General features: G+C 37.4%; 58 protein-coding genes and 2 tRNA genes (1 of these 60 running past the window's edge). 36 read left to right on the top strand and 24 right to left on the bottom strand.

Annotation, left to right across the window (positions count from 1 at the left end):
* Positions 1-620, top strand: the 3' portion of a protein-coding gene (acsC, locus tag HY987_RS03955) for an acetyl-CoA decarbonylase/synthase complex subunit gamma (RefSeq protein ID WP_292755922.1). The gene continues 772 nt to the left of window position 1, outside the view; 620 of the gene's 1,392 nt are visible here — the last part of the coding sequence; its start codon lies beyond the left edge, outside the window; its stop codon occupies positions 618-620.
* Positions 621-715: 95 nt separating this feature from the next.
* Positions 716-1,186, top strand: a complete 471-nt coding sequence (locus HY987_RS03950) for a 4Fe-4S dicluster domain-containing protein (RefSeq protein ID WP_292755921.1) — start codon at positions 716-718, stop codon at positions 1,184-1,186.
* Positions 1,187-1,361: 175 nt separating this feature from the next.
* Here the strand turns inward: HY987_RS03950 and HY987_RS03945 are convergent, their stop codons facing one another.
* From HY987_RS03945 to HY987_RS03930, 4 genes are all read right to left on the bottom strand, one after another.
* Positions 1,362-1,961: an MGMT family protein gene (locus HY987_RS03945; protein WP_292755920.1), complete on the bottom strand. Its 600-nt coding sequence runs from the start codon at positions 1,959-1,961 to the stop codon at positions 1,362-1,364.
* 221 nt (positions 1,962-2,182) lie between these two features.
* Positions 2,183-3,532, bottom strand: a complete 1,350-nt coding sequence (locus tag HY987_RS03940; protein ID WP_292755919.1) for a HEAT repeat domain-containing protein — start codon at positions 3,530-3,532, stop codon at positions 2,183-2,185.
* Positions 3,533-3,609: 77 nt separating this feature from the next.
* Positions 3,610-4,767 carry an NAD(P)/FAD-dependent oxidoreductase gene (locus HY987_RS03935; RefSeq protein ID WP_292755918.1) on the bottom strand — a complete coding sequence of 386 codons (1,158 nt, stop codon included), beginning with the start codon at positions 4,765-4,767 and terminating at the stop codon, positions 3,610-3,612.
* The gene (locus HY987_RS03930; RefSeq protein WP_292755917.1) at positions 4,748-4,924 is read right to left on the bottom strand and encodes a 4Fe-4S binding protein; all 177 of its coding nucleotides are present in this window, start codon (positions 4,922-4,924) and stop codon (positions 4,748-4,750) included. The genes HY987_RS03935 and HY987_RS03930 overlap by 20 nt, the downstream gene beginning before the upstream one ends.
* 302 nt (positions 4,925-5,226) lie before the next feature.
* Between HY987_RS03930 and HY987_RS03925 the strand changes: the two genes are divergently transcribed.
* From HY987_RS03925 to HY987_RS03900, 6 genes are all read left to right on the top strand, one after another.
* Positions 5,227-5,309: transfer RNA gene (locus HY987_RS03925), tRNA-Leu, on the top strand.
* Between the two features lie 99 nt (positions 5,310-5,408).
* Positions 5,409-5,481: transfer RNA gene (locus HY987_RS03920), tRNA-Thr, on the top strand.
* Between the two features lie 199 nt (positions 5,482-5,680).
* Positions 5,681-6,487 carry a metallophosphoesterase gene (locus tag HY987_RS03915; protein ID WP_008512429.1) on the top strand — a complete coding sequence of 269 codons (807 nt, stop codon included), beginning with the start codon at positions 5,681-5,683 and terminating at the stop codon, positions 6,485-6,487.
* Between the two features lie 140 nt (positions 6,488-6,627).
* Positions 6,628-7,434 (top strand): metallophosphoesterase, encoded by an 807-nt coding sequence (locus HY987_RS03910; RefSeq protein WP_292755916.1) that lies wholly within the window; start codon positions 6,628-6,630, stop codon positions 7,432-7,434.
* Between the two features lie 176 nt (positions 7,435-7,610).
* On the top strand, positions 7,611-8,240 hold the full coding sequence (locus tag HY987_RS03905) for a hypothetical protein (protein WP_292755915.1): 630 nt from the start codon (positions 7,611-7,613) through the stop codon (positions 8,238-8,240).
* 42 nt (positions 8,241-8,282) lie between these two features.
* Positions 8,283-9,179, top strand: coding sequence for a PhoU domain-containing protein (locus HY987_RS03900; RefSeq protein ID WP_292755914.1), 897 nt, complete (start codon positions 8,283-8,285; stop codon positions 9,177-9,179).
* A 451-nt stretch (positions 9,180-9,630) separates the two neighbouring features.
* Here the strand turns inward: HY987_RS03900 and HY987_RS03895 are convergent, their stop codons facing one another.
* Positions 9,631-10,440: a citryl-CoA lyase gene (locus HY987_RS03895; protein WP_292755913.1), complete on the bottom strand. Its 810-nt coding sequence runs from the start codon at positions 10,438-10,440 to the stop codon at positions 9,631-9,633.
* A 195-nt stretch (positions 10,441-10,635) separates the two neighbouring features.
* Between HY987_RS03895 and HY987_RS03890 the strand changes: the two genes are divergently transcribed.
* From HY987_RS03890 to HY987_RS03850, 9 genes are all read left to right on the top strand, one after another.
* Positions 10,636-11,481: a phosphate ABC transporter substrate-binding protein gene (locus tag HY987_RS03890; protein WP_292755912.1), complete on the top strand. Its 846-nt coding sequence runs from the start codon at positions 10,636-10,638 to the stop codon at positions 11,479-11,481.
* 190 nt (positions 11,482-11,671) lie between these two features.
* Positions 11,672-12,478, top strand: coding sequence for a phosphate ABC transporter substrate-binding protein (locus HY987_RS03885; RefSeq protein WP_292755911.1), 807 nt, complete (start codon positions 11,672-11,674; stop codon positions 12,476-12,478).
* Between the two features lie 225 nt (positions 12,479-12,703).
* Entirely contained in the window at positions 12,704-13,579 is an 876-nt protein-coding gene (gene pstC, locus HY987_RS03880) for a phosphate ABC transporter permease subunit PstC (protein WP_292755910.1), read from the top strand.
* Between the two features lie 84 nt (positions 13,580-13,663).
* Positions 13,664-14,473 (top strand): phosphate ABC transporter permease PstA, encoded by an 810-nt coding sequence (pstA, locus tag HY987_RS03875; protein ID WP_292755973.1) that lies wholly within the window; start codon positions 13,664-13,666, stop codon positions 14,471-14,473.
* Between the two features lie 3 nt (positions 14,474-14,476).
* Positions 14,477-15,232 (top strand): phosphate ABC transporter ATP-binding protein PstB, encoded by a 756-nt coding sequence (gene pstB, locus HY987_RS03870; RefSeq protein ID WP_292755909.1) that lies wholly within the window; start codon positions 14,477-14,479, stop codon positions 15,230-15,232.
* Between the two features lie 146 nt (positions 15,233-15,378).
* Entirely contained in the window at positions 15,379-16,047 is a 669-nt protein-coding gene (locus HY987_RS03865; RefSeq protein WP_292755908.1) for a phosphate uptake regulator PhoU, read from the top strand.
* A gap of 12 nt (positions 16,048-16,059) precedes the next feature.
* Positions 16,060-16,506 carry a DUF2226 domain-containing protein gene (locus HY987_RS03860; protein ID WP_292755907.1) on the top strand — a complete coding sequence of 149 codons (447 nt, stop codon included), beginning with the start codon at positions 16,060-16,062 and terminating at the stop codon, positions 16,504-16,506.
* Position 16,507: 1 nt separating this feature from the next.
* Complete coding sequence (gene phoU, locus HY987_RS03855; protein ID WP_292755906.1) at positions 16,508-17,197, top strand: phosphate signaling complex protein PhoU; 690 nt, start codon at positions 16,508-16,510, stop codon at positions 17,195-17,197.
* 699 nt (positions 17,198-17,896) lie between these two features.
* On the top strand, positions 17,897-18,043 hold the full coding sequence (locus tag HY987_RS03850; RefSeq protein WP_292755903.1) for a hypothetical protein: 147 nt from the start codon (positions 17,897-17,899) through the stop codon (positions 18,041-18,043).
* A 256-nt stretch (positions 18,044-18,299) separates the two neighbouring features.
* Here HY987_RS03850 and HY987_RS03845 read toward each other — a convergent pair whose 3' ends face one another.
* The 8 genes from HY987_RS03845 to porC all read right to left on the bottom strand — a co-directional run bounded on the left by HY987_RS03845 (position 18,300) and on the right by porC (position 24,283).
* Complete coding sequence (locus HY987_RS03845) at positions 18,300-19,145, bottom strand: fumarate hydratase (RefSeq protein WP_292755972.1); 846 nt, start codon at positions 19,143-19,145, stop codon at positions 18,300-18,302.
* Between the two features lie 222 nt (positions 19,146-19,367).
* Entirely contained in the window at positions 19,368-19,958 is a 591-nt protein-coding gene (locus HY987_RS03840) for a hypothetical protein (RefSeq protein WP_292755901.1), read from the bottom strand.
* A gap of 585 nt (positions 19,959-20,543) precedes the next feature.
* Positions 20,544-20,975, bottom strand: coding sequence for a 4Fe-4S dicluster domain-containing protein (locus tag HY987_RS03835; RefSeq protein ID WP_292755899.1), 432 nt, complete (start codon positions 20,973-20,975; stop codon positions 20,544-20,546).
* A gap of 1 nt (position 20,976) precedes the next feature.
* Positions 20,977-21,480, bottom strand: coding sequence for a 4Fe-4S dicluster domain-containing protein (locus tag HY987_RS03830; RefSeq protein WP_292755897.1), 504 nt, complete (start codon positions 21,478-21,480; stop codon positions 20,977-20,979).
* A gap of 11 nt (positions 21,481-21,491) precedes the next feature.
* Entirely contained in the window at positions 21,492-22,355 is an 864-nt protein-coding gene (porB, locus tag HY987_RS03825) for a pyruvate synthase subunit PorB (RefSeq protein WP_292755895.1), read from the bottom strand.
* Entirely contained in the window at positions 22,356-23,504 is a 1,149-nt protein-coding gene (porA, locus tag HY987_RS03820) for a pyruvate synthase subunit PorA (RefSeq protein WP_292755893.1), read from the bottom strand. It abuts the gene before it with no gap.
* Position 23,505: 1 nt separating this feature from the next.
* Complete coding sequence (porD, locus tag HY987_RS03815) at positions 23,506-23,748, bottom strand: pyruvate synthase subunit PorD (protein ID WP_292755891.1); 243 nt, start codon at positions 23,746-23,748, stop codon at positions 23,506-23,508.
* A gap of 10 nt (positions 23,749-23,758) precedes the next feature.
* Positions 23,759-24,283 carry a pyruvate synthase subunit PorC gene (gene porC, locus HY987_RS03810; protein WP_292755889.1) on the bottom strand — a complete coding sequence of 175 codons (525 nt, stop codon included), beginning with the start codon at positions 24,281-24,283 and terminating at the stop codon, positions 23,759-23,761.
* A 445-nt stretch (positions 24,284-24,728) separates the two neighbouring features.
* Between porC and HY987_RS03805 the strand changes: the two genes are divergently transcribed.
* From HY987_RS03805 to HY987_RS03745, 13 genes are all read left to right on the top strand, one after another.
* Entirely contained in the window at positions 24,729-26,303 is a 1,575-nt protein-coding gene (locus HY987_RS03805; protein WP_292755887.1) for a dihydropteroate synthase-like protein, read from the top strand.
* A gap of 213 nt (positions 26,304-26,516) precedes the next feature.
* Positions 26,517-27,434, top strand: a complete 918-nt coding sequence (locus HY987_RS03800; protein WP_292755885.1) for a TIGR00269 family protein — start codon at positions 26,517-26,519, stop codon at positions 27,432-27,434.
* Positions 27,435-27,692: 258 nt separating this feature from the next.
* On the top strand, positions 27,693-27,893 hold the full coding sequence (locus HY987_RS03795; protein ID WP_292755971.1) for a MoaD/ThiS family protein: 201 nt from the start codon (positions 27,693-27,695) through the stop codon (positions 27,891-27,893).
* Positions 27,894-27,914: 21 nt separating this feature from the next.
* Entirely contained in the window at positions 27,915-28,940 is a 1,026-nt protein-coding gene (locus tag HY987_RS03790) for a site-2 protease family protein (RefSeq protein ID WP_292755883.1), read from the top strand.
* A 130-nt stretch (positions 28,941-29,070) separates the two neighbouring features.
* On the top strand, positions 29,071-29,934 hold the full coding sequence (locus HY987_RS03785) for a DUF89 domain-containing protein (protein WP_292755881.1): 864 nt from the start codon (positions 29,071-29,073) through the stop codon (positions 29,932-29,934).
* Between the two features lie 43 nt (positions 29,935-29,977).
* Entirely contained in the window at positions 29,978-30,403 is a 426-nt protein-coding gene (locus HY987_RS03780) for a thioredoxin family protein (protein WP_292755878.1), read from the top strand.
* A 74-nt stretch (positions 30,404-30,477) separates the two neighbouring features.
* Entirely contained in the window at positions 30,478-31,101 is a 624-nt protein-coding gene (locus tag HY987_RS03775) for a cytochrome c biogenesis CcdA family protein (RefSeq protein ID WP_292755876.1), read from the top strand.
* A gap of 180 nt (positions 31,102-31,281) precedes the next feature.
* Positions 31,282-33,201, top strand: a complete 1,920-nt coding sequence (locus HY987_RS03770) for a VRR-NUC domain-containing protein (protein WP_292755874.1) — start codon at positions 31,282-31,284, stop codon at positions 33,199-33,201.
* 433 nt (positions 33,202-33,634) lie between these two features.
* Entirely contained in the window at positions 33,635-35,737 is a 2,103-nt protein-coding gene (locus HY987_RS03765) for an AAA family ATPase (protein ID WP_292755872.1), read from the top strand.
* A 66-nt stretch (positions 35,738-35,803) separates the two neighbouring features.
* Positions 35,804-37,306, top strand: a complete 1,503-nt coding sequence (locus tag HY987_RS03760; RefSeq protein ID WP_292755870.1) for an LA2681 family HEPN domain-containing protein — start codon at positions 35,804-35,806, stop codon at positions 37,304-37,306.
* Between the two features lie 227 nt (positions 37,307-37,533).
* On the top strand, positions 37,534-38,469 hold the full coding sequence (locus HY987_RS03755) for a hypothetical protein (RefSeq protein WP_292755868.1): 936 nt from the start codon (positions 37,534-37,536) through the stop codon (positions 38,467-38,469).
* Positions 38,470-38,573: 104 nt separating this feature from the next.
* Positions 38,574-39,422, top strand: coding sequence for an NAD(P)-dependent oxidoreductase (locus HY987_RS03750; RefSeq protein WP_292755866.1), 849 nt, complete (start codon positions 38,574-38,576; stop codon positions 39,420-39,422).
* A 167-nt stretch (positions 39,423-39,589) separates the two neighbouring features.
* Entirely contained in the window at positions 39,590-39,808 is a 219-nt protein-coding gene (locus HY987_RS03745; RefSeq protein WP_292755864.1) for a hypothetical protein, read from the top strand.
* 124 nt (positions 39,809-39,932) lie between these two features.
* Here HY987_RS03745 and HY987_RS03740 read toward each other — a convergent pair whose 3' ends face one another.
* The 4 genes from HY987_RS03740 to HY987_RS03725 all read right to left on the bottom strand — a co-directional run bounded on the left by HY987_RS03740 (position 39,933) and on the right by HY987_RS03725 (position 42,624).
* Positions 39,933-41,222, bottom strand: a complete 1,290-nt coding sequence (locus tag HY987_RS03740; protein WP_292755862.1) for a cytidyltransferase — start codon at positions 41,220-41,222, stop codon at positions 39,933-39,935.
* Between the two features lie 163 nt (positions 41,223-41,385).
* The gene (locus tag HY987_RS03735; RefSeq protein WP_292755860.1) at positions 41,386-41,928 is read right to left on the bottom strand and encodes a zinc-ribbon domain-containing protein; all 543 of its coding nucleotides are present in this window, start codon (positions 41,926-41,928) and stop codon (positions 41,386-41,388) included.
* Positions 41,929-42,010: 82 nt separating this feature from the next.
* Entirely contained in the window at positions 42,011-42,214 is a 204-nt protein-coding gene (locus HY987_RS03730) for a hypothetical protein (RefSeq protein ID WP_292755858.1), read from the bottom strand.
* Between the two features lie 23 nt (positions 42,215-42,237).
* A complete protein-coding gene (locus HY987_RS03725; protein ID WP_292755856.1) occupies positions 42,238-42,624 on the bottom strand; it encodes a zinc-ribbon domain-containing protein in 387 nt (128 codons plus the stop codon).
* Between the two features lie 230 nt (positions 42,625-42,854).
* On the opposite strand from HY987_RS03725, the gene HY987_RS03720 reads away from it, so the two are divergent.
* On the top strand, positions 42,855-43,208 hold the full coding sequence (locus tag HY987_RS03720) for a hypothetical protein (RefSeq protein ID WP_292755853.1): 354 nt from the start codon (positions 42,855-42,857) through the stop codon (positions 43,206-43,208).
* 385 nt (positions 43,209-43,593) lie between these two features.
* Here HY987_RS03720 and HY987_RS03715 read toward each other — a convergent pair whose 3' ends face one another.
* A complete protein-coding gene (locus HY987_RS03715) occupies positions 43,594-43,986 on the bottom strand; it encodes a helix-turn-helix domain-containing protein (RefSeq protein ID WP_292755851.1) in 393 nt (130 codons plus the stop codon).
* A 190-nt stretch (positions 43,987-44,176) separates the two neighbouring features.
* On the opposite strand from HY987_RS03715, the gene HY987_RS03710 reads away from it, so the two are divergent.
* Both HY987_RS03710 and HY987_RS03705 read left to right on the top strand, forming a co-directional pair.
* A complete protein-coding gene (locus HY987_RS03710; RefSeq protein WP_292755849.1) occupies positions 44,177-44,401 on the top strand; it encodes a tautomerase family protein in 225 nt (74 codons plus the stop codon).
* A gap of 206 nt (positions 44,402-44,607) precedes the next feature.
* Entirely contained in the window at positions 44,608-45,768 is a 1,161-nt protein-coding gene (locus HY987_RS03705) for an aldo/keto reductase (protein ID WP_292755848.1), read from the top strand.
* A 55-nt stretch (positions 45,769-45,823) separates the two neighbouring features.
* Here HY987_RS03705 and HY987_RS03700 read toward each other — a convergent pair whose 3' ends face one another.
* On the bottom strand, positions 45,824-45,964 hold the full coding sequence (locus tag HY987_RS03700; protein WP_292755847.1) for a hypothetical protein: 141 nt from the start codon (positions 45,962-45,964) through the stop codon (positions 45,824-45,826).
* 99 nt (positions 45,965-46,063) lie between these two features.
* On the opposite strand from HY987_RS03700, the gene HY987_RS03695 reads away from it, so the two are divergent.
* A complete protein-coding gene (locus HY987_RS03695) occupies positions 46,064-46,732 on the top strand; it encodes a class I SAM-dependent methyltransferase (RefSeq protein WP_292755845.1) in 669 nt (222 codons plus the stop codon).
* A 116-nt stretch (positions 46,733-46,848) separates the two neighbouring features.
* Here the strand turns inward: HY987_RS03695 and HY987_RS03690 are convergent, their stop codons facing one another.
* Together HY987_RS03690 and cfbA are read right to left on the bottom strand one after the other, a co-directional pair.
* On the bottom strand, positions 46,849-48,534 hold the full coding sequence (locus HY987_RS03690; RefSeq protein WP_292755843.1) for a serine hydrolase: 1,686 nt from the start codon (positions 48,532-48,534) through the stop codon (positions 46,849-46,851).
* A gap of 253 nt (positions 48,535-48,787) precedes the next feature.
* Positions 48,788-49,222: a sirohydrochlorin nickelochelatase gene (gene cfbA / locus HY987_RS03685; RefSeq protein WP_292755841.1), complete on the bottom strand. Its 435-nt coding sequence runs from the start codon at positions 49,220-49,222 to the stop codon at positions 48,788-48,790.
* 530 nt (positions 49,223-49,752) lie between these two features.
* Here cfbA and HY987_RS03680 point away from each other — a divergent pair.
* On the top strand, positions 49,753-51,144 hold the full coding sequence (locus tag HY987_RS03680) for a glutamate decarboxylase (RefSeq protein ID WP_292755839.1): 1,392 nt from the start codon (positions 49,753-49,755) through the stop codon (positions 51,142-51,144).
* Between the two features lie 159 nt (positions 51,145-51,303).
* Here the strand turns inward: HY987_RS03680 and HY987_RS03675 are convergent, their stop codons facing one another.
* On the bottom strand, positions 51,304-54,387 hold the full coding sequence (locus HY987_RS03675; RefSeq protein WP_292755837.1) for a PocR ligand-binding domain-containing protein: 3,084 nt from the start codon (positions 54,385-54,387) through the stop codon (positions 51,304-51,306).
* 233 nt (positions 54,388-54,620) lie between these two features.
* Positions 54,621-55,712: an archaeosine biosynthesis radical SAM protein RaSEA gene (locus HY987_RS03670; protein ID WP_292755835.1), complete on the bottom strand. Its 1,092-nt coding sequence runs from the start codon at positions 55,710-55,712 to the stop codon at positions 54,621-54,623.
* A gap of 140 nt (positions 55,713-55,852) precedes the next feature.
* Between HY987_RS03670 and HY987_RS03665 the strand changes: the two genes are divergently transcribed.
* Positions 55,853-56,785: a radical SAM protein gene (locus HY987_RS03665; RefSeq protein WP_292755833.1), complete on the top strand. Its 933-nt coding sequence runs from the start codon at positions 55,853-55,855 to the stop codon at positions 56,783-56,785.
* Positions 56,786-56,914: 129 nt separating this feature from the next.
* Here the strand turns inward: HY987_RS03665 and mer are convergent.
* A partial coding sequence (gene mer / locus HY987_RS03660) for a 5,10-methylenetetrahydromethanopterin reductase (RefSeq protein WP_292755831.1) occupies positions 56,915-57,671 on the bottom strand: 757 nt, incomplete at its 5' end.

The following is a 57,671-nucleotide window of genomic DNA, read 5'->3' as shown; positions in this document are numbered from 1 at the left end:
GACTGGCAGTGGAAGAACGAGATGAAGACTTCCGCTTCCCAATACTTGGAATACCTGCCCTCACATGGTTATATGAGAAGGATGAAATACAGGGGGGTATTCGTGAGGCAACCATCGCCGCCACTCTCATGAATAAATATGCAGACATGCTTATATTCCACGGAACCAACATATGGGAATTAATACCAGTCCTCACCCTGAGACAGGGTATATACACAGACCCAAGGAAACCTCAGGCTGTGGATGCTGGGCTTTACGAATTTGGTGATCTGGACAAAGACTCACCAGTGCTCATGACCACCAATTTTGCCCTCACCTTCTACACAGTTGAAGGAGATATTAAAGGCAAAACCAACGCTTACCTCCTGGTACTGGATACTGAGGGCCGTGCTGTGGACGTTTCCCTGGCAGGTGGTCAGCTTAACGCAGAAGCCGTAGCTGATCTTATAAAGGAAACAGGGATTGAAGATAAAGTTGACACACGCACACTCATTATACCAGGGTTATCAGCCCCGGTGAGTGGGGAAATTGAGGATGAAAGTGGATGGGAAGTATTGGTTGGTCCACGAGACTCATCAGGCGTACCAGATTTCTTGGATAAACTTAAAGAGAAAGCCTAGGTGTAAGTAATAATGAATCTTAAGATATAACATATTTTATCTTAAGATTTCTACTTCAATCCTAAAATTTGAGTGAAATAGGAAGAGATGATAACATGAAGACCCTGATGGTAATCGATCCTCGACGCTGCAGTGAATGCCAGGACTGCATCAATGCATGTAAGAAAACTCATGGCGTGGCCAGAACCAAAAAAACCAGTACCGTACCAGTATTCTGTCTGCAATGTCACCCTGATAAAGCTCCATGTGCCAGAATATGTCCCACCGGTGCCATCCGGGAAGAGGATGGAACTTTAATGGTGGACGAGGAATCCTGTATCATGTGCCGTTTGTGCATGATAGCCTGTCCAGTAGGTATGCTGGTTATAGATGATGAGAAAAAGACAGTGCAGAAGTGTACTCTTTGTCTGGATGCAGAAGATCAGATATTACCTGCCTGTGTAGAGGCTTGTAAAGATAACGTTCTGAAGATATTCTCGGTGGAAGATCTGGAAGAACTCAAAAAAGACCTTTCATACACAGAAGTGCTTAACGAAGCCATGAAAGCCTACCAGGATAAACTTTAGGGTGGATGAGTTTAAGTCAGATGACTTGAGCTTCCACTTTTATATTTTCTAGCATCAACTTTTATTTTCAAAACTTCCACTTTATTTTCAAGTTTTTCCTTTTATTTTCAAGCCTTCTATGTCTATTTTCATATAAAAATAGTATAAAAATATCTGTTCTGGAGATTGGTAAATTTTAGGAAGATGAGGATCTTTTCACACGAAGACCTTCTATCTTTACCCCTTCTTTTTCTAACAATTCTCTTTTCATTTCCACGCCCCCACCATAGTTACCTAGATTCAGATCAGATCTAACCACTCTGTGGCAGGGTATAACCAGTGGAAACGGATTTTTAGCCATTGCACTTCCCACAGCCCTCCATGCCCGACTTTCCATGGACTCTGCAACTTCTTTATATGTTTTAACTTCTCCCCGGGGAATTTTAAAAACCAACTTCAGCGTGTTAAGATAAAAGTTGTTGGGAACTGGCCCCCAATTGTCATTTGATTTTTTAGTTGATAAATCCAGCATATCCAATTCAAATTCGATTTTCTGGCCTTTATAAATTTTGATTATCTTTTTTACCAGTGGTTGATATTTTTCTGTTAATTCAAAGTGCGTAAATTCATTGGAAATCTGTTCATAAAGTTTTTCCTTACTGGGGAGTGGTAAAAAGATTCTTACAATCTTTCCAGTTTTGGGAGAAACTCCCACTGCAAAAAATAGATCATCTGCAGGATAAATTGACACCAGAATCTTTTCCGGGTTAGAATTAGTTAGATCTTCATTTTTCATAGATATCCAATGGCAATGATTTTGAGTTATGTTTATTTTCTTTGTATTCGTTAATAATCTATTTTCTTCATAAGTTTCTATTTTCTTTGATAAAACCTGTAAAAGTAATTACTACAATTAGTCCTTACAATTAATATAATTCTAAAAAAAAGTAATTCTAAAAAAGTCCCGAAATATTTCTTTAAAAAATCTTTTTTTAAATGTATTTTCTTTATTATGGTTTATCCGTAAATATAGAAACTATCCACCATAATTTCTATGTCGGTACTGGCTTCCTGGAAAGCAACTGGATCTCCCACAAACCATAAATAGTACAGTAAATTATTCTTTTTAAAAGATACAATTAGGATGCTAGTGGGTGTCACATCATGGTTTTCCCCATAAATCTCGTAGACTTCCATCCCATACTTTTCAAAATCCCTTTCATCTACTACTTCACTACCCTGAATCCGGAACACATCTTTAAGCATTTCTGCAAACTCCTGTGATGATATTTCAGCTACATCGGTGTTCCGGTTAAGGGATAAAGTTATGGAGTTATTGGCATACAAACCCCTGAGCACCTTCTTTGCATCAGAGGTGCTGACCATCTCCCAATGTTCAGAATAATCTAAAGACACCTCTCCATTATCATAATTCAAAATACGAACTTCTTTATGTGGTTTGAGGATTTTTTGGATGGATATGTCTGCTTTGTCTCTCACGTATTTATATTCATCTTTTTGAACGCTTTTTAGGGCTTCAAGTCCCTGTTCATCTCCAATTCTACCCAGGGCTTCGGCAGTTTTACCCCTAACATGGCGGTTTTTATCCCGGGTTCTACCTAAAAGAAGATTAATCAGTGCATGAAGGGCATCTTCACCACCTATTTTACCCAAAACTTCGGCTGATTTGGCTCTCATTCTCCAGTTTTTGTCTTTAAGAGTTTTTATCAGGGGAGGCACTGCACTTTCACCAAGTTTTCCCAGTGCCAGCATGGCCTTCCACCGCACATCTGCATCCTCATCATCCATTGCTTCCAGGAGAACGGGAATGGCCTTTTTATCCCTCATTTTTCCTAAAGACACTGCTGCATATTTACGCACATGCCAGTCCTTATCTTCCAGGGTTTTGATAAGATAAGGCACAGCACGATGATCACCAATCATTCCCAGGGCATTGGCAGCGGTTCTTCGCACACTCCAATTATTATCTTCCAGGGCAGCGATTAATGCATCCACCGCTTCTTCATCACCCATCTCTCCCAGAGCCCATGCTGCTTTTAACCTAACCTCCTCATCAGGATCATCTTCCATAGAATGAATCAAGGCTGGAATAGCCTTAGTGTCCCCTATTTTTCCCAGGGCTTCAGCTGAATTCTCTCTAACCGCACTTAGGATAATATACTCAGAATGCCAGCTTTTGTAACGCAATGCTTCAATAAGGGCGTCCACTGCCCTTTCATCCCCCACTCTTTTCAAAGCACGGGCTGCTTCTTTCCGGGTGAGATAGTTCTGATCTTTAAGGGCTATTATCAAACCATCCACATTTCTTTCTTCTTCTAGATGGTCAACATTTACATCAGAATCCATAATAATCTCCTGGAACTGGGAATGATATCATCATAATTCTATTGGCTGTGGTGGAAGTTATAATTATGCTAAGTTACCTATAGTATCTCCTTTAAAAGTTTTAAAAATTGGGGGTAGTCACGCACAAAACCCAGCACGGACATTTTAGAGATTGATTCCAGGTCCTGTTCTTTAAGGAATTTAGCCAGGATATTCATCTCTTCATCACTCAACCGATCCATTATTTTACGATACTTAAGAGATTGTTTCAGATCTTGACCAACTTCTTTTTTCCAGAGTTTTTCGTATTTTTTCAAAAAATTTCCAGAAGTGTTTCCCTTTTCAATGGCCTCTGCTGCCACTTCACCTGCAATACGGGCGCAGTGTGCAGTAACATGGATCCCGCCGCCGGTGAATGGTTCCACCTGTCCAGCAGCATCACCCACCACCATCAAACCATCAGCATAGGTTTTGTCCACAGGTCCGTAAACTGGAACTCCACCCATGTTAAGTTCAACTGGTGTTGCATTCAGGTTAGCTGTGAATTTTTTAAGGAAACTGTAGGCAGTTCCAGTATCACTCCTTACCCCCACACCCACATTGGCGATGTTATCCCCCTTGGGGAAGATCCACACGTATCCACCAGGAGCTATCTTCTCGCCGAAGTAAAATTGAAGATAATTGGGATCACATTCCACACCCACCATCTCGTACTGTGCACAAGAACAAAGACTCTTGGGGGTCTGATGGGTATTAAGTCCAGCCATCTTGGCTACCTGAGATTCTATTCCATCGGCAGCAATAACCAGTTCTGCTTCAATTTCAATGGCATGGCCCATATGCTCTGCAACCACTCCGTAAATCTTCCCATTTTTGTGTATGAGATTTTTTACCGTGGTTTTTACCATAATATCAGTCCCTGCTTTGGCTGATTCTATGGCAAGCTGTTTATCAAATACTTTTCTCTCTAAAATAAACCCTTCTGCATATCCTCCTTCCAGGTGTCCATGGTTACCGTCGGGGGAGTATACATCGGCTCCTTTAATTTCCGTACAGACGTACTTGGGGGATGGTTTCATTTCCAAGGTTTTGAAGGTGCTGGAGCTGGTGGCCTCGGCACACTGCACTGGAGTCCCTATTTCCTGATTTTTTTCAACCATTAACACATCTAAACCATTTTTAGATGCAAATAACGAGGCAGTAGATCCTCCAACACGCCCCCCTACTACAACCACATCATACCTCATTTTTTCCATTGTTAATGGCCCCCACTGGACAAACCACCCTACATAACATGCAATTTTCACACCCAGAATGGGTGATGATCTTCATCCCCGATAGTTCCAGAACATTCTGGGGACAAACTGCTATGCATGCTCCGCAATATCCACATTGTTCCTCTGAAATTTTCATTTAAATCCTCGTTAAGCACGTGATGAAACGTTCTTTCATTATTTAATAGTATAATGAGGGTTATATTTATAAAATTTACCTTTTATCATTAAGATTCTTTAAGTATGAACACACTAAAAGTGTGCCAGTATTAGATTCGTAAGATTAATAGTTTTCCTGATCTGTTGGGGTTTATCTTTATCGGGGCCTTTCATTGTTCACCTATTTTGTGATTAATTTTGTGATTATTTTTCTTACAAATGCTTGATTAGATGGTCCCGGACCGTTAACTTAATATATGAAGTTCGCCCACTTGGAGTTATGCAGGGGTGCCCGAGCGGCCAAAGGGGGAGGACTTAAGATCCTCTGGTGTAGGCCTTCGAGGGTTCGAATCCCTTCCCCTGCACTTTTAATCACAATTTCTATCATTAATGGTTCAAATTTAAACAAAGTTTAAATAACAAAAAAGAGTTTAAATACTAAAACAGTATAACTATAAATATCTGCCTTAGTGGCTCAGCCGGTAGAGCGATACCTTGGTAAGGTATAGGCCGGGGGTTCGAATCCCCCCTAAGGCTTTTACAATTTTATTTTTAAATTATTTTAATTCTCTAAATAGGGAGCAACGTTTCTAACAATGTTTATTGGTAATATTATCAGTGGAATATTCAGTAAACTATATATTCAGTGCAATGAAACCAAATTTATTGAAATTAATGTTGATAATATATTGCTCCATGATATGTAACTCATTTGAAGTGTATATTTGGTGATTAGATGCGAGAAAGAATAATTCAAATTTCAGATGTTCACTTTGGAGAGAAGAACTTCTCCCATGAACTTAAAAATAACCTTCTAGGGCAGCTTGTGAATGAAAATCCAGATCTGGTAATTGTTTCTGGTGATCTTACCACCAATGGATATCCGCATGAGTATGAGGAAGCTGCGGCTTTTATTGATGAGCTCCGATCCATAACCAAAACCTACGTTATTCCAGGTAATCATGATGCCCGTAACGTGGGCCTCCTCCACTATGAGAGCATGATCGGAAACCGGAAGTTCGTGCACATTGACAAAGACGGTGAATACGCTGTGATTGGCTTGGATTCATCTGAACCAGATATCAACGATGGTCAGATAGGAATTGACCAGATGGAATGGTTGAAAACCCAGCTGGAAAAAATCCCGGAACATATGGGAAAAATAGTCACTTTCCACCATCATCTGATGCCTATACCTCAGACTGGGAGGGAAAGGAATATATTACTTGACTCCGGTGATTTAATGAGGTTATTAACTGATAATGGTGTTGATCTAGTTTTAAATGGCCATAAACATGTTCCAAATGTTTGGATGGTTGAAAAGATGGTTACACTCAACTCCGGGACTGTCACCACCCGTAAACTGAGGGGACAAACCAGGCCCTGCTACAATCAACTCTCCTTTGAAGATGAGGATTTTTACGTAAACCTGGTGGACACTGAAACCGGTAAGAAGAAACAACTGGCCTACTACTCAGTCAAAGTTGAAAATGAAGAATACGTGGTCTGTTCCACCCGCCACAACTCCATGGGAACATTTTAAACATTTCTAGACGTGAATGAATTAAAAAAATTTAACTCAAGGTTTAAATTTAACTGCAAGATTAAATTTAAGTATGAAAGGTCCGGTTGTGTTAAATTTTTATTTAAAATATTCAATTTTAAATATCCATGGTGTTCTTAATGGGGAAAAAAGTAATTCAAATATCGGATGTGCATTTTGGTGACAGTACATTCTCTGATGGACTTAAATCCAACCTCCTGGCTCAGTTGGAGGATGGCAATCCAGATCTTTTAATATTTGCAGGGGATCTCACTGCCAGTGGTTATGCTCATGAATATGAACAGGCCCTGGAATTCGTTGATGAATTAAAATCCATTACCAAAACCCACATAATTCCTGGAAACCATGATGCCCGTAATGTGGGACTGGTTCATTTTGAAAACATGATCAGCGAACGAAAATTTGTCCATACAGATAAAAGCTCCAATTTCACCATCATTGGACTTGATTCCTCTGAAGCTGATGTTAGCCACGGTCAGATTGGACATGATCAGTTGGACTGGTTAAAATCTGAACTGGCCAAAATACCCGAGGACCGGGCTAAAGTTATCACTTTCCACCACCACATCATACCCATACCTCAAACTGGGAGAGAAAGAAACATATTACTCGACTCCGGCGATTTAATGCACGTTTTAACGGAGAACGGTGTTGATTTTGTGTTAAATGGTCATAAGCACGTCCCCAATGTGTGGATGCTTAATAATATGGTGGTGTTAAACTCTGGGACTCCTACCACCAAACGGTTGCGTGGAAACATATGTTCCAGCTATAATGAACTGCAAATTAATGATGGTGAAGTGTTTGTTAATTTGGTGAAGACTGAAACTGGAAGTAAAAGACAGATAGCCCATTATTCGGTGGAGGTGAGGGATGAATCCTTTGTGATTCATTCTTATACTCATAACTCCATACATAAAGTGTGATATAAAAAAAATTGATTCGGCTAATTTGTGATGTAGGATATTAAGAGAATATTGAATTTTACTGAAATTTGATAAATTATTAATACAAATTATTTTTAGAGTAAAACGAGATATTATTGAATAGATTATAGTTTAGATGAAATGTATTGTTTAGATGAAATTAAGTTTGGGATAGAATGTCAAAAACTTTAGATATACTGATGGCTGGAGTTATCTCCGGGATTGTGGCTTACACCACATCTCAACTGGGAGTAACTGGAACAATAATTGGTGCGGTAATGGGATCAATGCTCTATCAATTGATAACCCACTTTTTCCATGAGCCCATAAAAAATGCAAATACTTTGAATACTCAAAGGGTGGAACGTAGCATTGTTTATGTATTTCCATTAATCATTATCCTGGCTATAGAAATAATATACCTACTATCTTCATTTTACCTTGGTCCTCGTGAGATATTCCAATCCATTCAAACAGCCACTGACTGGAACCTTTTCAGAACTATTGGTGTTGGTCTAATAATTATGGGGATTTATCCACTCCTTGAACCAGACCGTATACCTCCAATTTACGGTTTAGCAGTACTGGGTGTGGGAGTGGTGAAACTGATGGCTGGATTTGTGGATTATAACTCGCCAATTGTTGCCTTGTATTCACCCATATTCCATCAATTCAGTGAACTGATTTCCATAGTACTTGTCGCCGTGCTTTTATATGTGATAGTATCCATAATCCAGGATTCAGTGACAATTATACGTAAAGAAGATCAAAGTAAAAATGAGGAAAATGAACCGAATAAGGAATGATAACCTATCTTTATACAATCGGCGATATCAGGCAATGATAAAATGACTAACAGAGCAAAAAACAGCACTCTTAAGGCAGTTTTGGAAGTTATCCTATATGATAACCCTGCTACTCAGGATGAAATAGCAGATAAGCTGGGATTAACCAGAAGATACGTAACTAAACTACTACAACCTCTTATCAAGGAAGGGGTGGTTCGAAGGGCGTACATTCTTGATCTTAAGAAGTTCGATGAATTTTCAGAAATGTTTGATGAGGAAAAAACTTCCCGGGAGCACGCCGGAACTTTCCTGATAAAGGACATGCTCCGGGACATGGCCAAACATATCTGCCGTCAGTTCGACATGTCATTCGAAGCTTTGTCCCAGTATGATGCTGTAATGGCTGATGAAGCCCTGAAACTGGATTATATCTCCAACAACATGCATGAAAAAATACGTTCATCTGTGGAAACTGTTATATCCATTAATCCCTACTCAGAGTTCAGCAAAACCATGGTTCTGGGAGAAGTTGGATATGACTTGGAGCGTATTGCTGACCATACCTGTCATATTGCTAACTTTGCCCTGCAAGAGTCAGACCCTATTGATGAAGAGATGATGGAAACCTTAAAATCCATGTATAACACTGCACGGAAAATGGTGAACCAGTCCATGGAGGCCTTTTTAGATGAACGTCTGGAGCTTAAGGATAAGGTTATGGATTATGAGGAAAGGATCCATGAACTGCAGAAGAAAGCCTTAAACAACATTGCCACCCAGATGGCAGAAGATGATGTTATGGACAAAGACCGATCCAACTATTACCTCGCACTATCCCGGGTTGTTAAAGCCTTTGAACGTATTGGGGATATATCCATTGAGATAATCGACACTGCTGGTGAATTCTACCGGAACATACCCCGAACTACCACTCCGGAACGTTTCCGTAGAAGGTAACTAAACTTTTTTTAAGAGAGAATGATTTTTTTAAAATCACATGTTTTTTATTCAATCTAACTTTTTTTATTCAATCTAACTTATTTTTTTTATTTCAACTCTAACTTATTTTTAATTCAAAGTTTAACTTATCATAAACCGATCTAACTTATCATACGGCTTTTTTTATTGAAATTGGGGTATCTTCTGCGGTCATGGAATTTGAACGTAGATCATTTCTCAAAATGTGAATATACCTGAACTAAATGGGCCAGTTTAAATGGTTGTTATCTATTAAAAGGAAGGATAATATGAAAAGGAAGAATAAAATCTGTCTATTTAAGAAACCTATGACTCTCCTTAAGGTGGAATTATTGTATAATTTCCTACCACCATTCCGGGGGCCTAACACCGTTCAGGGGCTACCACCATTCAGGGGTGATTTGAAAAATATCCCTTAATGAAATGTCTTTTAAAAAGAATTTAACATATCATTTCCTGGATTAGCTTTGTCCACATCCAGAATTTTCCTGAAAGGTTGTTCCTGTGATTTTTCCTCTTGTATATGTGCCAAAAGCCCGGGCACTCTACCAACAATGAATAAACCACACCCCACTCTCCAGTTAAAACCCATATCTGAGAGTAATGCTGCATTGGCACCATCGATATTCATCTTTATCCCCTTTTTACCATGTAATAATTCCTGTATTTCCATAGCAAGTTCCGCATGTTCTCCAAAACAATTGTATTCTTTGGAAAGTTCGATTAATCGCGGTGCACGAGGATCTTCATTGTGGTATCTATGTCCAAATCCGGGTATTTTCCTGCGGTTATTTGTGAAGTAGTTGAACAATTCCTGTGCAGTTTCCTCAAAAGATAATCCATTGCTTTTGGATAAGATGATACCTTTCTGCAACATCTGCATGGCAACTTCAATAGCTCCAGCATGATTTTCTCCAAATGCCAGTATTCCTCCGGCTAAACATGCGTTTACAGGGGATCCTGCAGAAGCCATTAATCTTGCTGACTGGGTGCTGGGAGGTGTCACCCCATGGTCACAGAATGAAACCAGTATTGCTTGCAACATTTGTTCCTGGTTTTTGGTGGGGAGTACTCCTTTAATTAGTAGATGTATCATTTCTGGAAAGGAAATATTACCAATGAGCTCTTCCTGAGGATAACCTTGGGTAATAAGTCTATTTGGTTCCACTTTAGTAATGGATGTTTTCCAGGGTGTGGTTCGGGGTTGGAACATTCCCTTAAGTACTTCCTCACTGATCATGTAAGACCCTAACTACGCTAAGATATAAATATTTATCGCTTTAGGTACAATGTAGTTCATAAAATGTGTTTTTAAGAGTGTTTTAATAAAATTTTGCGTGTTAGTAACTTAAATTAGTTCTCATTACGTGTATTTTAATGCACAAATAGTAAGCTTTATATAGTTCGGGAAGTTAGTAGCAAGTGAGGTGATATTATGGACATGAAGTACATAATAGGAATAATAGTAGCTATAATCGTAATAGCCGGTGCATATTTTGTCCTTGCCGGAAGTGGTGGGCAGGAAAAAATAACCATTGTCGGTTCTACTTCTGTACAGCCTGTTGCTGAAAAATTAGCCACGGAATACATGAAGAAGAATAGTAGTGTGAAGATAACTGTTCAAGGTGGCGGTTCAAGCGTAGGTATTAAGAGTGTTCAGGATGGAACTGCAAATATTGGAACCAGCTCTAAATCACTGAAAGCTAATGAATCCACCGGATTAACGCAGTATGAAATCGGTAAAGATGGAATTGCCATCATTGTCAATACGAACAATTCCATAACTGGATTAACCACGGACCAGGTTAAAGGAATTTTATCTGGAAACATCACCAACTGGAAGGAAGTTGGAGGTGCAGATGCTAAGATAAATGTAATTGTTCGTGAAGAAGGTTCCGGTACTCGTGACGCAGTTCAGGAGATAGTACTTGGTAAATTAGCCAACGGTACCAAGGTAGATTTCGTAAAATCAGCCATTGTGCAGAGTTCCACTGAAGCTGTGCAGCAAGCTGTGGTTCAGGATCCCAACGCTGTTGGTTTCATATCATTCGCATCAGTTAAAGATGCCAAAGCTCTGCAGATAAACAATGTTGCACCTACCGAAGCAACCATACTTGATGGTACATACAAGATCCAGAGACCATTCATCTTCCTGGTTAAAGGAGATCCTACCGGGGCAGTCAAAGCATTCATTGACTGGGTAAATGGACCAGAAGGTCAGGCTATAATAAAGTCTGATAAAGTAGTACCAACTGGTAAACAGGTCAACAGCACATCTTAAAAAAAAGAATTATGGTGGGTTTAAAACCACCATTTTCCCATTTTTTTAACAAAAACAGGTTTCTAAACATACCAGACTAGTATAATTCTCATCAATTAGCTTTAATCAAGTAAACCCCTGTTCACTATATAATTATAAATACTGTTAGTTAGAATTATTCTTCTAATGGTAACGATTATAGGGTGATTTAATGGACCTGAAATATGGTATAGGTTTACTGGTTATACTAATAATTATCATCGCCGTTTTAACATTCGGCACTGGAAGTAATTATGAGAGGATAGAGATTGCGGGTTCAACATCGGTGCAACCGGTGGCTGAAAAACTTGCAGAGAAATACATGGAAGAACATCCCAATGTACGAGTTGATGTAATGGGCGGAGGATCTGGCCTGGGAATAAGAAGTGTTTCTCAGGATATAATTGCCATTGGAACCAGTTCAAAGAACCTGAAAACAACTGAAAAACAGGGTTTAAATGAATATCCAATAGGTAAAGAAGGTATAGTGGTGGCAGTTAATCTTGAAAACCCAGTGGGTAACCTGACCAAAAGCCAGCTTAAGGATATCTTTTCAGGCAACATCACCAACTGGAAGGAAGTTGGAGGACCTGATGCTAAAATTAACCTGGTGGTCCGAGAAGAAGGTTCCGGTACCAGGAGTGCCTTTGAAGATCTGGTTATGAATAAAACCAAAGTAAAATCAGATGCAATTGTCCAGACTTCCACAGAATCCATAAAGGTTGCTGTGAAACAGGATCCCTATGCCATTGGATACATATCCCTGGCACACATGACTCCGGATGTTAAAGCAGTTACAATTGAGGGGGTAGCCCCGTCGGTTGAAACTGTAAAAGATGGTTCTTATAATTTACAAAGACCATTCCTTTTCCTTACAAATGGGGAACCTGAAGGGCAACTGAAAGAATTCATTGACTGGTGTTTAGGTCCTGAAGGACAGGAAATTGTAAAAGATGAAAAAATTGTTCCTGTAACTTAATAGGCCTCTGTAACTTAGGCCTCTGTAACTTAGGCCTCTGTAACTTAATAGGCCTCCTGTAACCTAATAGGCCTAATTAATGTATCTAAATAATATGTAACTAGAATACACTTAATTAAAATTGTCAGATTTATCAAAGGATCATTTAAAAAAAAGGATCATTTAAAAGATCATTTAAAAAAATCATCCAATCATTCTATGGATTTGAAAGAAGGAGAAAAACCTATGTCTAAGTGGAATGAAGAGTTTTTCATAGAAAAAGGGCTTTTATTAACGGCCATATCATCCGTTATTATTATTGCCCTCATAATCGTATTCATATTCAGGGAGGGACTCCCTGCATTACAGAGTGTGGGATTTTTCAGCTTCATATTTGGAATGGATTGGGCACCTTCAAATGGTCAATATGGTATATTTCCCATGATCATAGGTTCCCTTGGAATAACCGCTCTTTCCCTCCTGATGGCAGTGCCATTGGGAGTATTCTGTGCTATATTTTTAGCAGAAATAGCACCAAATGCTATGCGTAAAATACTCAACCCAACTATCCAGACCCTGGCCGGTATACCATCGGTGGTTTACGGATTTTTTGGACTGGTGTTACTGGTGCCCTTCATGAGAGTGCACTTCGGAGGAACTGGTTTTAGCATGTTCACAGCATCGGTGATTCTCACGGTAATGATTTTACCCATAATTGTTAGTGTGTCTGAAGATGCCCTCAGATCAATTCCTCTGGAATACAAGGAGGCGTCCCTGGCACTGGGAGCCACCCACTGGCAGACCATAAAAAACGTCATCTTCCCGGCAGCCATTCCAGGTATCATTACCTCCGTAATTCTGGGAATGGGCCGAGCTGTTGGAGAAACCCTGGCCATAATCATGGTAGCTGGTAACGTGGTACAGATACCCGGCTCAATAATGGATCCAGTGCGCGCATTAACCTCTAACATAGCCATTGAAATGGGTTACGCAACTGGAGTTCACTACAACGCCTTATTTGCAACTGGAATCGTGCTGGTATTCATGATCATCATTCTCCTGGTAATAGCCAACTACTTCCATTACAAGAAAAAAGTCACCATCGGGGGCGGTTACCTATGATGTTCATATTCACGGAATTCAATGTAAAAGAAGGAGGAATCAGCTTTGCATAGATTCATACCTCCCAAAATCGCCCAGAAAATAATGACCGGAGTATTTTGGGCTTCCGGAATTCTCACCATAGTCATTTTACTGGTGATCATAGGATATGTGCTTTTAAAGGGTTTACCTGTAGTAAACTTTGAATTCATATTTGCTGATCCAGTTAACTCCGGTAGATCTGGAGGTATATTCCCCTTCATCATGTCCAGTATCTATGTAACATTAATTGCGGTACTGGTTGCCACTCCCCTGGGAGTGGGAGCTGCAGTTTACCTTTCAGAATATGCTGGAGAAAACCGCTTCGTGAAACTCATCCGTTTCGGAGCAGAGACCTTGTCTTCAATCCCCTCCATTGTATTCGGATTATTTGGACTGGCATTCTTCGTGATTTACCTGGGACTGGGATGGAGCGTACTATCCGGGGGTTTAACCCTGGCTTTAATGGCGTTACCAACCATATTGGCTGCTTCAGAAGTCTCCATAGAATCCATTAATAAATCATATGCTGAAGGAAGCCTGGCTCTGGGAGCTACAAAATGGCAAACAATTTATAAAGTTGTTATACCAGCCGCACTCCCTGGAATAACCACAGGAGTAATTTTAGGGATGGGAAGAGCTATTGCAGAGGCAGCAGCAGTATTATACACTGTAGGGGCTGCATTAATGATACCAACATCAATTATGGATGCAGCAAGGCCTTTACCTCTCCACCTTTACATTTTAGCCACTGAAGGTTTATCAATGGATAATGCCTGGGGAACTGCAGCAGTTCTGGTTCTCATGATTCTAGTAATTACCGTGGTTACCAACACCCTGGTTGATCGTTATCGCAAAAAAATGATGGGGCGATAAAAAATGGAATACAGAATAGAAGTAGAAAATTTAAACGTTTACTTTGACGAATTACACATCCTGAAAGACGTAAGTCTAAAGATTCCCAAAAACGCAGTAACTTCACTCATAGGACCATCTGGTTGTGGTAAATCAACGTTCATCCGTACTTTAAATCGGATGAACGACATGATAAGCACCTTCAAGATGGATGGAACAGTCTTGCTTGATGGGAAGGATATCTACGACCCCAAGATAGACGTGGTGGAACTGCGGAAAAAAGTGGGTATGGTGTTTCAAAAGCCCAACCCTTTCCCTAAATCCATATTTGACAACGTGGCATATGGGCTGAGGGTCCACGGAATAAATGATAAGGATATTCTGGCCCAGAAGGTTGAAGAAAGCCTTAGATCCGCAGCACTATGGGATGAGGTGAAAAATATACTGGATAAATCTGCAATGGGACTTTCCGGTGGTCAACAGCAGCGTCTTTGCATTGCCCGTACCATGGCAGTGGAACCTGAGGTTATACTGATGGATGAGCCCTGTTCAGCCCTGGACCCCATATCCACCACCAAGATCGAGGACCTGATACACAAGCTCAAGAATGACTTCACCATTATCATCGTAACTCACAACATGCAACAGGCTACCCGTGTGTCCAAACACACTGCCTTCTTCCTACATGGGGAGATAGTGGAAAGCGGACTCACTGAGAAGATCTTCATTGAACCCGAAGATAAACGGACTGAAGATTACATCACTGGCCGGTTTGGATAAATTGGATTATGAGTTTTAGATTTGCCAGAGCAGGGATTAAGTGTTAAGATATTATCAGAGCAGGAATTATGATAAGATATTGCCAGAGCAGGGATTATGAGTTAAGATTTGCCTGGGCATAGGTGAAGTGAAATGGGTGGTTTAAAATGCTTACAGTGGTCTTGGAAAAACGTTTGAAGTCCCTGGAGGATGATGTCCTTGGATTCAGTTGGGAGACCATAGGGAGGGTGGATAAGTCAGTCAGGAGTTTCCTGGAGGAAGACACTTATCTTGCCAGAGAAATCATTGAAAAAACCGATGAAATCAATAAAGAAAGCTATAAAATTGAACATGGATGTCTTAAGGTTCTGGGATTACACCAGCCACTGGCCAAGGATTTACGTTTAGGTGCAGCACTTCTGCGAACCTCCATAGAACTGGAACGTATAAACAACCTTTCAGCATATATAGCCCGTTACGCCATAGATGCTGCCGAGAGCGATCGTAGCTGTTATAAACCCCCACACATTGATTTCATGTCCCAAACTGTCCAGGACATGTTGAAAGATGCTGTTGGGGCGCTCTTAAACGAGGATATACAATTACTGAAACGTTCCACCAGGAGTTACGTGAACCTGCAAGATTTTTACAACCAGATGTTTTCAGAATACGAGGAAATCACACACGGAGGTTCCCAGACATCGCTGATCCTGGTTGGGAGGAACTTACTGAGCATGGGACATCATATCATGGGCATGGCAGATCGTGTTGCCTACTCCATAGTGGGTAAGCAGGTTGTGCACCACAAACTGTTCCATAACATGCTGATGAGGTAAATGGGGTAAAAAATGTGGCTTCCTTCAGAAGATCCGGAGCTCACAGTCCGGGGCAATTTGAAAAGGTCTCATATACCTGAACTGGGTTATGTAAAGATTTTAGAAGGTGGCAATGAATCATTACTCCTGGTAAAAGATGAAAAAATAATAGCAGCCTGGAATTTAAATGCAGAATCCTTAGAAGAAACCCATGAAAATAAAGCAATGAACATGATAAATATAAGTCCAGAATCCAGGATAGAAGTATATCAACTTGATGATAACATGTTCTCAACCATTATAGATTTGAATGAGGAATGTAAATTACCATTACCTGTAGAAATAGAATTTTTACTTGAAAATAATGCTAAAGAAGTAAATCGGACTGATGTTTTGTCAAAATACCGGATAAGAGATCCGTCTGAAGATGATATTGATAATTTGTTAAATGATTATAAATCCAAAATAGGTGGAAGATAATATGGAGAGACGATATCCCAGGATACGGTTCCAGAAAAAACTGGATGAGTTAAAGGAAGAAGTGGATAAAATGGGCCAAGCCACTTTAAAGGCTTACAGGGAATCTTTTAGTACATTTATTGAGTATGATGCAGAACTGGTAAACAGTGTAATGGAAACTAACAGAAAGGTCCATGAAATGGGTTATCAAATAGAACACGATGCTATGAGTATCATCGCCGCTGAACAACCTGTTGCTGGAGACTTAAGATTCATTGAAACCAGTATTAAGGTTTCAAGTCACCTAAAACGGATTGCAGGTTTGGCTTCCAACATTGCAGATATCGCCCGCCATATAAAGGATGAGGAGATCCCTGAAAAACCCATGTTTGACCTGCAGCGCATGGCAGACATTGTAGATGGAATGGTCAGCAAAGGTCTGGCTGCATTTTTAGCTAAAAACATGAATGTTGCCAGGGAGCTTCACCGGGACGATGATAAGGTGGATGATCTTTTCGACCATACACTTAAAGACATTACCAAGAGCATGTTCCATGATAAAGAATCAATCTCGTATCTAATTTATTTATTGTTCCTGGCCCGTTTCCTGGAAAGAATTGCAGATCGTGCTGAAAACATTGGAGACAGAACCATCTTTATGATCACCTGTGAAAAGCAGCAATTCACCCTTGAAAAGAAACCGGAAGAATAATGCCAGCAATTCACCCTTGAAAAGAAACCGGAAGAATAATGCCAGCAATTCACATTGAAAAGAAACCAGAAGAATAATAAGTAGAGGTATACCTTACAAGGTAAATCATTTATATGATCATTTTGCAAAAAAATGATCCTTTTTTTATTTTTTAGTAGCTATTGGGATATTTTTGCTCTTTTATGGATTCGGTTTAAGTTTTATATAATTAGTTATCATGCTATTTATTCTTTATCTGCTTATTCTGAGTATGTATCAGGTGTTTAGTTTTATTTAAGTGCTCCTGACTCCATTATTTTCCATTAGTTAACAGTGGGGGGTGTTGATTTATTTCCAAATATTTAAATATAAGATTGATTATAACATCAGACAGACATACACTTCAAGTGTAATACATATCACATTTTGTGATAAAGGGTGTGGGGCTGATAAGTTGAATGAGAACTGCACCCTGCACAAAAATTGCATACACTCGATTACAAATGATCTTATAACTATTCCAGGAATTCTATGCCTGGTGGGGCATTTTAGAAAAGGTTTAAAAAAAATAACGAGTCATCCAGAATTATCATTATTAAAAAAAAAACATTTACCAGGGAGGGTTTCTCATCCCCTCCCCTCTTCATCAATAATCAATACGTGAGGACTGATAAATTGAAAATTAAGTGGAGAAACGAAAATTTAAGAATTGAGTTAAAGATGAACATCTTAGATTATGTTAATAACAATAAACACATTTCCATAACTAATTTAGCAGATTATACTAATCAGGAATACATATTGGTGGCTGTAGTGGTTGATGAATTGATCGATGAAGGTTTAATCCCATCTAAACGGTTTTTTTAGAAATAAAATTCATGGAAAAATAAAATAAAATATGGTAAAAAATCATTATAAAAAATATAGATTAACTGGTGAGGGGAACATACATGCACCCGTTTAAATAAATCCCCTCTTTATTTACCATGCACCTTTCATTAGATCCTAATAAAGTAAATCTTTTCTTTTAATCTTTTCTTTAAAATCTTTCTTTTAATAATTGAACTCCATTGCCCCCAGTTTTAAGGGTAATGAGCTTGTTGTTGTTAAATTATGGGAGTTGTTAAATATTGGCTTTCAAAATCCCAGTGGCCCTCCGAGCAGCCCAGCACTGTATACAAACACCAATGGGGAGGCCTGCTGTGTGGGTGTCCGCATATTCTATTTTAACATCCAGCGCCGTGGTTTTACCACCTAAACCCATGGGACCAATGCCAGTTGCATTAACCATCTCCAGCATTTCACTTTCCAGATTGGCCATTCTTTCCTCAGGATGGTGTTCTCCAATCTTTCGGAGAAGAGCTTTTTTAGCCAGTTTCAGAGCCATATCTGATGATCCACCAATTCCCACTCCAACCACAATTGGGGGACAGGGTTTACCACCAGCTGAGAGCACTGTTTCCAGGACGAACTGTTTTATTCCTTCTTCACCTTCACCAGGAAGGGCCATTTTAAGGGCGTTGTTGTTTTCAGAACCAAAACCCTTGGGGAAAATAGTAATCTCCAGTTGGTCAGTGTCAACCAGTTCTATGTCAATCTGTGGAATGAAACGACCAATATTATTCCCGCTGTTCTTTCGGGTAAGGGGATCTACCACATTAGGACGAAGTGGAACATGATCAGTGGCTTTCTTCACACCATTAATGATTCCACCTTTTAAGTTTTCCACCTCTACTTTTCCCATTTTCACAAAGATAATGGGAAGACCAGTGTCCTGACAGAGGGGTAGATTTTTTTCTTCGGCGATCTTTATGTTTTCCAGTATGGCTTCCAGGTTTAAAATAGCAGTTTCATCTTCTTCACGATCGTAAGCGTTTTCAATGGCTTTTTTAACATCTGGTGGAAGTTCAATGGCTGCTTTTTTATACAAATGGCATATAAGTTCTTCAACCTGGGATTGATAAATCATTGGCATTGCTAAATATTTGTAATATGATCTAATAAACAGTTTCTAAAGTTTTTAGATTTTATAAGTTATAAAATTGATTTTATAAAGTATAAAAAATTAATTTCTATAAAAAAAATGCTCGAATGAAAAACAGTAGTTGACTTTTAACAGGGAATAATGAAAAATGGTTTAATACCCCAAATTTAAGGGGTTAATACATATTTCCTGGTTTAATCCTCTATTTTAGGGTGAAATTATTTTTTTATCATTTTTCAGCCTGTAATCCTTGTTTGGTTTTTTGTTTTCACTGGAATTTTTAAGGGGAATGTACGATTGAGGTATACGTTCTTTGATGTAAGTCAATGGGTGGCGGTTTTTGATGGCGTAAACATTTTGCAGTATCTGTTTTGCTTCTTCCAGTTTATTTTTAAGCTGTTCATCCAGGTTGAAGTTTCTGGTCATTAACTCATCATATTTCCCATTCAAACTATCGTATAATCCATACATTTCCTCTAATCTTCCATGAGTATCTGTTAATTCATTCATGAATCTGGAACATTCATTGTTCAACTCAGTTATGATCTCCTTTTGATGGCCAATTGTGACCTTCTCGTCATTTTTCATCTCTTCAAGCATGACTTCAAAGCTGGATATCATTTTACGTTGATGTTCCATCATTTTTTGCATTTGGCCGAAGTCCTTCTCAGCCATGATAATAACAGTTTCATCCTCTCCAAAATCATGCTCCCCCTCCAACGTCAACAGTTTACTATTTTTAACAGGGTTTTCCTGGACAGTTGCAGTGTAAATCCTTTTTTGCATGTTTTTATTCATTATTATCACCTCTAAGCTTTATTTAATTTAATGAGATATTTAGATTATTTTTCAAGGAATGGGAATTCTTTAATATGTAGTTATTAATATTTCAATGTTCGGTCTGATTTGCAGATAATTCTATTTATTTTAAGAAAAAATCATTCAATTTTTTTAAGAATAGATATTTTTTAATATTTTTGTTGGCCTGTCTTTTGGTGATTAGTGCTAATTGTTTAGTGTTAATTGCAGTGTTTCTTCTAAATCAGTTTTTCAAACCACTAAAAATAAATCGGATACCCAGGGGTATGAAACTAATAGATGCCCAATTAAATAGATGCCCAATTAAATAGATGCCCAATTAAATAGATGCCCTGGTAACTCACTGGAAGCGAAAATAGAATTCAAATAACAGCCCCTGGGTATGTTTTTAAATTTTTAATTTAAGAGATTATTATTCTAATGAATTTAATTAAATAATAAACAGAAAATCTGCTGATAATAACAAATTAAGATTGATACAACAAATTAAGATGTCTGTTTTAGAATTTAGAACACATTAAAAAAGAAGAGTAAAAAAGAAAGATTGGAAAAGGAATATTTTAATCAATATTTCATGATCATCTTAACTCTTTCCAACTCTTTGGCAATACGGTCCCGTTTATCAGTCAGCATATCTTCAGAACTCATTTTAAGAGCTTCTTTAGGACACACAGAAACGCAGAGTGGTTCATCCCTTTCAATGCACAAGTTGCACTTGGTGGCTATTCCGTATTCATCCAGATTAATGGCTCCCACTGGACAGGCATCTCTGCACAGTCCACAGCCAATACAATCTTCTTCATGAATGATCACCGCACCATCGATTTTTTCAATGGCATCTTCCGGGCACACAGTCATGCAAGGGGCCCGGTCTTCGGCACAGTGCAAGCAGAAAACTGGCACTCCACTGATAATTCGGATGGCGTTTTTAGGGCATATGCGTTCACATTTCCCGCACTCATCACAGAGTTCCGGCCTTGAAACAAGTTCTTTCATTTTAGGCCTCCTTGTCCAGTGCTTTCCTGGCCCGGGTGTTGGCGGTCATTATGTTAATGAGATCTGAACTTTTACGATTCTTTTTACCAAGACCTGTGATTTTTTCGATGTGCTTGCGTTGCTTTTCTGCTTGCAGTTTAACTGTGTCCACTTTGGCTATGGCTCGTTTAGAACAGGCTTTTATACATGCAGGTGTTTCTAAATCAGGGCATTGGTTACATTTATGAGCTTTTCGTTCGTGTACTTCCACTGCACCAAAGGGACAAACCATCATGCACAAACCGCAGCCAATACATTTTGCTTCTTCAATTCCATCTTTGGTCATGGCTTCAGTAGGGCAGATCAACTGGCAGGGTGCATCTTCGCACTGCTGGCAGATGATGGGGTAAAATGATCCCTCCACTTCCCTTACCAGAATCCCTGAAGCCCCGTGAAGACGTGCACATGCCTCCTGGCAGTCCAGGCATCCATCACAGAGATCCGGCTGGATAATTATCTTTTCCAAGGCTATGCCTCCTATATTTTGAGTTCAGTGCAGATGGCATCCACGTTTTTCTGGATACGTTCTCTTTCCACTTCAGTAAGATGTTTGAAACGTTTTTGAGCCACTAGATATTCATCTACCATCTTACGTTGTAGGGGACGGTAGGTGACATGGAATTCTCCATCTTCGATTTCATAAAGTATCCATGAACCGGTTTCAACAGCTAGACGTCCAAGTTCAATGGTTTTGGATGGGTTAAAACCCCAGCCAGTGGTACATGGTTGGTGCAAGTGAATGTAAGCGGGTCCCTCAATTTCTCTGGCCTTCTGGACCTTCTTAATAAAGTCCTCAGGGTAGGAGATGCTGGCAGTGGCCACGTAGGGCACACCATGGGCAGCCATGATCATGGGTATGTTCTTTTTAGGTTTATCTTCACCAAAACTTTCTTTACCATGGGGGCTGGTGGTGGTGGATGCACCGTAGGGTGTGGCTCCACTTCTTTGCACACCAGTGTTCATGTATGCTTCGTTATCGTAACAGATGTAAATTAGGTTGTGACCTCGTTCCATGGCTCCAGACAGGGCTTGCAGACCAATGTCTGCGGTTCCACCATCTCCAGCAAATACAACTACCTGGGTATCTTTTCCCTGGGATTTCAGTGCTCTTTCAACTCCGGATGCCACTGCAGCCGCGTTTTCAAAGGCCACATGTATCCAGGGGATCTCCCATGAAGTTTCAGGGTAGGGTGTGGTGATAACCTCCAGACAACCGGTGGCGGAAACAGCTACCGTGTTTTCGCCAAGTGCTTTCAGGGCTAGTCTAACCCCCACTGTGGCTCCACAACCTGCACATCCTCGATGTCCAGGGGCCAGGAATTCTTTTTCACTGATTTCCATTTAGAGTTCCTCCTTTTTGAGTCCGATCCACTCCACCTCACCGGTGGGGTTTTTAGTTTTATCAATAATTTCTTTGATGTAATCGGGGGTTATATCTCGTCCACCCAGTCCTGCTATAAATCCATAGGCATTAGCATCGGTTGTGGCTCTAATATTGTTGTAAAGCACTCCTCCCATTCCAAATGAGATGTTCTTATCTATTACAGCAACTTTAGATGCTTTTTCCAGGATTTCTTTAAGCTCATCTTTGGGGAATGGACGGAAAACCCTGATTTTTAAGAGACCTACTTTTTCTCCTTCTGATCTGAGGGTGTCTATAACATCTTTTATAGTACCACAAACAGAGCCCATGGCTACTATTATGATCTCCGCATCATCACACCGGTATGTTTCAACCAGATCATATTCCCTACCGAATATTTCTGCAAATTCCTGGTTGGCCTTGGCTATGACTTTTTTAGATTGTTCCATGGCTGCCTCTATGGCATAACGGGCTTCCATGTAGTATTCCGGGTCGGTGAAAGTACCAATGGACATTGGGTTTTCTGGGTCCAGGAATGCGTATGGTTTATATGAGGGTAAGAACTGGTCCACTTCTTCTTGGCTGGGCACATCCAGTGGTTCCACAGTGTGAGTTAGGAAGTATCCATCAATGCATACCATACAGGGCAGCAACACTTCGGGGTCTTCAGCAACTCTGTAAGCTATTAAAACAGCGTCCAGAGCTTCTTGAGCGTCTTCTGCATATATTTGGAGCCATCCAGAGTCACGTTCGGATATGGAATCCTGCTGATCATTCCATATGCTCAGTGGTGCGGATAAGGCTCGGTTTGCGTCAACTAAGACTATTGGGCTCCGCATACCTGCCGCGGCAAACAGTATTTCGTGCATCAGGGCCAGGCCCTGGGAGGAGGTGGCAGTGAAAACTCGAACACCTGCTCCTGAAGCACCTAACGCAGCGCTGATTGCACTGTGTTCTGATTCCACTCGGATATATTCTGCTTTTAATTCCCCATCTGCCACAAACTGGGCCAGATATTCTGAAATGGTTGTTTGGGGTGTTATGGGATAAACAGGAACTACTGCTGGTTTGGCCATCTTAACCGCTTCTGCAACGGCTCGGTTGGATGTAAAAACTTTTTGAACCATTTTATCCTCTCTCCATTTTTATTGCTTCAACTGGGCATTCTTCTGCGCAAATGCCACAGCCTTTACAGTAATCGTAATCTATATCATAATCCTGGTTTATGCATCCTTCCGGACAGAAAAGAACACAGTTGCCGCAGTCAATACATTTTTCCTTATCTAGAATGGGCTTGAAGGTTCTCCAGCTTCCGGTTTTGTTTTTACGGGTGCTTCCAGGGTCTTTGACACATGCTCCAATAGATACCATTAGATCACCTTTATTTTGCCTGTTCAAAGGCAATTTTCGCTGCTTCAGCGTTTTTCTCCCCTATTTTACCAGGGAATGTTTCTTTGGTTATTTTGATAATTGAATCCAGTGATACTTCGCCAATTACTTTGGCAAATGCTCCCAGCATCACCGTGTTCACTATGGGTACACCCAGGGTGTCCAGGGCAATTCCAGTAGCATCGATGGTGTGCACATCAGCATCACCTAATTTTAAATCTTCTTTAGTATTTATAATCACTTTACCTCCACTTTTGAGGCCGGATAATACATCTACAGCCTCTAGGAGGGTTTCGTCTAATACTAGTACATGATCTGGATTATAAACTTGATATCTTCTTCTGATTGGCTTGTCATTTATTCTTGAAAAAGCCATGACTGGTGCGCCTTTTCGCTCAGCACCGAAAAATGGGAATGCTTGACAGTATTTTCCGTCTTCAAATGCTGCTTTTGCCAGTATCTCTGCGGCAGTAACTGCTCCTTGACCACCGCGTCCGTGAAAGCGAATTTCGATCATCTATTTACCTCCATTCCTCATAGTTAATCATTATAAATTACAATATATATACGTGTTGGCTGCATATATTAGCGAAAGTTACAGGGGGATATAATCAGGTTTAATAAAATTATAAATTAAATTTACAGGGTTTTTACTGATCATATCCAAAAATCTCTCTCTATTTTATAAATACAATCCACAAAGAACTTTAATTAGTAGAGTTTCACCATGAATTTTTGGTGAAAATCTAAATTAAATTAACTTTTTATCTTTATATATTTTTAAGTCCTATGACACTATAGAAATTAAATTACTGTCAAACTAATTCCTAATAATTTACTGTCAAAATTAAATTCCAAATAATAACTGTCAAAATAAATTCCTAAATATATTACTGTCAAACTAGATTCCTAAAATTTTATTTCAGACTACTTAATCTAAAAAAATGGTGGGGTAACATTCAATGAACATACTGATAATCACCGGTGAACTTGCCAGCAGCCTGGTAAAAGATGCATCTTTAAAATCAGATCATAATGTTAAGGTTCATGTTGTTAAAACACCCATAGCTGCCTTTTTAACCCCTAAAAAAATCATAGCTGAGCTGCGAACTTTACCAGTCAAGGAATTAAAATCACAGGATATGATCCTTACCCCGGGACTTATCCGTAAGGATGTAAGCCCAATCACTGAAAAAATAGGGATACCAACCTATAAAGGATCAACTGATGCTGCAGACCTGGATATTGTTCTGGAAATGGTGGATAAACTGGATCTATCCACTAAAAAATCTGCAGACAAGCTCATTGAAGAAGAACAAAGAAAAAGGGCCCTGAAATATATTGCTGATTTTGAAAATGACCAGGAAAACATTGAAAAACTCCTCAAAAAACCCGAAAATATTCTGGTAGGAGATCTCCCTGTGGGTGAAGACTTCCCCATGAGGGTTCTGGCTGAAATTGCCAATGCACCCACTTTAAGCCCAGAAGAACTCTTAAAACGTGCCGAGTATTTCGTTAAATCCGGGGCAAACATGGTGGATATAGGAATGATCGCCGGGGAGAACATGGCATCTAAGATACCGGCCATGGTCAACCTCTTAAAGGAAAACCTGGAGGTACCGGTGAGCATAGACACCCTGCAGACTGAAGAACTTCTGGTTGCAGTGGATTCAGGGGTGGACATGGTTTTAAGCCTGGATCACGGGAATTACTCTGAAGTTTTACCTGAATTGAAGAAGAAAAAAATACCAGCAGTTATTTTACCCACAGATTATAAGAGGGGATGGGTCCCGGAAACCACCCTGGAACGGGTAAATTCCTTGATGGATTTAAAAGAAAAATGCAAGGGAATAGATGTTATTGCGGACCCCATACTGGATCCACTTAACAGTAAAAGTATGGTTGATTCGGTTATTGCCTGCCGTAAGTTCAGGGATGATGTTGATGAGAAATGTCCAATTTTCTTTGGTGTGGGGAATGTCACCGAACTACTGGATGTTGATTCAGTTGGTGTTAATGCCCTTCTTGCCGGGATATCCATGGAACTGGGAGCCTGTATTCTTTTCACACCGGAAGAAAGTGGGAAAACCAGGGGAAGCGTGAAAGAACTGGCTGTTTCATCAAAAATGATGTTCCTGTCTAAGATGAGGGGTTCCATACCCAAGGATCTGGGGATAAATCTATTGGTGTTTAAGGATAAACGCCAGGGAGAATCAATCCAGGAACTGGTTGATGTGCCTGAAATAGAAGCAGGTTCTGAATACAAGTTCAAGCAGGATCCTTTGGGTAGTTTTAAAATTAGTGTAGAGGAAGGGCGGATAAGGGTGGTTCATTACCAGAAAATGCAAGCCACAGTTGCCATATATGGGCAGACTGCCTGGGAACTTTATCATGAAATTATAAACCGGAAACTGGTTTCAAGGATTGAACACGCAGCCTATCTTGGTCAGGAACTTCAAAAAGCAGAAGATGCCCTTAAACTTGGGAAAAACTACATGCAGGACTTTCCATTGTTCGGGAAGTTTATGGAGTATTAATGTGCGGATACCTGGAGGTATGAGTACTGACAATATTTTTAATTATCCAAATAAACAATATTTTTAGTTATCCGCCATAAAATAAGGTTTTCAATATAAATTATCAATGAAAATTAATCTGAATGAATTATATTCAAATAAAAATAACTTCCATAAAATTAAAGGAATGATTAAGTAAATTTCAAGTTTCACATGTTAAAGGAGCAAATATCAATGGACGTATGTCATAAATGTGGCAACCCCCAGATCATCATAAAGAGAAAGCAATCGGGGCAGATGCTTTGTCAAGAATGTTTCATTAAATCCATCCAGGAAAAAGTCTTAAAAGATATTCGCAAACAAAACCTGGTTTCTAAAGGAGACAAAGTATTAGTTGCATTATCCGGTGGTAAGGACAGTGTAATGCTTTTAGACATACTCAACAATCTCCGAAAAAGAAGAATCATCGATCTGGTGGCAGTAACCATTGATGAAGGTATCTGCGGCTACCGCGAAGATGGAGTAAATATTGCAGCTCAAAATACGGAATTATTAGGTGTAAAACACAGAATAGTCTCCTTTAAAGACTACGTTGATCACACCCTTGATGAAATAATGGCAGATACTGGGGATAGGAATGCCTGTACTTACTGTGGTGTGTTCCGGCGATGGATCCTAAACCAGGTAGCCAAAGAGGAGGGAGCCTCCAGGATAGCCACTGGACACAACTTGGATGATGAAGCACAGTCCATACTAATGAACTACCTGGAAGGAAACATTCAGAACCTAACCCGTATTGGTGTCAGGTCAGAATCCAGTTATGAAGGTTTCACTGTTAAAATCAAACCCCTCCGGGAGATACCTGAAAAGGAAACTGCCCTGTATGTTGTGGCCCGTGATTTACCAGTACATCTGGCAGGATGTCCCTATGCTGGGGATTCCTTCCGGGCGAAGGTGAGAGATTTCCTTAAAGAGATCAGTCTGGATCACCCCACCATCATGTACTCCACACTCAGGGGTTTTGATAAGATTAAACCAGTACTCAAAAGAGAGTTCTCTAAAAAAAGTCCCATGGGAATTTGTGAGGATTGCGGAGAACCATCTGCCTCTAAAATCTGTAAGGCCTGCAGTTTTCGCAGGTCGTGGGATTAGATACTGATTATGGGGTTGGGAGATAAATGAGTTAAGGTTGGGGATAAACTAAGGTACCTTGTATTAAAGATAATGATAAACTAAGATACCTAACTAAACTAACCTAACTAAAGGTGCCTTGATTAATGAATTACATTTTAAACGATGTTTAAAATATTATATAGATGCCCTATTACATTTAAACGGTTTAAAATATTTCTATAAAATAATGCCTAGATTTATAGAGGATTCACCTAAAAGGATAAGGATTTGAAAAATATGGAAGTAACAGTTATTATCGGGGAAGATGAAAAAAAATTAGATGTTGATGAAGGGAAAACTATCAAAAATCTACTTCAGATGATGGAAATACCTGTAGAGACTGTGGTGGTTAAGAAAAATCAGGCAATCATCATTGAGGAAGAGCCTGTTGAAGATGGAGATATTATTGAAGTAATAAAGGTAATTTACGGTGGATAAATTAATCCGGGATGTGTATCTGTGGATGATTTCACTCTAATTGAACAATCAATTTCCCATCACTTTCCCCTAATCGGATACTTCAATGATGATGGTGGTAAAGAATCGTATTTCACAGTGGGATCTTACAACTCTGACAGTTTCCAGGCCTTGGTACGTGAATTGGATGAATATGGGTTTATCCCTTTCATAAATCCTGATGGTAATTATTATAAAATAAACATAGCTAAAAAACCGGAAAAAGGCAAATCCAGGATACATATTAATGTGATCCTTCTCCTGGCTACAATAGGCTCCACCCTGTTTGCAGGATATTTTTTTTTAGGAGAAGGAGATATTTGGAAAGCTATTGCCTTTGCAATTGCATTACTAGGGATAATCGGCACCCATGAAACAGCTCACTTTTTCGCAGCCCGTAAACATGGTGTGGATGCCACCTTACCCTACTTCATACCAGCACCAACCATGATCGGTACTTTCGGAGCTCTTATCAACGTCAAATCACCAATACCCACTCGTAAAGCATTATTTGACCTGGGATACAGTGGGCCACTGGCTGGGTTTATAGTAGCCATCCCGGTCCTTTTAATTGGCCTGAAATTTTCTACAGTAGCCGCTAATACAGATGCAGCCCTGGTTTTCATCCCACCACTTATCATGCAGTTTTTCACTTACCTGGTGGCTCCCGCTGCCACATCCGAACAGATGATCCTGCTTCACCCGGTGGCATTTGCAGGTTGGGTGGGAATTATTATCACCATGCTAAATTTGATGCCAGTGGCATTCCTGGATGGTGGACATATTTCCAGGTCTCTTTTCGGTCAAAAGATTCATAAATTTGTGTCAATCCTGGGAATAATGGTCACCATAGTTTTAGGATGGTATTTAATGGCAGCCCTTATGGTGGTCATTTTCTTTATGGGTAAAGGCCATTCTGGTGCTCTGGATAACGTTGTCCCTATTGACCGGAACCGAAAGATAATAGCAGTGGTTATTTTAATCATATTCATACTTTGTCTTTCCCCATTTCCATTTACCCAAATCTAAATTGGTGGGGAGAATAAGGAGAAACCATAAAACCCACAAGATAAAAAAATTCTACAGAAGAAACCACTAGTGTTAATTCTGAATGATAAAAAGCTTACATTACTATTAAAAGATTAATACGGATGATATAATGAAAGTACACTATGAATGCGCGTCATGTTTCCTCCGTCAGTCCAGGGAAGCCCTGGATCTGGCCACAGATGATGAAGATCTGAAGATGCAGGTCACAGAAAAGATAAACAAAATATTATGTCAGGAATTCCGGAAGGGAGCAGTTTCTAACCAGATCGGAACCAAAATACACCGCACCATCAAAGAAGAAACTGGAAATCCAGATCCCTACCATGATCTCCGGGAAAAATCAGATGAAATTGCAATGCAATTCCTACCCCAAGTGGAAAAGATCTTAAATAATGATAAATCACTCAAAAATTATCTTAAAGCAGCTATAGCCGGAAACGTCCTGGATTTCGGGGCACTGGGGCTTGAATCAGACATTGAGGGCCTGGTAATGTCTACAGTAGAAAAAGATCTCTCCATTGACCACTCCGAAGAACTGGAAATGGAACTAAAAAAAGCCAAAAATGTACTTTATCTAGCCGATAATGTTGGAGAAATAGTATTTGACAAATTATTGATAAAAAAACTCCATGAATATGACGTGGAAGTCACAGTAGCCCTGAAAAAAGACCCAATCCTCAACGATGCCTGCATGAAGGAAGCACTGGATGTGGGATTGGATGAGGTGGCCAGATTAACCACCACTGGAACAGACTCCATAGGGATAATTTATGGGGATATCTCAGATGATTTCAAACAGGAATTTGAAGACGCTGATCTGATTATAGCCAAGGGCCTGGGGAACTATGAAGGCTTAACCTCGATGGAACTAAATGATAAACCCATATTCTGCCTTCTAAATGCTAAATGCCGACCAATAGCCCTGGATATTGGTGTTGAAGTTGGGGATAATGTGGTTTTAAAAATAAATTAAATTATTAAATAAAATATTTAATGATGAAAACTAAGGGTAAAGCATGCGTGGATACTTCATAGGGATTGTGGTAATTATAATTTCATTGCTGGTGTTAGTGCTGTCTATTCACACTTTAACCAGTAAGGAAACCCAAACAAACACCAGTTCTATCCAGTGGGGTAATGACATAAACCAGGCCATGGAAGAAGCTAAAAAATCCAATAAAACCATATTCATAGATTTTTATGCAGACTGGTGTTCCTACTGTGGTGAGATGGATGAAGAAACCTACACTGATCCACAGGTTAAGGAAAAATTAACCCAGAATTACGTGTTACTGAAGGTTGATGTGGATGAAAACCCTGATTTAAGCTCAAAATACACAGCTTACAGTCTTCCCACTATTGTAATCGTGGATTCATCTGGTAATGAGATAAAGAGGATCATTGGGTATCAAACCCCTGAACAGCTTTTAAGTCAGATTTAAAAGGAATAGTTTACACAATAATAATTTCATTAAGCTTCTTATTTCAGGAACAGGAATATTTTCATGGGGATAAAATGGAAACCAGTTTTCTACTATCTTTTTTAGCAGGAATGGCATCAATTATATCGCCCTGCGTGTTACCACTCATACCAATCGTGGTGGGCTTTTCCCTACTTAAACGGAAGAATACAGAAATAGTTGCATTTGGTCTGGGATTCTTCCTCCTTTTTGCCATAATAACCATACTAACCGCCATCTTCACAGCTGCCATAAATTATTATCTTTTGTATTTCAGAATAGCCGCTGCATTAATCCTGGTTATAGTTGGGGCCCTGTTTATTGTCAATAAAAGGCTGTTTAATATTTCAACACCCTCTATTTCGAGTACACCTGATTCTCAAAAGGGAATCGTTGGATCTTTTCTAATGGGATTTTTAACCTGCCTGGCATGGTCACCCTGTTTCGGTCCTTACGTGGTTGCAGTAGCAACCTACAGTGCATCAACCGGAAACATAGGTTACAGTATAATAAACATGGCCATTTTCGCAGGAGGATTTTCATTAACCATACTGTTAATGGCATTTTTAATGTCAAAAATAGATTTCAAAGCTATATTAAAATATTCAGATTGGATAAGGGTTATTTCTGGGGTTATAATTGCTCTTGCGGGTTTGTATATTTTGATAGGTTTTTTATAGGTTTCAATTAGCCTTCATGAGATACAGATTTTAGAAAATACAGATCTTAAAGAAATTGTCTTAGATGTAAGTATTTTCAGAAATATATTAATCTTGATGCTACAAATAATCAGATAAATAGGAAATTTACTAATAATATTTTCATATTAATCACTTTTGTTGCTATAGGGGGGAGTTTAATTGGTAATTGTAAGGTGTGTTGAATGTGGGAAAGAATATGAATTAAAAGAGGATGAAAACCCTGAAAACTTTCAATGTGAATGTGGTGGGAATTTAATTTATTCAAATAGTCTTGAAGTGATTGATGAAAGCATTATTAAGCAAGAAAATATAATTTATTGCTCCAGTTGTGGAACTGAAAATCCAAATTTTGCTAATTTTTGTCAAGAGTGTGGAGAAAAGATTTCTGATATATTCGAAGAATATCAACACAATAAAACCAAAATCATTGATACTCAAATTGAAAATTTTGAGGATATTGGATTTGGTTATGTTATTTTTTTAAGCAAGGTTGATGGCCATACAGTAGGTTCTGAGTTTCCAAAATATTTTAAATATAGATATGACGTAAATACAGATGAATTATTAGTAGATGCCATAAATACTAATCATTTAACCAGATCTACGCCTTATTATAATGTAGAAAAAGCCAAAGTGAATGATATTAAAAAAATATTAAAAAAATATGGTCAACCGGTTTCGGGCAGGAAAAAAGAATTAATAGGGCGTATAACTGATAATTTAACTGAAAACGAAATTATATCTGAATTTCCGGGATCATATTATGTTTTAACTGATAAAGGGAAAGATATTGTCAAAGAAAATGATCACGTAACTTATTATCATTACAATTCAACAAATTTCATTGGTTTATTTTCATTAGAAGAATATCATGATTTATTAAAAAACAATGCTGATGCTAATTTGAAATATAACGTAGCATTGGATTTACTTGGAAAATATGGATCAACGGAGAGAGAGAAAGGGAATTGGGGCTTGTACAGAAATTCATTTTTGTCAAAAGCCAAAGTAAATAAAGATAAAGGTGAATATGGGGCAGCATTAGACTGTTATTTTAAAGTTTGTATCATAGATTCAAGTGGTCTATCAAATAATAACAGTTATTCTAGAGAATTCATTGATTTAGCGCCAGGAGTCACAAATATTATCCCATATATAATTAAAAAGACTAATTCTCAATTAGAATCAGACCTCAACACATTAAAAAATAGATATTACAAATGTAATGATGACTTAAATTTACCTAAGTCCATATTATCAAAAGAGCAGTCTTTTAATCGTTTAATTAAAGAAATTGGTATTGATGTTGATTTAACTTCTAATGAAAAAAAGCCATCAAAACTTAAAGAGATTAAGAATGATCAAATAAATTTCGTAACTTTTGATGTGGAAAAAATAGATAGTGGGGGTAGAGGGAAAGCAAAATATTTATTTGAAGGTTCAGATCTTTTTGTTGAAGAAGTAGCCATTAAATTCTATGAAAACCTCGGATATAACGCTTTATGGTCTGAAGATTATTATTGGGGATTTTTAATGGCTTTGTTGTTTTGGGATGTGATTTTTGCCAGATTAAATGGAGTTTTTAATGAAGGTTTCCCATTAGCTTCTCGTTTTAATGACATGCCTCACGATTTTTTCAAACCAGAATTTTATCTAAAGAGGAAAAATTTGATCAATAATAGATTAAATCAACTCAATAATGGCAATTTAGAACAAGAAATTTCAAAATCTTACAAAAGAAACTATGGAAAATCTTGCCGCCCCATTGAAAAGTGGGATCGTTTTACTCTCGAGGAATTAATGATTCCCACAAAAAGAATGGAAAAAACAATTTTTTTAGGTATTTTAGAGAGGTTAATCTCAAATTTTGCTGAAAATAGGAGTGGTTTACCAGATTTAATTGTTTACAATGATAATGAATTATTTTTTTCAGAAGTTAAAAGTGAGAGGGATCGGGTTTCTGATAAACAAAGGTTATGGCATTTATTTTTAGCTGAAGAAATGCAAATAAAGGTGGATCTTTTCCTTGTGAACCATGGTGAAAGAAAAATCAAAAATCTTAAAAATAGCTATTCTTAATTTAATAAACTTCTACTCCAAAGTTTTTCCTTAAGTATTTGGGATGGTTTATATTTCAAATGAAAATATCATAGGGAATTAGCTGGAAAGAGTTACAACTCTATGAGTTATCATTAAGCCAAGTCATAGTAGGTATTTTCAGAAAATTGTGAGTTTATAGCAATATTTAAAAGGAAATACACTTAAAGCATCGATTTGATAATCATATCCTTTTTTAAATCACTTAAAAATTAGATAAACATTGCCCAAGTTAATTAATGATTTCCGTTCATCTGGGTTATTCCCTAATGTCTGTGAAATAGATAAATTTTCTTTATAAAACTGTTATATGATGAAATATGCCCATACAAGACAACAATATTATTACATAACAATTTTATAAAATGAGAAATTAATGTAGATATGTATTAAGTATGGGGTGGGGGAGTTATTTATGTATTTAAGTTCTTTAAAAATTCAGAATTATAGAAGCCTTAGGGATGTCAAAATTCCATTATCTCCTTTTGTTTGCATAATTGGAGAAAATAATTGTGGTAAATCATCTACTTTATTGGGTTTGAGTCTTTTTATTAATGGAACAAACATTTCTAAGAAAGAGTTTCACAACTCTTCACTCCAAATACGAATTGAAGTTGATTTAAACGGTATTACTGAATCAGATTTAGAAAGAATATCCGAAGAACATCGCAAAAGAATTATTAACATTATGGATGATGATAAGTTAACACTTATTAGGATATATGATCCAAGTGGTACAACCAATGTATATTACAAAGGTGTTGGTCCAAAAAATGAAAAACTTATTTTTGATATACTTAAAAAATCTAAGAAGTTAAAAGGTAAAAAAGGAAAAGAACTTCAAGAATTCATGAAAAATTATTTAGAAGACTATAAAGATAATTTTAATGAAGTTAAAACACATAAAGATGTTGAAAATGTACTTGAAGAGATAATTAATGGTCTTAGTTCTAAAGAATTAGAAGAAAAAGATTTCTTATTACCTACCGGAATATGGAATAGTCTAAAACCATTGCTACCGGACACGCTATTGATTCCCGCAGTAAAAAATATTTCAGATGATTTAAAAACAAGAGAATCTGCTACTTTTGGTAAATTACTTGGAGCTTTGCTTAGCTTAATTGAAGATACAGATGTCATTAAAGACATTTCTGAATCTTTTGATAAATTAACTGGTCTTTTAAACAAAATAAAAACAAATGAGGGTGTTGTAGATAGGAGAATTGATGAAGTTAAATATATTGAAAATGTTTTTGAGAAATATATTCAGGAAAATTTCCCAAGTGTTACTTTAGAACTAATGATTCCACCACCTACGCTCAAAAATATATTTTCTGGAGCAGAGGTCGAAGTAAACGATGGAGTTTCGGGACCATTTGATTTAAAAGGAGATGGATTGAAAAGGGCTATTACTTTTGCTTTATTGAGAACATATGTGGAAGTCAGTAAAACTGATACAATAAGTGAAAAAAAAGAAATTACTCCATATTTATTTTTATTTGAAGAACCTGAATTATATCTTCATCCTAAAGCCCAAAAAATATTATTTGATGCGTTGAATCAGATTTCTGAACAACATCAAGTAATTGTTACTACACATTCGCCTATATTTTTCTCACCTGAATATGGTGGAACTTTTATTAAAATGAAAAAAAATGATAATCATAGTGTTCCATGTTCTGAATCATGTGGGATCCATATAAATGATGATTGGGACGAACTTGAACTTTTTAGATTAATTTGTTTTGAGAATAACAATGCTGCTTTTTTTTCTGATAAAATACTATTAGTTGAAGGGGATTCTGATTTAATATTTTTTCGCCATGTTTCCAAAATATTAAGGGAAAATTGGGATTTTGATTTGAAAAATATTCCAATTATTAAAATGGCTGGAAAGGGTAATGTAAAGAGATATCGGGACTTTTTTGAGATATTTGGCATAGATGTGCATTCTATTTTAGATTTAGATGTTATAGTACAAGGTTTTAATAAATTAGGGGCAAGTGAAGTTGCTGTAGGTTTACAAAACGAATTAATGCGAGTGATTGATGGAATAGCCGAACAACAAAATATTTCGGGTTCTCCCACAAAAGAACAAGTTAAAGAAATGACCCGTAGTTATAGTTGGGTAGAAAGATATAAAAGGTTAAAAGAATTGGCTGAGGTTATGGTGAATGGATACTTCTTAAAAGAAGATGAAAAACTTGAAATTGAATATTTGTTCTCTAAAGAAACAGCAAATATCCGAAAACAAATTTTAAAGGGATATGATGGGGAGTTAAAAACAAATCTTTTGAATACTTTAAGAGATGAACAGATTTATGTTCTAAATAATGGTTCGGTAGAATCTTATTATCCTGAAGGAGTAAGTGGGAAAAATAAACTTATTAAGGCATTCAATGCCTGTGAATTATTGACAGAACTAGAACAAATAAATCAATTATGTCCACAGTATGAAATTGAAGATTCGATATTATCCGAGTTTGAAATAATTTTTAGTAATATATTTGATAAATAAACGAGTTATTTCGTATAGTTTAAATTATATAAAATTTCATCGTTTGTTTTAGGATTGGGAAGTAATATGGGAAAAAAGCTCACTAAAAATGATTTTCAAAAGTTAAATCATAAAGCTATGCATAAATTTGATTCAGGGGATTTAGATGGTGCATTGGAAATCGTTAATGAATTGAAACGTTATTCTCCTAATGCTAATGCGGTTTTTCTTTGTAGTGGTTCTCTCATTGATATTGGTAGTTCAACGAGAAACATTGAACTAATAAATGAAGGAATTGGTCTTTTAAAGCAAATAAGTTATAAAGGTCTTAAATCGGAAAGATATTATTATCTCGGAAATGCTTATTATACCTTGTTCAGTTTTAATTGTGTCAAAAATCCTTATTATCATTATTTTAATGATAAAAGTGAGCTACTTTTAGCTAAAAAATACTTTTTTAAAGCCTTAAAATATGTTGAAGGTGACCTTAAATTTTTTGAAAAAAAAGTTTTAAAATCTAAAATATTGGTTAATATCGGGAACATGTTTGATGAATTAGGAAGGAATATGGATGCACTAGAATATTACGAGAAATCTTTTCAGTACAACCCTAAAAATGCCTTAGCTTGGGGTAACAAAGGAATTGCTTTGGAAAGATATGCTAACTTAATGGGACATCATAAAACTACAATTTATTGGGATGCATATGAAGCACTACAAAAATCTTTATCGTTGCACCCTTATCCAAAAGCTAAGCAGTCTTTTGAAACTAAATTGAAAAAAATCAATGAAATACTTAAACCAAAAAAGCCAGTTAATAGGTCAAAATTGTTAATTCAAGGAAAAAATGAATTAGATTTGCATAATAAGACCTTTTGTTATAATCACAGGCTATATCTTAATCTGTGTAATTACTGCCAAAGGTGCAAACACTCTTTGGAAGATGCTGTTTTGCCAAATATTAAAAAAGATGAAAGTTTTAATCTTTTGGGAACATATTTTAACCAGATTAAGCTAGATTACATCACTGCAAGATCTTTCCTTGTTTTATCTGATTATAATAAACTGGACTTAAGTGTTCTTTATGACAATTTAGAATTATTCATTTTGGAAGATGAGGGAATCGATGATGTTGATATCCAACTCTTAAAATTATCTTTTAAAAGTTTCGCGGATATTCTTGATAAAATTGGTCATTTTTTAAACGAATATTTAGGTTTAGAAATCAAAGGGAAAGAGGTAAGTTTTTTAAAGGTGCTTTATGAGATACAAATATCTGATAATTCCGTTATCAATAATAAAAAGAAGAATCCTGGCTTGAATGCACTTTTCAGCGTATATTTGGATCTGAAAGAAGGTCAATATAATGAATTAATGGAATTAAGGAATAAAATCACACATCGATTTATTATCATTAAAAATGATGTATCAAAAGAAGATTCAAATGTTATGGAAAAAAATACGCTACAAAACAAAAATATTGCGCTTGCAAATGTTGTTAGAAATTCAATAATGTATTTATTTTACTTTGTAAATCTAGAAGAAAACAATCAGCTAGCAATTCAAGCATCAAATAAGAATGATAATTAATATAGGGGTCTAATGGTACGAAATGATAATCTGAAACCATTAAAGAATGAGTTCAGTACTAATCTGTTTGGAAAGTGTAATGAATAAGTTGAGAATGTACGAAAAGATAAAATCAAAGTATATTCCATTGACAGATGAAATAAGTATCAAATTCCTAAAAATCTCGCGATGTAAATTTCATTTAGTGGGATGAATAAATATCTAAATTAAAGAAAGAAGATGTTAAAATGGCTAAAACAGGATGGAACTTATTTGTAAATGATCCAGATAGGTTGGAAAAAGATTTTTATGAAAAATATGACCCTGATTATTGGCTTTATAAAATCCACTTACTTAAAAATTCTCATGATGATTATGATAAAATAAAAGAAATTTTAACTGTTGATTTAGTTGATGTAAGTCATGAAGATTACAAACGTATGATTAGGACTGAATTACATTTTCTTTATTTTCAAATGATAGAAACATTGTTTGAATTAATATTTGCATTATCTAAATTCACTCGGCAAGAAATTTGGTTAGCCCTTACTTTTTCGAATAAACGAAATTCTCCATATTACTATGACTGTTATGGTAATATTAGAGATTTATCAAATGACAAATTAAAAGATCCTGACTTATGGGCTCCGGTAAATATTGGAGGGGCTAGAGGAAATATTGAAATTCCATTATTAAGATGGATTTTTTATGATACTTTTAACATTCCTGAAATGTCTAAAGAAGACTGGAAAATTAATCTGGATAATATTTATTATTTTTTGAGGAAATTCGCAAAAGATTTTTCGGATAGAGATGAATATAATGCTTATAAACATTCATTAAGATTTTTTAATACGCAATATGCTTTCGGGGTTGCGCTACAAGGTTCATCTAATTTTGTTGGACGACGAACCGATAATTCAATAGTTTATCTTGAAGCTGAAAAAATTAGTAATGATTCTTATTCCCTCAAAGAATGTTCTAAGGCATTTGATTTTGAAACAGATTATAATCGTTGCATTTTAATTTATGATTTAATTTCCAATATAATTATCACCAGAAAAGCAATGATTTGTAAACCTCCTTTATCTAGTGCTGTACTAACGCAATCTGCAATGTTTCACAAGCATAAAAAAGAAGATTTTGAATATAAATCATTCTTTAAAACTAGTTTTCCACGGTAGTCAAAGAATGGAAAAATAGTACGAAATGATAACATGTGAGGTAAATTAGTTCACGAATCAATCTGTACTAAATTGATTGTAAAATGTAAGGATAAGTTGGGAAAATGGTACGAAAAAAACAAATCAAGGTAGGTTTCTTGGGATTTGGAGAAGTTGCATCAACCTTATCTAAAGGACTGCTGGCCCATGGAGTGGAGGTTTCAACCTGTCTTGAGGGAAGAAGCCAGAGATCCGTGGAACTTGCAAAATCAACTGGTGTTGGCCTATTTGACAGTTTAACCGAGCTTGTCGAGTCGTCTGACATTTTACTATCTGTTGTGATTCCTTCCGAAGCTGTCAGTGTGGCAGAAAAGGTATGTGGGGGTTTTGAAGGAGTATACGTGGATTTGAATAACGTCTCTCCAGGTACAGTTAAAGAAGCTTTCACCCATATTCCTAATGGTAAAACCGTTGATGGGGCTATAATGGGTGGTATAAAAAATGGTTTAGGGACTCCGATCATTGCCTCTGGTGAGTTTGCTGAAAACTTTGCTGAGATGAACCAGTACGGTATGAATATTGAAGTAATTGGTCCTGAGCCTGGTCAGGCATCGGGGTTGAAGATGTTGCGCAGTGCCTACACCAAGGGTGTTTCCGCACTTCTTTTTGAGGCATTTTATGCTGCGTACCAGATGGGAGTTGATGAAACCCTATCACGCTATTTAACACTGAGTGAAGGATCACATTTTCCTGCATCTGCAAACTCACGACTCACCAGCAGTGCCTATCACTCCCAAAGACGTGCCCAGGAAATGGATGAAGTGGTGAAATTCCTAAGCGAATACGAGGATCCACTGATTACCCGTGCAACTTGTGAGTTTTTCCACTCGCTTTCTGATAAAACTGGGACAATATCAAAAAAACCTGCTGATTACCGGGATGTGTTCCGGAAAGTTGATAAAAAAAGGGTTTAAGGGGAGAAAATCCTTAGTAGTTCACAGTAATCTCCTATTCACAGTAATAAATAAATAGGATTTTGAGTATAATATTATACACACAAAAAAGCATGGATCTTAGTGAAATTTTACAGACACCATCATTGATAGCTTCTTAAAATCTTTAAAAAATGGATTTGATGCTCATGACTAATGAAGAACATGCTAAAGAATGCCAGGAACAGTTGAAAAAGCTTACTGGAAAAAATGTAGTGGATTGTTCTTTCCGCGCCTATGATAACAACTGCTGGAGACTTTACATAGTCACAGACACCGGTAAAATGGTGATGACCTTCTGTCCAGACTGGTCCTGTCCAGTGGTAGAGCACCACCAGGCCCACCATGAAGAGGAAAGTCCGGAGTGATTAACCCACGCCCCATTATACCAATTAAATTCTACTTATTTTTATCTTACAGATAGTTTGACTCATATTTTTATCTATAATTAACCCGAATCTATTTTTTATTCACAATTATTGATTATCCGTTTTATCCAACAATTAACCTGATTCTCCAGCCTCTCTTCCTCTTAACCAGTTCTCCCTCTAGTGGAATAATCTGGGAATCCACCAGTAAGCGCAGGTAGGTGGCCATCTTCCCGGGTAGTTTCAGTGGACTTTTAACCTTACCTTCTTTGGTTTTCAACTCACAGGCTAGAACACCCCGTTTATCCACATAGAGGTATGCCTTTAATCCTTCTTCCAGCTTGGGAAGTTCAAAACTCCGCAGGTGAAGACCGGCATCAAATGAGTATAATGGTTTATCCTTTGTCCGGGCACCGTTAAGGAACTTTTCATGGGCCTCGGAACTGGTTAAATCCGTTTCAACCATGCTAGCTACAAACCAGTCCCTTTCAATAACCCGTTCCACAGTCTGATCCGGTGGGATGATCCCCTGTTTCTCATAATCCTGAATTAGCTCGTAGATTTCTCTACGTGTCACATCTTCCTCCACACAGCTTAAGGCCAGTCTGCTTAACACTGGACCGTAACCTGCCTGGCGCAGGGATGCCCACACCTGATTCTCGGCCTGGTACCATCTTCCCTGAATGATATGCTCCACTGCCTCGGCATTTAAATGGGCAGTGTTTAAAAGATGATGGCGAGAGGTGGTGTTCAAGCGTTTTAAGAGTACATCCATATTCCTGGTTTCAGGAACAGTACCTTTATCAATTTCCTCCTCCAGTATGCGTACCGTGGATTTGGGGAGCAGCCTTTTCACACTTCCAGGTATACGGAGATTGTTTTCCAGGATTTCGCTGCGTATCTGCCTGCCTGAAATCTTCTCCCCATTTACCTTACCTTCCGGTATGAAATGAAACTCCATTTTACGGTTAAAACGCTGATATAAAAATTCGTTTACTGCATACCACCGGATAACATTCCGGTTAGGTAGATTACGGGGGATTCCACTGAATATTCCTCTTCTAATGAATCTGGCAGCGTACTTTTTTATCTGGGCGGGGTTAACTTCTGCAGCGTCCACATAGTCAGTGACCCCATCCTGGATCATCATGGCTATCCTTATGGGGACGGTGTAGGACATGGTCAGCCGGTGGTGCAAACCTTCAATTGGCACTATCCGGTCAGCCCCTGCCTCCAAGGCCATTTTACTCCTTCCCTCGAAACTGACAAAGAACGGGGCGTGATTGGCACTGTAACCTTTATTAAGGTAGATTACCACCTCATCGCCTTTTTCATCAGCTATTTCCCTGGCCTTCCCGATTAGGGAAGCATGTCCCTTGTGAACTGGATCAAAATCAGCGCTTATTCCTATCAATTAAAATTACCTCTTTTTTAATAAAACATGGGTATGAATTGTTAAATTTGGTTATCTGTTTATTGTAGCTTTTTGTATGTTCTTAATGTTATAAATCAAAAATTTATTGGTTAAGATAAATTTTTAGATTTTATTAATAAATTATGTATGTATTTTTTCGTATTTATCTGGTTTTGATCTGCTGGTAATTATAAACTTGAAGATATGATTCAGCTTTGTTGGGTGCTTTGGCTGTCACACTAACACTTAGTTCTGTTAGATTTTTGGGAAATTGTTGTTGATATTCAAAATTACCATTTGCATCGACTGTGACTTCCGTATTATTGAGTCTTGAATCTGAAGAAAAAATAGTTACCTTTGCATCGGATTCTGTTTTTCCTTTTAACACATATTGTATGGATTCTATATCCGGACTATTATTTTGATAGGTAATATCCACACGATTTTTTTCTAAATAGAGATCAGTCACTGGAAATAGTACACTTATTAACAGAAGAATGATAATAACACATAAACAACATCCTCCGAGGGAGCTCAATATTTTGACACCCGGGCTTTGTCTATGCCACCATTGTCTAAATTTATTTCTTTTTGCTTTGTCATGTTCAGGTTTTTTAACAGTTTCTGATAGTTTTGTCCCACATTTTTGGCAAAAACTGGAATTATCCTGGTTTTCTGTTTGACAATTTGGACAGATTCTGGTCATATTTTCCCTCATTTATGAATTTAACTAGACAACGTAATGGTGGTAGCAGTTCCTGATCTGTTTGAAAGCCTTTTTGATTTTTTTATTCTAGAACTTTAGAACTATGACTCATCCGGAATATAAAAGCTCCAATTAAGCCCCCTGTTAATCCAAATATGGTTAATACGGCAAAACCACCTATAAAAGTATAAATATCCTTTGTAAATCCAATTGAAAAGATCATTCCCATTAGTAAACCCATTATACATCCATTAAGATAACTTTTACCGGAAATATAACCTGCCATAGCTCCACTAACAAGTATCGCAATTATGAATATGGTAAAATACCCCGCTCCGGATAAATCACCAATATACATGATGACAATATAAACAGTAAGTAATATACAACCATAAAAGCTGTAAATCCAATCACGATAGCTTTAGGTTTAAATGTTTTCGGAAAGAGTCTGACCAATCCACCCATTGTTAAGATAAGTCCTAAAGGAACCAGTAAAAGATTAAGAATTAGTCCCAATCCATCTATTATAATAAAAACAACACCGATAATAGTTACTAAAGCATAAATAGGTTTCCTATTTTCTCTATTTTCATTTAAAGTTGTTTTTAACTCTTTGGTTAAAGGACTACTGCATTTCTGACAGAATTTAGCTGAATTATCATTTTCTTCCCCACATTCTGGGCATAATTTAACCAAATCTTTCACCTCATTAAAATATAATATGTCTCATTGCTTTTATCCAGATTCTAAGTTTTAATCTAGGGATTTAAAGTTTCCCTCCAGCAAATCCTACTTTAACCATTACAATTCTTACGAGGTTATGTGTTTCAAATGTATTAAATAGTTGATGTTTTTAAATACTGTTTTATGTCAAAACAAGACATTTCTTATGCAATACCCTATTATGTATATTTGGAGGTCCCTATTTGAAGAAAAAATATACTCATCTTCTTGGTTGGATTTTTGCTGGTTGTTTTTTTGTTTTTGTGATATTGGCCTTTGTTGGTGGTATTTTAACGGTGTCTTCTTCAAAAGAAAAATATGATGGGGCTGTAAATGAAACTGGATTAAGTTCAGATGATGCGGAAATTATTCAATCCAAAGCAGTTGAATATATTCAAGAGAATTTTTACAACTTAACTGGGGATGACGTGGATCATTATATTTGGACATATTCTCCAGAACAGGAAAAAGGGAATTTAATTGTTGTTGATTGGTATAGCAAGATGCAGTGTTGGGATTTTATTTCTATTTTGAAAAGGTTAATGGTGAGTGGATAATCCATTTTGATCAAAGGATTAATGATAATATTGTTGCATCAACAAGAGAAAGTTTTCTAAGATAGATCTGGGAAGAATTTTTTTTATATGGAAGACTATGAGGAGCATACTTGTGGCAATGTACAAAGATCTAGAACATTAGGTTGCCTAGCGTTCGCTGGGGTATTTTTTATTACTCAGTGTTAAATTTAACATGAAAGTTAAGGATATGGTGTTATAATAGCACCTATTTTGATAATTCTAAATAAAAAAAGGATTAATATTGTTGCAAATAGAACGAGAATAATTAAAAGTATATTTCTTGTTTCGATTTTAATCACTCCATTCTCATAAAAGTATCATTATAAAATCTTGTTTTAAATCACTAATGAATTAGTTCATTGATCTAACAATTCATCTGTAAAGTTGCTTTCAATGATTCTTTGGATTCTTCTCTTAATTTAATGCTATCTTCGCTTTTTAAAACTTCATCCAAGGCAAAATTAAACATTTCAAAGATAATCCTGTTCAATCTGCGTCCTTTCTCGGTTAAATAGTACTCAGTATGGCCTGCAGATGAGTTTAACACTACCTTCTCAACTATGCCATTTTCTTCTAATTCTTTAAGCCTTTCCGACAGGACCTTACTGCTTAATCCTGGATTAAGTTCTAGAAAACCCTTAAAATTTTTACAATCACAGAATAATCCTTTAATTATTGGAATAGTCCATTTCTTGCGGAGGTAGCTAAAAGTATCATCAACGGTTTGGTAAAGTTCTTTTAAATAATCGTTACCCATTCTAATTCCCCACTTACCAATTGGTAATTACCCAATGGTTAGAAAAACTACTTTAAGTCAGTTTAACACAATTCACATTGTGATTTGTTTATTTATGATTTGTTTATTTTCATTAATAAAATAATTTTCATCAATAAATAAATCCCTGAGAGAATATGTAGAGGTCCTAAGAAATGTAGGGGTGGTAAAAATGCCAGTACTTCATGTGAATATATGGAAAGGTTTTGAACAGGAAAAAATTGAGTATTTAATTGAGAATTTGACAAAAGTTTTCTCGGATGTTGGGATTTCACCGGAAGCTGTGGAGGTCATAATACATGAAATTCCACAATCTCACTGGGGATTAGGTGGAGTACCCTGTACTGAAAAATTCAAGGACATGGATCCTGATTCATGGAAGAAAATGCCTAAATAAAACCTTCACTTTTTTTCTTTGTTCAAAACATTATTCAATTTGGATACTTCTCAAAACATTATTCAAGTTTAAAAAACACGTTTCAACAGATTTATCGAACATTAATGAACTTAAATAATTTAATCAGGGATTTATCAAATAATTATACATTTATCAAATAATTAAAGATTTATAAAAATGTTTTTTCACTTAAAGGAGTAATTTTTATGTTATATCGGGATTTTGGAAAAACCAAAGAAAAGGTTTCAGTACTGGGATTTGGCTGCATGCGGCTTCCCCTAAAGGGAGATAATCCCATGGATATCGACGAGAAAACTGCTATAAACATGCTGCGCAGTGCCATAGATCAAGGTGTGAACTTCATTGACACCGCCTACCCTTACCACGGTATTAGTATGGATCAGGGAGGTGCCAGTGAGCCCTTCCTAGCAAAGGCACTGCATGACGGCTACAGGGAGAAGGTGAAAATAGCCACCAAACTCCCCAGCTGGGCAGTAGAGACCAGGAAAGACATGGACAAATTCTTAGATGAACAGCTGAAACGTCTGGAAACAGATTGCATTGATTTTTACATGGTGCATGGTATTAATAAAAGCTACTGGAAAAATCTGAAAGAACTGGGATTTGAAGAATTTCTGGATGAAGCAATTGCTGATGGGAGAATAAAACTTGCCGGTTTCTCATTCCATGACCGAATAGAACTCTTTAAGGAGGTAGTGGATCACTATGACTGGTCTTTCTGCATGATTCAGTTAAATTATTTGGATGATGATTATCAGGCCGGAGAAGAAGGCCTGGAATATGCATCTGCCAGGGGTTTAGGTGTGGCAGTAATGGAACCTTTAAGGGGCGGCCACTTGGCTACCAACATCCCATCAGAAGTTCAAGAATTATTTGATGATGCAGAAACAAAAAAATCCCCTGCTGAATGGGCTTTAAGGTGGGTGTGGAACCATCCGGAGGTTTCAGTGGTCCTGAGTGGCATGACTACCATGGAACAGGTTGAAGAGAATCTGAAAATTGCCCAGGAAGCCCACCCGCATATGCTGACTGACCCGGAATTAGATATTACCCAACAGGCCAAGTCTATTTTCGAAAAAAAGGTTAAAATAAGCTGTACTGATTGTGGCTACTGTTTACCCTGCCCTTCTGGTGTAAATATCCCCGAAAACTTTGCCAAATATAATGACTACTTCCTGTTTGGTAATCCTGAAATGAAGGATCTTTACAAATTTAATTACCATACTTTCATGCCAGATCATGAACACGCCGCAGTGTGTAGTGAGTGTGGTATCTGTGAAGAACACTGTCCCCAGGGCATCAAGATAACTCAGGAATTGAAGAAGGTTAAAGACTTTTTTGAATAAATTTGCCAATAATAACATTCATCATTAGTTTCTGCAGATTGCCCTACCTTCGCTATTAGTTAATATTCCTGTAAACTTTAAGGGATTCTTTCAAGAATTTCTTTTTTTCGGAAGTTGTTGGTTTGTCCAGATTTAGAACGAAACGATCTGCATCCTTCCCTATTAAAGTTGGTGTTGCTGCGATTGATTTGGCCATGTTCTCACTACCATTATCCTACATATTCATGAGATTACATAAATATAAAAACCATATAGTGATCGTGAAATTATTTATATCAAAAATGGACTGGATATCATGTCAAATCTGGATTTGTATAGGAGTGAAAAGGATCATATACGGGAGAATCTCAATAAATACACAATAAAAGCATTTAAATTACTCCCTGAGATTGAGAATCCTCGTATTTTAGATATTGGGTGTGGAACAGGAGTTCCGACAGTGGAACTGGCAAAAATATCCGGAGGGGATGTTACTGGCCTGGATGATAATGCAACCTCATTGAATATGTTAAAAACAAAAATAAAGGCCCGGGGATTAGATAAACAAGTGAGGGTTATTAATGATTCAATTTTCACCATGGATTTTCCTGAGGAAAGCTTTGATATTATCTGGGCAGAAGGTTCAGTATTTGTAATGGGCTTTGAAAATAGTATAAAAAACTGGCGTCGCTTTTTAAAAAGTGATGGGTTTTTAGTAATTCATGATGATAGTAAAGATAAGGATAAAAAGCTTGAATTGATTAAAAAGCATGGTTACAGGCTCATTGATGAATTTGAATTATCACACCAGGTATGGTGGGATGAATATTATAAACCATTAAAACTGCTGATTAAAAACTTCAAAGATAAGCACCCTGATGATCAAAATCTAATAACTGAACTGAATATAGACCAAATGGAAATTGATCAAAGCTTTTCTTCGGTGATGGCCAGTTCCTTGATAATAATCATTCAAAAGACGTGAATAATTGGAATAATAATCTTTTTTTAGTTATTTCTACCATTTAATTCTTTCAAGGGGTTAACACTTTAAAAACTGATTTTCTCATTGGAAAGTCAGAAAATAAATGTTAAATAATTTTAACTGGTGCGGTTGAAGGTACCATTTTCCGGTGGGAAACTGAAATGTGTAACCTCTACTTGCTGCGCACCACCCGCTTGGAAATCTGTGAAGTTGAAAAAGTGATTGTTGGTTGGATCTTCAAAGGTAGTATTGCTCCAGTGCTTCAAATCAAAAGACTGGCTATTATTACCATAATTACAGATCAATGTGCCAGTATTCGTGGTTATGTTTATCAAGCCAAATACACTATGGGAATACTCACCAACATAAGCGCTTAAAGGCTGAGGATTATCTATATACTGATCCGGGACATCCTCTATCCAGGTATTGTCAGTGAGATTCTTCCTGGCAGGCCAAGGATCAAAGGCGTCATTACCTTTTAATAACTCCCTAAATTTAGCATCCAAGCAAATTTTGAAATTATACGCATACTGTCCGCCATTGCTCAATATGACTATGCCTAAATCCTTGGTAGTATAAATGGTAATCTGACTGAAAAATGCGTCACTATCTCCATCATGATATATGGTGGTGCCGTTATCTTTGGTCCCCCATCCATAACCAATCATTGAAGTATTTTTCTCGTTAATGTACATTTTTCCAGTGCGTGTTTCATCTAATTCTTTTTTAGAAACGATCTGAACACCATTATACACTCCAGTATCTGCAATTTGGAAGCGAAGCCAGTTGGCCATTTCGCTGATTGAACATGCCATACTACCTGCTGGGCCGATTGGGTCAGGAATAACATCATAGGATTTCATGGTGCCATTTTTGAGAAGTTTATAGGGAGTGACATGATTGGATGAATTCATAAAATCATAATAGCTGGTGGTGGCAGTGGTCATTCCCAATGGATCCAGGAGATCATTCTTAATTAATTCATTCCAGGTCGTGTTACTGGTCCTTGCTGCACAGTAACCTGGCAATGCATAAAGCATACTGTTGTACTGGACTGTACTTCTAAATGGGGTGGTATTTTCCATGTAACGAAGCTTGTAAAGAGCAGCAGAATATGAATCATTAAAATAGGTAGGATAATCATTTCCACCTTCAACTGGTAATCCGCTATTATGGATGAGACAATCGTTGATAGTTATATTTCCAGTTACGTAGTCATCATATAACTGGAATTCATCTGGTGCCGAATAATAATCAGTTATGGGATCTGTCCAGTTCATTAACCCTTTATCTACTAATTGTGCGATATTGGTTGCTGAGAATTGTTTGGTGATGGAACATATTCCAAATAACGTGTTCTCGTCAACTGGTTCTCCTGATGCTAAATCTTTAACTCCCAGACAATTCATGTAAAGTATTTTATCGTTTTGAACTATTACCACAGCCATACCCGGGATCAGGGATTGGTTGTAATATGATTTAATGTACTGATCAAATAAGCTGATTATATGATCCATTGGATCTGGAGAAGGTTCAGGACCGGGTGAAGGATTCACTGACGGACTCATGGATGATGAAGATTGACTATAACCTCCGGGTGAGAATGGAATGGATGTTAATAAAGTTGTTGAAGGAAGAATATCATAATTGCTTGTAGTGTTGTTCCCGGTTTGGTTAACTGTAATCAATTCATTATCTAAAGGGGATGTGTTAAGATTCAGGGGATTAAAAATCAAAACTCCGACTACAACTACCACTAATGTAAAAAAAATAAAAATTCCTGCTGAAACTTTATCATCCACTCTTCTCCCCCCGCTCATGGTAAAATTGTACTTTTAGCTATTCCTACTAACCATATATATTTAATAAAGTTTATCTTATTAATTGTTACTAAGTATCTTATTAGTTTTTAATAAAAAAATACAGAATTAGAATCTTTCTTTAAATTCAATCATGTCCTTTTACGGGCCTGTAACAAGTGTAAATCTTCTGATTTAATTATAGTATTTGCCATTTAACATTAATTTAATTTTATAATATCTAAAATTCTTAATCCTAATCTAGCCCACAGGAGTCCTTTACCCGCTTTTTAATCACATCCACGATCCGTGGATCTGCCCCGATTGGTTCGATGTAGACAATTTCCCCATCAAATTCAATTACTTCCTGTTTTTCATTATAATAACCCGCATCCTTGCGTGCTTCACCCAAACCAAGCATGTATGGGATGTCTTCTTTGGTATGGAGGCCGTGGGCTAAAAAAATAGGTGCTGCAATAATTTTATTTACGCCTTTTCCTGCAAGGGCATTGAGTGCAGTGGGAATTGATGGTTTTTCAATATTCATAAATCCCATTTCAACCGGGTAGGGGGATGTTTCTTTATACATTGAGGATAGTTTGTAAATCACATCATTACTCTGAGGTAAGCTACTTCCATGCCCAATCAGTAATATCCCTATCTTTTCGGTGCTGTTTGATTTGCTGTTCATAATTTCATCATCCGGCTTTTTTTTTAAGATCCTTTTATAGATAAGATCCCATTATAACTCGCTTTTAAAATCACTCTATTAAATCCGATGGGAATAATATCATCGTTTTTTTAATTTTGAGGAATATCTTTAGTGTAAAGAATGTTTATGGTATTAGGAATGTCTTTTAGTGTTATGAATTGTCTACGGTGTATAAGAATGTCTTTGGTGTTTAATCCAAGGAAATACTCATTCATGGCTATTTATCCAGTACAGACTTGTAATAATAATACCCATTGATTTAATACATATTTCTATACAATCATTACATTATCATCCTATTTAAAGATACCATAAATCTTGTTTGAGTAATACTCAAATTTATTTGATTTTTTTCAAACGATTACACCATTTATAAACTTTTAAACTTAAATTAAATCAAAATAATAATTTAAATGTTAAAATAGGTTGAAAAAGGTAAATTTAAAGGACTATAAGATTCATAATAAAAAATCAATTATTATTTATACACATCGAATGGGTGTATTTGAATGTTATCTGAAAAACTAGACCTGGGAAAGATGAAAAAATCAGAAAGGGAAAATACAACCACTTATGGAAGCCGATATTTCAGTGAGAGTATTCCCAAATATGAGATGCCAGAGGATGGAATGCCAGCAAAAGCTGCATATCAACTGATAAACGAGGAATTAAATCTGGATGGGAATCCAGCTTTGAACCTGGCCAGTTTTGTAACCACCTGGATGGAACCAGAAGCAGACCAGCTGATCATGGATAGTGTGGGTAAAAACTATGTGGATAACGATGAATACCCTCAAACCTCTAAAATCCAGGACAGGGTGGTTAACATGCTTGCCCGCCTATTTAATGCACCCCATGACTGTAAATCCGTGGGAACCGGGACTATAGGATCCTCTGAGGCCATTATGCTGGGACTGTTAGCCCACAAATGGACCTGGAGACAACGCAGAGAAAATGAGGGCAAAAATTGGGATAAACCCAACATTGTAATGGGTGCTGATGTGCACACTGTATGGGAGAAGTTCGCCAAATATTTCGATGTGGAATTAAAGCTAATACCACTAAAAAGAGATGTTTACACAATAACTGCTGAAGATGTTGCCCAGGAAGTTGATGAAAACACCATTGCTGTGGGTGCGGTTATTGGAACCACTTTCACCGGCCAAATGGATCCAATTAAAGAAATCAATGACTTACTTGTTGATATTAAAAAAACCAAGGGATGGGACATACCCATCCATGTTGACGGTGCCAGCGGAGGGTTCGTAGCACCATTCATTTTCCCTGATATGGAATGGGATTTCAGACTGGAACAGGTGAAATCCATCAATGTATCTGGCCACAAATACGGTCTGGTATACCCGGGGGTGGGATGGATAATATTTAAAGACAAATCTGACCTGCCTGAAGATCTGATATTCGATATCAACTATCTAGGGGGATTAATGCCCAATTACTCCCTAAATTTCTCCAAGGGAAGCAGCACCATAATTGCCCAGTATTATAATCTCATAAGACTCGGTAAGAAGGGTTATAATGATATAATGGCCAACATGTTCGAAAACACTCTTTACCTGGCTGGAGAACTTCAAAATTCAGGTAAATTTGAACTCATAAATAAAAACATCATTGTACCATTGGTAGCAGTAACTTTAAAAGAGGCTGATTTTTCAGTATTCCAGCTTTCGGAAAAACTTCGGGAGAAAGGATGGATTGTACCTGCTTACACCCTCCCTGCGAATGCAGAGGATGTGGCTGTTCTGAGAATTGTTGTTAAAGAAAATTTCGGCCGGGACATGGTGGAGATGCTTCTGGAGGATCTGATGGAATCTTACCATATACTGGAAAAAGAAGGGGCTAAAGAGGTGAAGGGACCTAAAAACCCAACATTATTGTATTAAATCCGTTAATATTCTATTTAAGACTGTCATCATTGAATAAAATAATGAAGTAGGTTTTAGATAATAAAATGGATTGGGGTAGTTATTTATTGAATATTATCCCCATTTTCAATTCTTTTTAATTCCCTTTTAATTCCTTCTAATTCCTTCTAATTCTTTTTAAATTCGTTCTTTGTAATTCAATTCCGTGAAAATAATGGTGAATTTTGTTCCATGGGTTCTATCTATTTTAATGGTTCCTTCCAACTGATTTACCAGGTTGTTTACCAGTTGCAGTCCCAGTGTTTCTGTATTTTCTGGTTGAATATGGGAAGGTAATCCCACCCCATTATCTGAAATCACAAGTTTAAAACGGTCTTCTATTTGATTAAGCTCTATTTTAATGAATCCGTTGGTATTTGAAGATTGAGGGAATGCATACTTTAAACTATTGGTAATCAGTTCATTAATAATGAGTCCACAGGGTATTGCCGTGTCAATATTCATTTCCACATCTTTGACATCGAAAACCTGTCTAATATCCCTTGCTTGTACCTTGTATGTGTAAATCAGGTTTGATGCAAGTTTTTCTATGTAATCTTTAAAATCAATTTTAGTGAAGTTAGGTGATTGATAGAGTTTTTCATGTATCATGGCCATGGAACGGACTCTTCCCTGGCTCTCTTTCAAAACATCCAGTGTTTCTTCTCCCTCCACATGTTGACTTTGCAGGCTCAGGAGACTGCTGATAATCTGCATATTATTCTTAACACGGTGATGAATTTCCCTTAAAAGAACTTCTTTCTCATCTAAAGACTCTTTAATAGCTTTTTCAGCAAAAGAACGTTGAAGAGCCATGGATGCCTGGTTTACAATAGTTTCTATTGTTCTTTCATGTTTCATGAGTTGTTCTTGGGGAAGGAAAATACTCAAACCACCATAATGGTGATTATTACAGTAAAATCCCATATTATACACCTTTCCAATATCAAGTACCCTTTCAATCATCCTGAAAACTTTGGGAGAGATTTTTCTAAAGGCTAAATTATATACTTCTTCTGTTGATTCGGTAAGATGATCACTGAAATAATCGCCCATCCTATTCTGGGAAAGGTTATCTACTGGAAATTTGATTTTAAACAGATCGATTTCCAGAATGTTCTCTAGTTCATTTAGATATTTTTCAAAACCAAAGCATTCCGCTACGTGGATATTTTTTTCATCGGGAGTGATTTCGCTGATTATCACATAAGAAGAGGGTAAGAGTTCTTTTATTGTTTCACCAATTATATGATATATTTCACTTGTTTTAGAGGTGCCAACCAGTTGTGTTATCACTCGGTTCAGTGTTTCTTTTTCGTGTAAGGATTTTTGAAGATTTTCTTCAGCCTGTTGTCTTTCACTGATAAAACGAGTCTGCTGAACATTTTGATATGCTAAAGAGGATAATTGGTTTGCAAATGCAAAAAGAACTTGAGCAATCTTCCTAAATTGGTTTTTAGACATTTCAGGAATTTCAAGAAATGCTTTGATGTATTCTTCTGGATTGACTCCTATCTTTTGGGCGTAGATCCGCATTTGATCTTCATCTGATGCTGATTCATCCCGAACATGACCAATCAACCAGTTAGCAATGTGTTTCCCTCCAACATTGATATTTGCCCCTGCTTCCCAAAGACTGCCGTTAAGACATTTTTTTATAATTGGGCCTTCAAACTGATTTTGACTCATTAAAGAATCAAATTTAAATGGATTTTCCGTGTTTTCTTCCAATTTTCCCACAATATCAAATAAACGACAAAATTTACTTGGTCGGGTAATTGGTGTACCATCTGGTTTGATAATGATGGATGACACTCCAGTGGCTTCTGAAAAAAGATCCTGCGTCTCCTGAATATCTTTAAGATTGAAAAGGTCCTGGAATTTAATTTCTTTGGTATTATCCAGGGGTCTTGAGAGAGCAACAATTCTTTTGTCCAGTGCTTCTTCCATCTGTTTTCGATGGGTGATGTCACGGGTAACATAACCAATTCTGTATCCCGTACTGGTTTTTATGGGAAATGCAAGCTGTTCAACATAACGAATCTCCCCATCAGGACGTATCATATCAGTTTCGTGAATTTTACTCAAGAATGGGGCTTCCCCAGTTTTCAAGGCTTCTAACTGGAGTTTCATAATATGTTGCAGTCGATTCAGGGTCTGTCGTTCTGGAGGTGTTAACTGGTATTTTATCTCCCAAAATAACTTACCAATGGCTTCGTCTTTTTTAATCCCAGTTATTTTTTCGTGTCCCTTATTCCATTCAATAACATGCCCTTCTTCGTCTAACAATACAATACCATCTAATGATTGTTGAATGAAGGTGCGGAATTTTTCTTCACTTTCTTTTAGTGCCTCTTCGGTTCTTTTACTCAATGTAATGTCTTTGAAAATACACTGGGTTTTTTTAAATTCCCCATCAGCATCATATCCAACTTTACCCTCATAAGAGACGTTGATGGTTGACCCATCTTTTCTCACCATTTCCAATTCTACACCCTGAAATTCTCCTGAAGATAAAAAAATAGGGAAACAAATCTTAAACTGTTCAACATAATCTGGGGCAAGAAACTCACCAAACCACTTTCCAATAACCTCTTCACGAGAATAACCCAGGGTATCTAACCATACCTGGTTTACTTCTATGAAATGCCCCTCTTCATTTAAGGATTGATAAGGGAGTGGGATTTCATCATAAAAACTTTTAAACAGTTCATCATTTAATGAATTAGGGGGATTACATCTTTTTAAATCTATATTTTCTTTTAAATCTATAGAAGTAGTATTATTTCCAGTATTGTCCTTATTATTGGTGTGTGCTATTGTTTGTTTGTAAATAGCCAGGTCAATGGTAAATTTTAACTGGTCAAGATCATACTCTTCAGCTTTTAGAAGATAACCGTGGGGTGCATTTGCTAAAAGATGTTTTAAAGGAGAACAATCTGATTGTATTATTTCGTTTAAATTAATAATGGGAACAATCGGTACATTAGAGTTAAAAATCGTTTTATTCCCTTCAATTCTCCTTTTATTTCCCATTTGAAAATTAATTAAGTTTTCAGGTTTGATATTCATCAAAAAAAGATCAGCATCTAATTCTTCAGCTTTTCTAACAGCTTCTGCACCGTGGAAATCAGTATATACTATTTGATGACCCATGGTTTGGAGGTTATCTTTCAGATCCAGGGCTGCACTACTGTTATCATTTACTAAAATTCTGGCCAATATTCCCCCTCACAATACGAGTAAAAAATCTTACTTTAAGAGTTATGTTTATTTATGTATATTAATATCTTTCTAAATATTTTTGACACAATGAGGGGTATTGTAAAGGTTCATTAATGAGAATAATCGATAATAAAGCATTATATAGCCTTATTTATCAATACATTCTTCATTCGTATCTAATTTTCACTTAGAAATTAATTAATTAGTAGATTTAGTGTTGATTAAAAGTTTCAACGGGTTTTTAAGAGATTTGTGGTTGATCTGGTCACATCTGAAAATTCAACCTCTGCCTCCCATTTAACCTTACATTCGCATTCTTCTTCAGGGGGAATGGTCTGGTTGATGTTGGACTCTATAATCAAATCTTTTAGTTTGGAATTACATTTTTTACAGTTATAGGGTCCCCTTCGGGTTCCGAATCCAGCAGTATCCATGATCACCGGGATTTTAACAGACTTTCGCACCCTGCGGATGATTTCCAAAGTACTCCAGATCCAGGGGGGCTGATAAGACCCACGACGCCATAGTAGTTCCATTAAAGTTCCCTTATGGATGGTTGAAGGGCAAAAAGACACCCTACCTACTCCAATTTCCGCTGCATATTGGGCAGATTTCACAGCATCTTCAATTGCTTCACCTTCAGAGGTTAACACGGGTTTAACCAGCAAATAAACCTTACCTTCAACTTTAAAATCAGATTGGAGGTTTTTAATGGTGCTCATGGTTTTTTCAAAATCTTCACGTGTGAATCCTTTGTTTATTCTCTGCAGGCGAATATTATCATCCGCACTCTCCAGGCCCATGGCCACTTCAAATATTTTATCTGGTATTGATTGACAACAATCCCTCAGAACTTCTTCAGTGACATATTCTGGTCTGGACTCAACTACAACTTCTTCAACATCATCATAATCGTTAATAATTCTGAAAATCTCCTGCCGAGCATCCTCTGATATTTCGTCAGGGTTTAAGAAGCTGCCGGAGACAAATATCTTAATGGCAGTGGGTCCTGCAATCTCCTGTTTTTGAATTTGCCTCTGGAGTAGGTCTTTGAAAATTTCTACCAGTTCTTCAGTAGAAACCTCTTCCAGGGGTGAGTCTGCAATGTAACTGCACATACTACAACCTCCTGAGCCTGCCAGAGCCCAAGCACATCCTGGTGTGGGTAGAACTATGAATATGCTTCTGCCAGGTCCAGAATATAACAAGTCGTCTCCGGACCAGCTGGCAGCCGATTCCTGTGGAGATCTTTTTTTAACCCTTTTCAGGGCTTTTTTCCTGATATCGGGTAGTAAATTATTTAGGGGTTGCTGGTTGTTCATGTGGTTAAAGTTATAGAATTCAATTAATATATGTTATAGCAAGATCTTGAGTAAATTAAAAAATCCAACTTATAAAATTCGAAAATGTTTATTGGATTGAAATTTTCTATATGGGCAGCTATATATTGGTTGTAGTGGGGATGGTGAGTGAACTGGTCCGGGAGATTAAGGTCAAATCTGTTTTAAACAAACAAAAACATGCTGATGAGTGGTTCCTGTCAGGTTATTCTTTAAACCCCTACTCTGGTTGTTCCTTTAACTGTGTCTACTGTTACACCCGGGGCAGCAAGTACGGTGAACACCAGGTCCCTGGTCTGGCTGTTAAGATAAATGCACCAGAGACACTGGTTAGGCAGCTTAAAAACAGGGCCCGAAAAAGAGAGTACGGATTCATAGCTTTCGGTTCAGCTACCGATCCCTACCTGCCAATTGAAAAAGATCTCAAGATTACAAGAGAGCTTTTAATGATTATTTTAAGATTCCATTTTCCGGTAAATATTTTAACTCGTTCTCCATTGATATTGAGAGATCTGGATATTCTGGAAAAAATTGGCAAAAAGGCAGTGTTACCTCCGGAACTGGCAGAGAAGATGGATACTGGAGTTGTAACTTCCTTTTCTTTCTCCACCACTGATGAATATCTCTCCAAAATATTTGAACCCGGAGCTCCCCCTCCCCAGGAAAGATTGGAAACAATGAAGAAATGTAAAAAGGAAGGTTTCCTTGTAGGGGCCATTTTCATGCCTCTTTTACCATTTCTATCAGATAAAGAGGAACATTTAGATGAAATGATTAAAAAAGCTAAAGATTATGGTGCTGATTTCATCTTAGCAAGTGGATTAACCCTTTTTGGTGAGGGGCCCCAGGACTGTAAAACCAGTTACTATCGTGTTCTGGAGGAACATTTCCCAGAACTTGTACCTAAAACTAAGGCATTGTTTGGAAATTCCTTTGCACCATCACGTAGATATCAGCAGGAACTTCATCATAAAGTAGTTAAACTCTCTAAAAAGCATGAAATCCGCAATAGTGTTTATAAAGATGGAAATGTCTATGAAAAATGGTTTGAATAATGATGATAACCGAATGGAATACCGAATTTAGTAGTTTGAAGAAGAATTTAGTAGTTTGAAGAATTTTAAGGTTCAAAGAATTAGAATCTTAGAGATTTTATACAAAAAAGAAAAAAGAAAGAAGTGTTGTTAGAAGTTGTCTATGACTTCTCCTAACAGTTTGATGGATTTTTCTTTGTCTGGACCGATAGGGGAACCAGCTACGTACTGGGTTACGCCCATTTCACCGAGAGCTTCGATTTTGGGTACGAAGTCTGCGGGTGTTCCTACGACAGAGAATGCGTCCATGAGTTCGTCGGTAACAGCTCCAATTGCTCCACCGAAGTCACCTTTACCTAAGAATGCACCGAATTTAGCTCCTGTGTCAGGTGCTAGTCCGTGTCTTTCGAAGACTGGTGGTGGGGATCCGGCTGCGATGAAGGCTACAACGATTTTTGCTGCGCCTAGTGCTTTACCAGCGTCATCATCTATGGAACAGCAAGTGTATGCTGCAACGTCAACGTCGGAGATGGATTTACCTTCTGCTGCTGCTCCTTCTTTTATGAGAGGTACAGCTGCTTCAAAGTCTTTTGGGTTTGATGCGTTAATTAATGCACCGTCTGAGAATCCTCCGGCGGTTTTGAGCATCATTGGTCCTTGTGCTCCCATGTAAATAGGGATTTTTTCCTGGACTGCTTTGGTACCCATTAGGTTTGCGCCGCTTTCAGTTTTTCCGCCGGACATTAAGGTACTCATCATAGTGATGGCGTCTTTGATGGTGGACACAGGTTTGGTCCATTCAATTCCTAAAGCATCGAAGGTTGCCTTGTCTCCAGGGCCAATACCTAGGGTTGCTCTTCCGTTGGATAGTTCATCTAAGGTTGTGATTGCGGAAGCAGTTATAGCT

Origin of the sequence: Methanobacterium sp., from assembly GCF_016217785.1 — an archaeon.
Classification (GTDB): domain Archaea; phylum Methanobacteriota; class Methanobacteria; order Methanobacteriales; family Methanobacteriaceae; genus Methanobacterium.
This window is presented reverse-complemented; position numbering and strand designations above follow the sequence as displayed.

Bases quoted from the DNA above. Each gene is read 5' to 3' on its own strand.
- HY987_RS03900 (WP_292755914.1), top strand. From the start codon at position 8,283: ATGACTAACAGAGCAAAAAACAGCACTCTTAAGGCAGTTTTGGAAGTT.
- HY987_RS03680 (WP_292755839.1), top strand. From the start codon at position 49,753: ATGTTATCTGAAAAACTAGACCTGGGAAAGATGAAAAAATCAGAAAGG.
- HY987_RS03890 (WP_292755912.1), top strand. From the start codon at position 10,636: ATGGACATGAAGTACATAATAGGAATAATAGTAGCTATAATCGTAATA.
- porD (WP_292755891.1), bottom strand. From the start codon at position 23,748: ATGGTATCTATTGGAGCATGTGTCAAAGACCCTGGAAGCACCCGTAAA.
- HY987_RS03930 (WP_292755917.1), bottom strand. From the start codon at position 4,924: ATGAAAATTTCAGAGGAACAATGTGGATATTGCGGAGCATGCATAGCA.
- HY987_RS03780 (WP_292755878.1), top strand. From the start codon at position 29,978: ATGCGTGGATACTTCATAGGGATTGTGGTAATTATAATTTCATTGCTG.
- HY987_RS03710 (WP_292755849.1), top strand. From the start codon at position 44,177: ATGCCAGTACTTCATGTGAATATATGGAAAGGTTTTGAACAGGAAAAA.
- HY987_RS03745 (WP_292755864.1), top strand. From the start codon at position 39,590: ATGACTAATGAAGAACATGCTAAAGAATGCCAGGAACAGTTGAAAAAG.
- HY987_RS03700 (WP_292755847.1), bottom strand. From the start codon at position 45,964: ATGGCCAAATCAATCGCAGCAACACCAACTTTAATAGGGAAGGATGCA.
- phoU (WP_292755906.1), top strand. From the start codon at position 16,508: ATGGAGAGACGATATCCCAGGATACGGTTCCAGAAAAAACTGGATGAG.
- HY987_RS03865 (WP_292755908.1), top strand. From the start codon at position 15,379: ATGCTTACAGTGGTCTTGGAAAAACGTTTGAAGTCCCTGGAGGATGAT.
- HY987_RS03715 (WP_292755851.1), bottom strand. From the start codon at position 43,986: ATGGGTAACGATTATTTAAAAGAACTTTACCAAACCGTTGATGATACT.
- HY987_RS03800 (WP_292755885.1), top strand. From the start codon at position 26,517: ATGGACGTATGTCATAAATGTGGCAACCCCCAGATCATCATAAAGAGA.
- HY987_RS03760 (WP_292755870.1), top strand. From the start codon at position 35,804: ATGGGAAAAAAGCTCACTAAAAATGATTTTCAAAAGTTAAATCATAAA.
- HY987_RS03850 (WP_292755903.1), top strand. From the start codon at position 17,897: ATGAACATCTTAGATTATGTTAATAACAATAAACACATTTCCATAACT.
- HY987_RS03950 (WP_292755921.1), top strand. From the start codon at position 716: ATGAAGACCCTGATGGTAATCGATCCTCGACGCTGCAGTGAATGCCAG.
- HY987_RS03795 (WP_292755971.1), top strand. From the start codon at position 27,693: ATGGAAGTAACAGTTATTATCGGGGAAGATGAAAAAAAATTAGATGTT.
- HY987_RS03730 (WP_292755858.1), bottom strand. From the start codon at position 42,214: ATGGCAGGTTATATTTCCGGTAAAAGTTATCTTAATGGATGTATAATG.
- HY987_RS03835 (WP_292755899.1), bottom strand. From the start codon at position 20,975: ATGAAAGAACTTGTTTCAAGGCCGGAACTCTGTGATGAGTGCGGGAAA.
- HY987_RS03755 (WP_292755868.1), top strand. From the start codon at position 37,534: ATGGCTAAAACAGGATGGAACTTATTTGTAAATGATCCAGATAGGTTG.
- HY987_RS03665 (WP_292755833.1), top strand. From the start codon at position 55,853: ATGGTGAGTGAACTGGTCCGGGAGATTAAGGTCAAATCTGTTTTAAAC.
- HY987_RS03735 (WP_292755860.1), bottom strand. From the start codon at position 41,928: ATGACCAGAATCTGTCCAAATTGTCAAACAGAAAACCAGGATAATTCC.
- HY987_RS03765 (WP_292755872.1), top strand. From the start codon at position 33,635: ATGTATTTAAGTTCTTTAAAAATTCAGAATTATAGAAGCCTTAGGGAT.
- HY987_RS03845 (WP_292755972.1), bottom strand. From the start codon at position 19,145: ATGATTTATCAATCCCAGGTTGAAGAACTTATATGCCATTTGTATAAA.
- HY987_RS03750 (WP_292755866.1), top strand. From the start codon at position 38,574: ATGGTACGAAAAAAACAAATCAAGGTAGGTTTCTTGGGATTTGGAGAA.
- HY987_RS03705 (WP_292755848.1), top strand. From the start codon at position 44,608: ATGTTATATCGGGATTTTGGAAAAACCAAAGAAAAGGTTTCAGTACTG.
- HY987_RS03945 (WP_292755920.1), bottom strand. From the start codon at position 1,961: ATGAAAAATGAAGATCTAACTAATTCTAACCCGGAAAAGATTCTGGTG.
- HY987_RS03695 (WP_292755845.1), top strand. From the start codon at position 46,064: ATGTCAAATCTGGATTTGTATAGGAGTGAAAAGGATCATATACGGGAG.
- HY987_RS03860 (WP_292755907.1), top strand. From the start codon at position 16,060: ATGTGGCTTCCTTCAGAAGATCCGGAGCTCACAGTCCGGGGCAATTTG.
- HY987_RS03905 (WP_292755915.1), top strand. From the start codon at position 7,611: ATGTCAAAAACTTTAGATATACTGATGGCTGGAGTTATCTCCGGGATT.
- HY987_RS03840 (WP_292755901.1), bottom strand. From the start codon at position 19,958: ATGAATAAAAACATGCAAAAAAGGATTTACACTGCAACTGTCCAGGAA.
- cfbA (WP_292755841.1), bottom strand. From the start codon at position 49,222: ATGAACAGCAAATCAAACAGCACCGAAAAGATAGGGATATTACTGATT.
- porB (WP_292755895.1), bottom strand. From the start codon at position 22,355: ATGGAAATCAGTGAAAAAGAATTCCTGGCCCCTGGACATCGAGGATGT.
- porA (WP_292755893.1), bottom strand. From the start codon at position 23,504: ATGGTTCAAAAAGTTTTTACATCCAACCGAGCCGTTGCAGAAGCGGTT.
- HY987_RS03910 (WP_292755916.1), top strand. From the start codon at position 6,628: ATGGGGAAAAAAGTAATTCAAATATCGGATGTGCATTTTGGTGACAGT.
- HY987_RS03935 (WP_292755918.1), bottom strand. From the start codon at position 4,767: ATGGAAAAAATGAGGTATGATGTGGTTGTAGTAGGGGGGCGTGTTGGA.
- pstA (WP_292755973.1), top strand. From the start codon at position 13,664: ATGACCGGAGTATTTTGGGCTTCCGGAATTCTCACCATAGTCATTTTA.
- HY987_RS03915 (WP_008512429.1), top strand. From the start codon at position 5,681: ATGCGAGAAAGAATAATTCAAATTTCAGATGTTCACTTTGGAGAGAAG.
- pstB (WP_292755909.1), top strand. From the start codon at position 14,477: ATGGAATACAGAATAGAAGTAGAAAATTTAAACGTTTACTTTGACGAA.
- pstC (WP_292755910.1), top strand. From the start codon at position 12,704: ATGTCTAAGTGGAATGAAGAGTTTTTCATAGAAAAAGGGCTTTTATTA.
- HY987_RS03940 (WP_292755919.1), bottom strand. From the start codon at position 3,532: ATGGATTCTGATGTAAATGTTGACCATCTAGAAGAAGAAAGAAATGTG.
- HY987_RS03775 (WP_292755876.1), top strand. From the start codon at position 30,478: ATGGAAACCAGTTTTCTACTATCTTTTTTAGCAGGAATGGCATCAATT.
- HY987_RS03895 (WP_292755913.1), bottom strand. From the start codon at position 10,440: ATGATCAGTGAGGAAGTACTTAAGGGAATGTTCCAACCCCGAACCACA.
- HY987_RS03805 (WP_292755887.1), top strand. From the start codon at position 24,729: ATGAACATACTGATAATCACCGGTGAACTTGCCAGCAGCCTGGTAAAA.
- HY987_RS03670 (WP_292755835.1), bottom strand. From the start codon at position 55,712: ATGAACAACCAGCAACCCCTAAATAATTTACTACCCGATATCAGGAAA.
- HY987_RS03885 (WP_292755911.1), top strand. From the start codon at position 11,672: ATGGACCTGAAATATGGTATAGGTTTACTGGTTATACTAATAATTATC.
- porC (WP_292755889.1), bottom strand. From the start codon at position 24,283: ATGATCGAAATTCGCTTTCACGGACGCGGTGGTCAAGGAGCAGTTACT.
- HY987_RS03785 (WP_292755881.1), top strand. From the start codon at position 29,071: ATGAAAGTACACTATGAATGCGCGTCATGTTTCCTCCGTCAGTCCAGG.